At 64.5% G+C, this 55835-nt stretch carries 57 protein-coding genes and 2 pseudogenes (2 of these 59 only partly in view); 36 read left to right on the forward strand and 23 right to left on the reverse strand.

The window, feature by feature from the left end; genetic code table 11:
• A pseudogene (locus ACTXG5_RS07335) lies at window positions 1-183 on the forward strand (type 1 glutamine amidotransferase domain-containing protein); it begins 516 nt to the left of the window's first position.
• On the opposite strand, the gene ACTXG5_RS07340 reads toward ACTXG5_RS07335, so the two are convergent.
• Window positions 114-1694 (reverse strand): MFS transporter, encoded by a 1581-nt coding sequence (locus ACTXG5_RS07340; RefSeq protein WP_445163049.1) that lies wholly within the window; start codon window positions 1692-1694, stop codon window positions 114-116. The pseudogene ACTXG5_RS07335 and the gene ACTXG5_RS07340 overlap by 70 nt on opposite strands.
• On the reverse strand, window positions 1691-2233 hold the full coding sequence (locus ACTXG5_RS07345; protein ID WP_445163050.1) for a TetR/AcrR family transcriptional regulator: 543 nt from the start codon (window positions 2231-2233) through the stop codon (window positions 1691-1693). Before ACTXG5_RS07345 ends, ACTXG5_RS07340 begins: the two co-directional genes overlap by 4 nt.
• A gap of 174 nt (window positions 2234-2407) precedes the next feature.
• Here ACTXG5_RS07345 and ACTXG5_RS07350 point away from each other — a divergent pair, with 174 nt between their 5' ends.
• The 3 genes from ACTXG5_RS07350 (at window position 2408) to ACTXG5_RS07360 (ending at window position 6954) form a co-directional block, all read left to right on the forward strand.
• The gene (locus ACTXG5_RS07350; RefSeq protein WP_445163051.1) at window positions 2408-3772 is read left to right on the forward strand and encodes an FAD-binding oxidoreductase; all 1365 of its coding nucleotides are present in this window, start codon (window positions 2408-2410) and stop codon (window positions 3770-3772) included.
• 353 nt (window positions 3773-4125) lie between these two features.
• Window positions 4126-4920: a bestrophin-like domain gene (locus tag ACTXG5_RS07355; RefSeq protein WP_445163052.1), complete on the forward strand. Its 795-nt coding sequence runs from the start codon at window positions 4126-4128 to the stop codon at window positions 4918-4920.
• Between the two features lie 537 nt (window positions 4921-5457).
• The gene (locus tag ACTXG5_RS07360) at window positions 5458-6954 is read left to right on the forward strand and encodes a serine hydrolase (protein WP_445163053.1); all 1497 of its coding nucleotides are present in this window, start codon (window positions 5458-5460) and stop codon (window positions 6952-6954) included.
• A 13-nt stretch (window positions 6955-6967) separates the two neighbouring features.
• Here the strand turns inward: ACTXG5_RS07360 and ACTXG5_RS07365 are convergent, their stop codons facing one another.
• Window positions 6968-7324, reverse strand: a complete 357-nt coding sequence (locus ACTXG5_RS07365) for an Rv2640c family ArsR-like transcriptional regulator (RefSeq protein ID WP_445163054.1) — start codon at window positions 7322-7324, stop codon at window positions 6968-6970.
• Between the two features lie 101 nt (window positions 7325-7425).
• Here ACTXG5_RS07365 and ACTXG5_RS07370 point away from each other — a divergent pair, with 101 nt between their 5' ends.
• The 4 genes from ACTXG5_RS07370 (at window position 7426) to ACTXG5_RS07385 (ending at window position 10152) form a co-directional block, all read left to right on the forward strand.
• Window positions 7426-7869 carry an ArsI/CadI family heavy metal resistance metalloenzyme gene (locus tag ACTXG5_RS07370; protein WP_445163055.1) on the forward strand — a complete coding sequence of 148 codons (444 nt, stop codon included), beginning with the start codon at window positions 7426-7428 and terminating at the stop codon, window positions 7867-7869.
• Complete coding sequence (arsB, locus tag ACTXG5_RS07375) at window positions 7866-8948, forward strand: ACR3 family arsenite efflux transporter (protein WP_445163056.1); 1083 nt, start codon at window positions 7866-7868, stop codon at window positions 8946-8948. The genes ACTXG5_RS07370 and arsB overlap by 4 nt, the downstream gene beginning before the upstream one ends.
• A gap of 53 nt (window positions 8949-9001) precedes the next feature.
• On the forward strand, window positions 9002-9355 hold the full coding sequence (locus ACTXG5_RS07380) for an arsenate-mycothiol transferase ArsC (protein WP_445164302.1): 354 nt from the start codon (window positions 9002-9004) through the stop codon (window positions 9353-9355).
• Between the two features lie 140 nt (window positions 9356-9495).
• The gene (locus ACTXG5_RS07385) at window positions 9496-10152 is read left to right on the forward strand and encodes a PIG-L deacetylase family protein (RefSeq protein ID WP_445163057.1); all 657 of its coding nucleotides are present in this window, start codon (window positions 9496-9498) and stop codon (window positions 10150-10152) included.
• A gap of 60 nt (window positions 10153-10212) precedes the next feature.
• On the opposite strand, the gene ACTXG5_RS07390 is transcribed toward ACTXG5_RS07385, so the two are convergent.
• A complete protein-coding gene (locus ACTXG5_RS07390; protein ID WP_445163058.1) occupies window positions 10213-12051 on the reverse strand; it encodes an HAD-IIIC family phosphatase in 1839 nt (612 codons plus the stop codon).
• A gap of 713 nt (window positions 12052-12764) precedes the next feature.
• Here ACTXG5_RS07390 and ACTXG5_RS07395 point away from each other — a divergent pair.
• The 3 genes from ACTXG5_RS07395 (at window position 12765) to ACTXG5_RS07405 (ending at window position 16216) form a co-directional block, all read left to right on the forward strand.
• Window positions 12765-13508, forward strand: coding sequence for a glycosyltransferase family 4 protein (locus ACTXG5_RS07395; RefSeq protein WP_445163059.1), 744 nt, complete (start codon window positions 12765-12767; stop codon window positions 13506-13508).
• A 139-nt stretch (window positions 13509-13647) separates the two neighbouring features.
• A complete protein-coding gene (locus ACTXG5_RS07400; RefSeq protein ID WP_445163060.1) occupies window positions 13648-14445 on the forward strand; it encodes a glycosyltransferase family 2 protein in 798 nt (265 codons plus the stop codon).
• A gap of 58 nt (window positions 14446-14503) precedes the next feature.
• Window positions 14504-16216 carry a hypothetical protein gene (locus tag ACTXG5_RS07405; protein WP_445163061.1) on the forward strand — a complete coding sequence of 571 codons (1713 nt, stop codon included), beginning with the start codon at window positions 14504-14506 and terminating at the stop codon, window positions 16214-16216.
• A gap of 21 nt (window positions 16217-16237) precedes the next feature.
• On the opposite strand, the gene ACTXG5_RS07410 is transcribed toward ACTXG5_RS07405, so the two are convergent.
• The 3 genes from ACTXG5_RS07410 to ACTXG5_RS07420 all read right to left on the reverse strand — a co-directional run bounded on the left by ACTXG5_RS07410 (window position 16238) and on the right by ACTXG5_RS07420 (window position 19916).
• Window positions 16238-17527, reverse strand: a complete 1290-nt coding sequence (locus ACTXG5_RS07410) for a glycosyltransferase (protein ID WP_445163062.1) — start codon at window positions 17525-17527, stop codon at window positions 16238-16240.
• Window positions 17528-17670: 143 nt separating this feature from the next.
• Window positions 17671-18339 carry a hypothetical protein gene (locus tag ACTXG5_RS07415; protein ID WP_445163063.1) on the reverse strand — a complete coding sequence of 223 codons (669 nt, stop codon included), beginning with the start codon at window positions 18337-18339 and terminating at the stop codon, window positions 17671-17673.
• Window positions 18340-18518: 179 nt separating this feature from the next.
• A complete protein-coding gene (locus ACTXG5_RS07420) occupies window positions 18519-19916 on the reverse strand; it encodes an aldehyde dehydrogenase (protein ID WP_445163064.1) in 1398 nt (465 codons plus the stop codon).
• A 104-nt stretch (window positions 19917-20020) separates the two neighbouring features.
• On the opposite strand from ACTXG5_RS07420, the gene ACTXG5_RS07425 reads away from it, so the two are divergent.
• The 12 genes and pseudogenes from ACTXG5_RS07425 to ACTXG5_RS07480 all read left to right on the forward strand — a co-directional run bounded on the left by ACTXG5_RS07425 (window position 20021) and on the right by ACTXG5_RS07480 (window position 29911).
• The gene (locus ACTXG5_RS07425) at window positions 20021-21298 is read left to right on the forward strand and encodes an aromatic ring-hydroxylating oxygenase subunit alpha (protein ID WP_445163065.1); all 1278 of its coding nucleotides are present in this window, start codon (window positions 20021-20023) and stop codon (window positions 21296-21298) included.
• Window positions 21295-21633, forward strand: coding sequence for a hypothetical protein (locus tag ACTXG5_RS07430; protein ID WP_445163066.1), 339 nt, complete (start codon window positions 21295-21297; stop codon window positions 21631-21633). Before ACTXG5_RS07425 ends, ACTXG5_RS07430 begins: the two co-directional genes overlap by 4 nt.
• On the forward strand, window positions 21630-22895 hold the full coding sequence (locus ACTXG5_RS07435) for an amidohydrolase family protein (RefSeq protein WP_445163067.1): 1266 nt from the start codon (window positions 21630-21632) through the stop codon (window positions 22893-22895). Before ACTXG5_RS07430 ends, ACTXG5_RS07435 begins: the two co-directional genes overlap by 4 nt.
• A 13-nt stretch (window positions 22896-22908) precedes the next feature.
• A complete protein-coding gene (locus ACTXG5_RS07440; protein WP_445163068.1) occupies window positions 22909-23364 on the forward strand; it encodes a MarR family winged helix-turn-helix transcriptional regulator in 456 nt (151 codons plus the stop codon).
• 113 nt (window positions 23365-23477) lie between these two features.
• Window positions 23478-23744, forward strand: a pseudogene (locus ACTXG5_RS07445) (2Fe-2S iron-sulfur cluster-binding protein); the annotation flags it as partial.
• 5 nt (window positions 23745-23749) lie between these two features.
• A complete protein-coding gene (locus ACTXG5_RS07450) occupies window positions 23750-24496 on the forward strand; it encodes an SDR family NAD(P)-dependent oxidoreductase (RefSeq protein WP_445163069.1) in 747 nt (248 codons plus the stop codon).
• A gap of 20 nt (window positions 24497-24516) precedes the next feature.
• Complete coding sequence (locus tag ACTXG5_RS07455; RefSeq protein WP_445163070.1) at window positions 24517-25785, forward strand: aromatic ring-hydroxylating oxygenase subunit alpha; 1269 nt, start codon at window positions 24517-24519, stop codon at window positions 25783-25785.
• Between the two features lie 2 nt (window positions 25786-25787).
• A complete protein-coding gene (locus tag ACTXG5_RS07460; RefSeq protein WP_445163071.1) occupies window positions 25788-26123 on the forward strand; it encodes a hypothetical protein in 336 nt (111 codons plus the stop codon).
• 34 nt (window positions 26124-26157) lie between these two features.
• Complete coding sequence (locus tag ACTXG5_RS07465) at window positions 26158-27003, forward strand: TauD/TfdA dioxygenase family protein (protein WP_445163072.1); 846 nt, start codon at window positions 26158-26160, stop codon at window positions 27001-27003.
• Window positions 27004-27549, forward strand: coding sequence for a carboxymuconolactone decarboxylase family protein (locus tag ACTXG5_RS07470; protein ID WP_445163073.1), 546 nt, complete (start codon window positions 27004-27006; stop codon window positions 27547-27549).
• A complete protein-coding gene (locus ACTXG5_RS07475; RefSeq protein WP_445163074.1) occupies window positions 27546-28685 on the forward strand; it encodes an acyl-CoA dehydrogenase family protein in 1140 nt (379 codons plus the stop codon). Before ACTXG5_RS07470 ends, ACTXG5_RS07475 begins: the two co-directional genes overlap by 4 nt.
• Window positions 28682-29911: an acyl-CoA dehydrogenase family protein gene (locus tag ACTXG5_RS07480; protein WP_445163075.1), complete on the forward strand. Its 1230-nt coding sequence runs from the start codon at window positions 28682-28684 to the stop codon at window positions 29909-29911. The genes ACTXG5_RS07475 and ACTXG5_RS07480 overlap by 4 nt, the downstream gene beginning before the upstream one ends.
• Window positions 29912-29939: 28 nt before the next feature.
• Here ACTXG5_RS07480 and ACTXG5_RS07485 read toward each other — a convergent pair whose 3' ends face one another.
• From ACTXG5_RS07485 to ACTXG5_RS07505, 5 genes are read right to left on the reverse strand one after another with little or no spacing between them, the layout of a single operon-like run.
• Window positions 29940-30398 carry a universal stress protein gene (locus tag ACTXG5_RS07485; RefSeq protein ID WP_445163076.1) on the reverse strand — a complete coding sequence of 153 codons (459 nt, stop codon included), beginning with the start codon at window positions 30396-30398 and terminating at the stop codon, window positions 29940-29942.
• Between the two features lie 31 nt (window positions 30399-30429).
• Window positions 30430-31035 (reverse strand): TetR/AcrR family transcriptional regulator, encoded by a 606-nt coding sequence (locus tag ACTXG5_RS07490; protein ID WP_445163077.1) that lies wholly within the window; start codon window positions 31033-31035, stop codon window positions 30430-30432.
• Window positions 31032-31805: an SDR family NAD(P)-dependent oxidoreductase gene (locus ACTXG5_RS07495; protein WP_445163078.1), complete on the reverse strand. Its 774-nt coding sequence runs from the start codon at window positions 31803-31805 to the stop codon at window positions 31032-31034. Before ACTXG5_RS07495 ends, ACTXG5_RS07490 begins: the two co-directional genes overlap by 4 nt.
• Window positions 31802-32299, reverse strand: a complete 498-nt coding sequence (locus ACTXG5_RS07500) for a VOC family protein (RefSeq protein ID WP_445163079.1) — start codon at window positions 32297-32299, stop codon at window positions 31802-31804. Before ACTXG5_RS07500 ends, ACTXG5_RS07495 begins: the two co-directional genes overlap by 4 nt.
• A complete protein-coding gene (locus ACTXG5_RS07505; RefSeq protein ID WP_445163080.1) occupies window positions 32296-33381 on the reverse strand; it encodes an NAD(P)H-dependent amine dehydrogenase family protein in 1086 nt (361 codons plus the stop codon). The genes ACTXG5_RS07500 and ACTXG5_RS07505 overlap by 4 nt, the downstream gene beginning before the upstream one ends.
• Window positions 33382-33504: 123 nt before the next feature.
• On the opposite strand from ACTXG5_RS07505, the gene ACTXG5_RS07510 reads away from it, so the two are divergent.
• Complete coding sequence (locus ACTXG5_RS07510) at window positions 33505-34368, forward strand: SDR family NAD(P)-dependent oxidoreductase (protein ID WP_445163081.1); 864 nt, start codon at window positions 33505-33507, stop codon at window positions 34366-34368.
• On the opposite strand, the gene ACTXG5_RS07515 is transcribed toward ACTXG5_RS07510, so the two are convergent.
• The gene (locus ACTXG5_RS07515; protein ID WP_445163082.1) at window positions 34352-35020 is read right to left on the reverse strand and encodes a TetR/AcrR family transcriptional regulator C-terminal domain-containing protein; all 669 of its coding nucleotides are present in this window, start codon (window positions 35018-35020) and stop codon (window positions 34352-34354) included. The genes ACTXG5_RS07510 and ACTXG5_RS07515 overlap by 17 nt on opposite strands.
• Before the next feature lie 61 nt (window positions 35021-35081).
• On the opposite strand from ACTXG5_RS07515, the gene ACTXG5_RS07520 reads away from it, so the two are divergent.
• From ACTXG5_RS07520 to ACTXG5_RS07545, 6 genes are read left to right on the forward strand one after another with little or no spacing between them, the layout of a single operon-like run.
• A complete protein-coding gene (locus tag ACTXG5_RS07520) occupies window positions 35082-35987 on the forward strand; it encodes an alpha/beta hydrolase (protein WP_445163083.1) in 906 nt (301 codons plus the stop codon).
• Window positions 35971-36606, forward strand: coding sequence for a maleylpyruvate isomerase family mycothiol-dependent enzyme (locus ACTXG5_RS07525; RefSeq protein WP_445163084.1), 636 nt, complete (start codon window positions 35971-35973; stop codon window positions 36604-36606). Before ACTXG5_RS07520 ends, ACTXG5_RS07525 begins: the two co-directional genes overlap by 17 nt.
• 40 nt (window positions 36607-36646) lie before the next feature.
• Window positions 36647-37030, forward strand: coding sequence for a DUF1330 domain-containing protein (locus ACTXG5_RS07530; RefSeq protein WP_445163085.1), 384 nt, complete (start codon window positions 36647-36649; stop codon window positions 37028-37030).
• 53 nt (window positions 37031-37083) lie between these two features.
• Entirely contained in the window at window positions 37084-38439 is a 1356-nt protein-coding gene (locus tag ACTXG5_RS07535) for a WS/DGAT/MGAT family O-acyltransferase (RefSeq protein ID WP_445163086.1), read from the forward strand.
• A gap of 5 nt (window positions 38440-38444) precedes the next feature.
• Window positions 38445-38930, forward strand: a complete 486-nt coding sequence (locus tag ACTXG5_RS07540) for an NUDIX domain-containing protein (protein ID WP_445163087.1) — start codon at window positions 38445-38447, stop codon at window positions 38928-38930.
• A 21-nt stretch (window positions 38931-38951) separates the two neighbouring features.
• Window positions 38952-39857, forward strand: coding sequence for a haloalkane dehalogenase (locus ACTXG5_RS07545; RefSeq protein WP_445163088.1), 906 nt, complete (start codon window positions 38952-38954; stop codon window positions 39855-39857).
• On the opposite strand, the gene ACTXG5_RS07550 is transcribed toward ACTXG5_RS07545, so the two are convergent.
• Window positions 39854-40918: a DUF2330 domain-containing protein gene (locus tag ACTXG5_RS07550; RefSeq protein ID WP_445163089.1), complete on the reverse strand. Its 1065-nt coding sequence runs from the start codon at window positions 40916-40918 to the stop codon at window positions 39854-39856. The two genes, ACTXG5_RS07545 and ACTXG5_RS07550, sit on opposite strands and share 4 nt — an antisense overlap.
• Window positions 40919-40997: 79 nt before the next feature.
• Here ACTXG5_RS07550 and ACTXG5_RS07555 point away from each other — a divergent pair, with 79 nt between their 5' ends.
• Window positions 40998-42275: a cytochrome P450 gene (locus ACTXG5_RS07555; RefSeq protein ID WP_445163090.1), complete on the forward strand. Its 1278-nt coding sequence runs from the start codon at window positions 40998-41000 to the stop codon at window positions 42273-42275.
• Between the two features lie 32 nt (window positions 42276-42307).
• Here the strand turns inward: ACTXG5_RS07555 and ACTXG5_RS07560 are convergent, their stop codons facing one another.
• From ACTXG5_RS07560 to ACTXG5_RS07570, 3 genes are all read right to left on the reverse strand, one after another.
• Window positions 42308-42637 (reverse strand): DUF732 domain-containing protein, encoded by a 330-nt coding sequence (locus ACTXG5_RS07560; RefSeq protein WP_445163091.1) that lies wholly within the window; start codon window positions 42635-42637, stop codon window positions 42308-42310.
• 206 nt (window positions 42638-42843) lie between these two features.
• The gene (locus ACTXG5_RS07565; RefSeq protein ID WP_445163092.1) at window positions 42844-43155 is read right to left on the reverse strand and encodes a DUF732 domain-containing protein; all 312 of its coding nucleotides are present in this window, start codon (window positions 43153-43155) and stop codon (window positions 42844-42846) included.
• Between the two features lie 180 nt (window positions 43156-43335).
• Window positions 43336-44424 carry an ATP-dependent DNA ligase gene (locus ACTXG5_RS07570; protein ID WP_445163093.1) on the reverse strand — a complete coding sequence of 363 codons (1089 nt, stop codon included), beginning with the start codon at window positions 44422-44424 and terminating at the stop codon, window positions 43336-43338.
• Window positions 44425-44461: 37 nt separating this feature from the next.
• On the opposite strand from ACTXG5_RS07570, the gene ligD reads away from it, so the two are divergent.
• Window positions 44462-45490: a non-homologous end-joining DNA ligase gene (gene ligD, locus ACTXG5_RS07575; protein ID WP_445163094.1), complete on the forward strand. Its 1029-nt coding sequence runs from the start codon at window positions 44462-44464 to the stop codon at window positions 45488-45490.
• Window positions 45491-45524: 34 nt separating this feature from the next.
• Here the strand turns inward: ligD and ACTXG5_RS07580 are convergent, their stop codons facing one another.
• Window positions 45525-45926, reverse strand: coding sequence for a hypothetical protein (locus ACTXG5_RS07580; protein WP_445163095.1), 402 nt, complete (start codon window positions 45924-45926; stop codon window positions 45525-45527).
• 78 nt (window positions 45927-46004) lie between these two features.
• A complete protein-coding gene (locus ACTXG5_RS07585; protein ID WP_445163096.1) occupies window positions 46005-46340 on the reverse strand; it encodes a WhiB family transcriptional regulator in 336 nt (111 codons plus the stop codon).
• Between the two features lie 329 nt (window positions 46341-46669).
• Here ACTXG5_RS07585 and ACTXG5_RS07590 point away from each other — a divergent pair, with 329 nt between their 5' ends.
• Together ACTXG5_RS07590 and ACTXG5_RS07595 are read left to right on the forward strand one after the other, a co-directional pair.
• Window positions 46670-47122, forward strand: coding sequence for a hypothetical protein (locus tag ACTXG5_RS07590; protein ID WP_445163097.1), 453 nt, complete (start codon window positions 46670-46672; stop codon window positions 47120-47122).
• An 81-nt stretch (window positions 47123-47203) separates the two neighbouring features.
• Window positions 47204-47635 (forward strand): hypothetical protein, encoded by a 432-nt coding sequence (locus tag ACTXG5_RS07595; protein WP_445163098.1) that lies wholly within the window; start codon window positions 47204-47206, stop codon window positions 47633-47635.
• Between the two features lie 54 nt (window positions 47636-47689).
• On the opposite strand, the gene ACTXG5_RS07600 is transcribed toward ACTXG5_RS07595, so the two are convergent.
• Both ACTXG5_RS07600 and lysA read right to left on the reverse strand, forming a co-directional pair.
• Window positions 47690-48487, reverse strand: coding sequence for a rhomboid-like protein (locus tag ACTXG5_RS07600; RefSeq protein ID WP_445164303.1), 798 nt, complete (start codon window positions 48485-48487; stop codon window positions 47690-47692).
• Window positions 48488-48600: 113 nt separating this feature from the next.
• Entirely contained in the window at window positions 48601-49977 is a 1377-nt protein-coding gene (gene lysA / locus ACTXG5_RS07605; protein WP_445163099.1) for a diaminopimelate decarboxylase, read from the reverse strand.
• Between the two features lie 241 nt (window positions 49978-50218).
• Between lysA and ACTXG5_RS07610 the strand changes: the two genes are divergently transcribed.
• Window positions 50219-53479 carry a helix-turn-helix transcriptional regulator gene (locus tag ACTXG5_RS07610; RefSeq protein WP_445164304.1) on the forward strand — a complete coding sequence of 1087 codons (3261 nt, stop codon included), beginning with the start codon at window positions 50219-50221 and terminating at the stop codon, window positions 53477-53479.
• A gap of 237 nt (window positions 53480-53716) precedes the next feature.
• Here the strand turns inward: ACTXG5_RS07610 and ACTXG5_RS07615 are convergent, their stop codons facing one another.
• Both ACTXG5_RS07615 and ACTXG5_RS07620 read right to left on the reverse strand, forming a co-directional pair.
• Window positions 53717-54613, reverse strand: coding sequence for a sigma factor-like helix-turn-helix DNA-binding protein (locus tag ACTXG5_RS07615; protein ID WP_445159834.1), 897 nt, complete (start codon window positions 54611-54613; stop codon window positions 53717-53719).
• Window positions 54614-54793: 180 nt separating this feature from the next.
• Window positions 54794-55348 carry a PaaI family thioesterase gene (locus tag ACTXG5_RS07620; RefSeq protein WP_445163100.1) on the reverse strand — a complete coding sequence of 185 codons (555 nt, stop codon included), beginning with the start codon at window positions 55346-55348 and terminating at the stop codon, window positions 54794-54796.
• 95 nt (window positions 55349-55443) lie between these two features.
• Here ACTXG5_RS07620 and ACTXG5_RS07625 point away from each other — a divergent pair, with 95 nt between their 5' ends.
• Window positions 55444-55835 carry the 5' portion of a TetR/AcrR family transcriptional regulator gene (locus ACTXG5_RS07625; RefSeq protein WP_445163101.1) on the forward strand. It continues 190 nt past the right edge of the window, so 392 of the gene's 582 nt are visible here — the first part of the coding sequence; its start codon is at window positions 55444-55446; the stop codon falls past the right edge of the window.

Genomic DNA, 55835 nt, shown 5'->3' on the forward strand with positions numbered 1-55835 from the left:
TCGGACTCCTCGAAAAAGCGCCATGGAACGGCCGAGGACGAACTGGTCAAGTTGGGCGTCGACTATGTCCGGGATGAAATGTGGAAGCCGTTCACCGTCGTGGACCGCAATCTCTACACCGGGCAGAACCCCGCCTCGGCTGGGCCGCTGGCCGAGGAATTGCTCAAAGTGCTGGCACGCTGACCGTTGGGCCAAGGCCCGAGGGCCGCAAGTGCTGGCGTCATTGGCGGCCTGAGCAGCATCCAGATACCGGCTGCCGACGCGAGCAACACTGCCGAACCGATGCCCGAGGCGATGGCCAGGCCACTGCTGAAGGCGTTCTTTGCGGCGGTCACGACGGCTAGCGCCTGGTCGGCGGGAAGCTGCTTCGCCGCTTCGATGGCGCTGGGTAACGAGTCCGCGGCATGCGAGGCGACCGCGTCCGAGGCACCGGGCGGAATCGCCAGCGCGTGGTACACGCCCGTCACGATGGATCCGAGTGTCGCAATGCCGAGCGCCATGCCCAGCTCGTAGCCGGTCTCCGACACCGCGGCCGCGGCACCTGCTCGCTCCGGCGGAACGCTAGTGAGGATGACGTCGCTGGCCGCGGTGAACGCCAGGCCGAGGCCGATGCCGAGGACAAAAAGGGCGATGGCGAGCTGCGGATAGGCGGTGGACGGCCTGATCAGCGCGAACGACGCCATCGCGAAACCAACCAGCGCCAGTCCGATCGAAAGAATCGCGCGCTGCGACGAATAGCGAATCGCCACCCCGGCGACCAGGCCAAATAAGGTCGCGCTCGCTGCCGCCGGGAGCTCAGCCAGCCCGGCTTTCAACGGGCTGTATCCCATCACAAGCTGGAAGAACTGGGACAGGAAGTACACCACGCCCGATAGGCCAAGCACCGCCAACAGGTTGGCGACGACCACTGTCGAGAATATGCGATTGCTGAACAGGCGTAATTCGATCAGTGGGGCGGGCAGCGTGAGTTGTCGCCGGACGAACAGCGCCAAGGCAGCGAGCCCGACGACCCCTACGGTCACGACGTCAGCGCGGATCCCATGTGCGCCCCCTTCCTGGAGGGCGTAAACGAGTCCGAGCATGCCGATCAGTGACAGCCCAACGCTGGACATGTCCCAAGGCCCAGGCATTGGGTTGCGTTGCTCCGGCAACAGCAAGACGCCGGCAGCTAACAGCACGACGCTCACCGGGACGTTGATCAAAAACACTGAGCCCCACCAGAAATGTTCCAGCAGCAGCCCGCCAATCACCGGACCCAAAACCGCGCCCGCCGAAAACGCCGCGGCCCAAATACCCACGGCCATACTGCGTTCCCTCGGCCGCTCAAACAAGACGCGGATCAACGCCAGCGTCGACGGTGCCAGCGTTGCCCCGGCCACACCCAGCAGCGCCCGGGCGACAATCAGCAGCCCAGCGGTCGGCGCATATGCCGTCGCCACCGAGGCAACGGCGAAAGCCGTGGCACCGCAAAGCAATAATTTCTTGTGGCCAATACGGTCGCCGAGGCTGCCCATCGTGACGAGTAGACCGGCCAGCACGAATGAGTAAATCTCGCCGATCCACAACACCTGCGTTGCCGACGTCCCGAGATCCCTACCGATGAACGGGATCGCGAGAGCCAGCACTGTGCCATCGACGCCGATCAGCAGCACTCCAAGGGTGAGCACCCCCAGCGCCAGCCAAGCGCGAGTCATGACCGGCCCACCCCGCGCAGCAGCAGGTCGGTGACCATGTCGGTAAATTCCCGACGTCCGGCGCCCCCGACCGAGACCACCCACGCCGCGCCGGCCATCAGGTTGAAGAACGCCTCGGTCAGCCAGAACGCGTTCAGGTCGGGGCGGAATTCGCCTTCCCGCTGACCGCGCAGGAACAGTTCCCTGACCTCAGCGTCGATTTCCGCCCACGCTTCCTTGGGCTGATTGGTCTCGAAATCCTGACTCTGCGTATAAAGCAGGTTGAGGTATCCAGACACCGGCTGGCACGCCGCCACCAAGCGCCGTAACGCCTCTGCGGCCGAGTCATCTTGTCCGCGACCGGCTTTCAGCGCTTCACGCAGGTGGGCGGTGGCAAACTGGTCAAGGGCCTCGAGGAGCGCCGCGCGCCCCGAGAAGTAGCGATGCAGAGTCGCACGGCTCACGCCGACGGCCGCGGCAATCTCGTCCTGAGTGGCGTTCGGCCGCCGAGCGAGGAAGTCCGCTGCGACGCGCAATACAGCCTCACGATCCAGTGCCATGATACGATGATATCTCATATGAGACGTGACTGTCTCACTCGAGATATCTACGGCAGCACCTCGATCGTCCACACATTTGCAAATTGCCTCTCGGCAAAGACCGCAACGCCCGTACAGTTGTGCCCACGCCAAGGCCAGGAGACCGAATGACAAAGCATCGCCGAGGTGACAGACATGACAGCACCCGCCAGCCGGCTCACCGGTGATGTTGTAGGTGCCGGCGATCCCCGGTACGAAGCGGCGCGTATCGGGTGGAACCATCTTCACTCCCACCACCCTGAAGCCATCGTCTTCTGCAGCAACACAACAGATGTCGTCAACGCCCTGGAATGGGCACAGCACAACGATGTCGCCGTTCGAGTGCGTAGCGGCGGTCACAGCCTGGAGGGCTGGTCGAGTGTCGACGGCGGCCTGGTCATCGATGTCAGCGGGCTGAAGTCGGCCCAGATCGACGCGGCCTCAGGTCTGGCGACAGTCGGGGCAGGGCTCAATCAACTGGAGGCAGTGACCGCGCTCGGCGCACACGGACTCGCGGCGCCGACCGGAACGGAAGGCAGTGTCGGCCTGGTCGGCGCGACCCTCGGTGGCGGCTTCGGCCTGCTCACCCGCAGCTTCGGTATGGCAAGCGACAACCTGATGGCGGTCGAGATCGTGATGGCCGACGAGGTGAACGGCGCCAAGGCGATCACCGTCGATGACACCTCCCACCCGGACCTCATGTGGGCGCTGCGCGGCGCCGGCAACGGCAACTTCGGCGTCGTCACCTCACTGACGTACAAGGTTCACCCGCTACCCCACGTCACCTATGTGACGGCGACATGGACAGGTCTCGACGACCTACGTGAAGTCTTCGACGCGTGGCAGCACTCGGCGCCCAACACCGACAGCCGTCTCACTAGCCAGCTCGAGATCGATCAAGGCGGAATCCAGTTGTTGGCCGCTCTCTGCTCAGGATCGGGCGTCGAGGCGACCGAACTGCTGGGGCCGATCCTGTCGGTCGGAGAGCCTCACGTAACCACTGCAACCGCACCTTGGGCCGACACCTACGCCGGTTTCCAGATACCCATTTCGGAGGAGCCCGCGAACTGGAAGTTCACTTCGCAGTTCATCATTGAACCCTTCCCGGCCGCCGCGATCGAGCTGATCGCTCAGTTCATGGCCAAAGCCCCTTCGCTGGGCTGCAACTACTTCACCAACGCCTTTGGCGGCGCGGTCAAAAGCAGCGAGGCCGCCGGTCGCTCGACATTCGCCCATCGCGACGCACTGTTCTACGCCGAGCCCGGTATCGGCTGGGGCGTTCGCGGTGGACCGGCCGCCGATGAACAGCTGACGGCGCAAATACTGGCCTGGATTGCGGAGTTCAGCGCGTCGTTGCAGCCCTACGTAGCCGGCGCCTACGTGAACGTGCCGAACGCCGGCATGGCTAATTGGGCCACGGCGTACTGGGGCACCAACCTCGACCGGCTGCGGACAGTTAAATCAAAATACGATCCCCGCAACATCTTTCGTTACGAGCAGAGCATTCCGCCGGCGACATAACCACCGCTTCGGGAGCTCAGAACACGCGCCGTGTTCCTCGGCCGGGGCTCCCACATCGCAGTACCGCTGTTGTCGCTTGTCTCATTAGGAAAGCCAGGCAAATTGATGACCCAAGTAATGACAGGCGACGAGGTCGCCGACGAGATATGCCGGGGTCGTGGGCTTGAACCGGAGCTGCAACACACTGGCGGCGCCACTGATCGTCGTGGGCTTGCCCGGCGCAGGTCTCGCGTACTTCCTTTTCGACTCCGGCGCTTCCTCCCGATTGAGTTGTCGACGCACCGGCAGATAGAGGAGGATCGTCCCGTCGTAGATCGTGGGCCCCGGCGCGATGCTCGTGAGGAGTGTGGCTTGTGAGTGCTTGGCTGGTGAGCAACGTCCCGTCGTGGCTGCTATTACTCGGACTCAACGGCCTCATCGCGGGCGGAGCAGTGCTAGCCCTGATATATGTCCGGCGTCGGTTCCCCGCGCTCAGGGGCGACGAGCGCAGCGAGGTGACACAGTTCGCCTTCATGTTGGTCGGTTTCGTGTACGCGTTCTTCACCGGTTTCATCGTTACCGCGATGTGGGGCCAGAACAACGCTGCGGACGACGACATGCGGGCCGAGGGCGCGACCGCAGTACAGATGGCCAGCGACCTCACCGTGTTCGACAAACCCGACAGCGACCGAATCCGCGGGGCGCTGCTGGCCTATGAACGCGCGGCGGTAACAGAGTGGCCGCTGGTCGCACACGGCGATACCTACCCGGCGGCCGGCCAAGCGCTGCAGGGTCTTCGCACCGCATACGACCAAGTTCAGCCGCGCACCGATACCCAAAAGACTTACCTCGCTACCTCTTTCGATTCCCTTCACAAGATCAGTCAGGCACGTACGGAACGGACGCTCCGGGCCCGCAGTGACAACGGCATGCCCTGGTCGCTGTGGACAGTCTTCTTCCTGCTCAGCGGGTTGGTCCTTGGCTCCGTCGTCGTATACGGCGTCGAGAAACCCAGCATTCACTACGTGTTGGTCGCGACCGTGGGCGTGCTGCTAGCAACCGACCTGTTCCTCGTCGTGGAACTTACCCACCCGTACATCGGCGACACCGCGACGTCCGCGGACTCACTGGGCGCGGCTATCCAATCCCTGTCGGCCGCCCCGGGGTAGACATCTCTGCTTGCCGGGGTCCACACCCGCAAGGCTCGATGTCGCTACCGCCACCTCGAATTCCACGAAATGCGATATACCTTCGTCCCCCGGCATAGCCTCAACCTAGGTTTGGGCGCACCCCCGCTGCCGGAAATTCCGGCTCCGCCCTGAACGGTCTCCGGAAAGAGTGTCGAATACTTTCCGATTGGCGGGAGTGGTCCTACCTGGCGGGCGGCCCACCTCGGGCGGCAACCACAAAAGGAAACATCATGACCACCACGCATCACCCCGACCGCACCACGCCGTCCAAAGTGAAAAAATTGGCCGCCAGAGCCGTTCTCGCCGGTGGCTTGGGGATGGCTGTTATGGGACTGCCCGCGGCAATGGCCAACGCAGACCCCGCACCGCCAAACACCCCGGGCCCAACCCCAACGATCACTGCAACCCTGCACCCGCCCGCCCCGAACGGAGAATCGGGCCTCTGCAACCGTGACTCAATGCCGCGTAACGCGCCCCCGCCCTTGAACTGCTAGGACGGATAGAGGCGTCTCCACCGTGCAAGCGGCCACCGATCGTGGCGGTGGTATCCCGGTCCCGGTGCTGCCCTCAGATGCCTCGGCGGCGTTCGGCGACGTGGCACGGGCGCTGGTCGACACCATGAAAGAGCACCGTATTCCCGGTGCAGCCGTGGGTGTTTGGTTCGGCGACCGCGAGGAGCACGCCGCCTTCGGGGTGGCCAGCATGAACACGCTGCAGCCCGTCGGACCCGACACGCTGTTCCAGATCGGGTCCTTGACCAAGACCTACACGGCCACCGCCGTCTGGCGTCTTGTCGAGCGCGGAGAGGTCGCCCTGGACGCTCCCGTGCGCACCTACCTGCCCGCCCTCACAATGGCCGACGAGACCACCGCGGCCGGGGTGACCATCGAGCATCTCCTGACCCACCGCGGGGGCTGGTACGGCGACGACGGCACGTACACCGGCGAGGACGACGAGGCCATCGCGCGTTTCGTTGCGACGCGGCTGCCCGAGCTTCCCCAGGTGTTCCCGCTGGGAAAGTGGTTCTCCTACAACAACTCCGGCTTCGTTCTGCTCGGCCGAGTAATCGAGGTCGTCACCGGTTCGTACTATGACGCCGCCATGGCCGAGCTCGTTTTCGACCCGCTAGAAGCCCACGACACCCTGCTGGACCGCTCGGCCGTGCTGGGCCGCCGCTACGCCGATGGACACTATGCGGGGCAGATCAATGGCGTCGATGCCGTTGCGGTGCAAACCCCTTTGTGGTTGCCGCGCAGCATCAACCCTGCCGGAGGCATCTGGTCGACCAGTCGCGACGTGCTGCGCTACGCCCGCATGCACATGAGTGAGCCGACGATGGACAACGCGCCGCTGTTGTCGCCTCAGGCGTTGCAGCGGATGCAGCAGCCCGCAATCGGCATTGCGGGACTCGATCTGAGCATGGGGCACGGCTGGTTCGTCCAAGACCTCGATGGGCTGCGCGTCATCATCCACAACGGCGACACCGGAGGGCAGCACACGACCTTCATCGCCGTCCCCGAGAAGCGATTCGCGCTGGTGCTGATGGTCAACAATGTGCTCGCCGGCGTCTGTGCCGAACTGGCTACCCTCGACGCGGCGCTGAGCAGCTACCCCGGAATGGCCTCGCTGGCCGGCAAAGTCGGCATACCGCGGGCCATCCTCGCCCCGGCGGAGGTGCCGGCGATCACGGTGCCCACGCACGAATTGGCCCAATATGCCGGCCAATTCACCGATCCGGGCAACTCCATTGAGGTGGTGCTTAACGACGATGCACTCACTGCGACCAGCCGTCCGCTGCAACAACAGCACACCTACCAGCCCGCGCTGGTGCCGCCGGCGTCTGAGTCACCGACGCCGATCACGTTTCTCGCCACGGATGAGGGCGTCCTAGGCCGGGTGCGCGTGCCGTTCGTCCGCGATGATGCCGACCAAGTCGGCTGGATCGCGTCAGGGCTCCGGCTGGTACCCCGCCAGCCATCAGAATCGGTGCCCGACATTCAGCGACTCAACTAGCGTCGCGCTGCCTTCAGGTACAACAGCTGGGGTCCAACACTCGGCATAAGGCCGTGAGCGAGTCACGTCGGGCAGTGTGATGCACGCTCATCCCCTGGCGCTCCGAAGCAACGAACCCGGCCGTGCGGAGCTGCCCGAGGTGATGACTGACGGTGGACACCGACAGCCCCACCGCCGTCGCAAGCGATCCAGTCGTGCACGGCTGGTCGGCGGTGAACAGCAGCGATATCAGCGTCACCCGCGCAGGGTCCGCGAGTGCCTTAAGCCGCATTGCCACGTCGAGCGCCGACGCTTCGTCGACGGGTCCAGCGGCCATCGGGGCGCAGCAGACCGGCTGCGACATGTCGATCACTGGCAGCGTCTTGGGCATGCCCCCATCTTCGCGAGGATATTGACATAAGTCAAAAAGGTGGAGTACACAGGACCCGTAACCTTTTCGTCATATGTCACACACCTCGGAGGTGTTCTCTCGTGTCTCGCGTCCAGCTCGCCCTCAATGTCGACGACCTCGCAGCGTCGATAGCCTTCTACAGGACACTGTTCGGGGCCGAGCCCGCGAAGGTCAGGCCCGGTTACGCCAACTTCGCTGTCTCCGAACCGCCTCTCAAGCTCGTCCTGATCGAGAACCCCGGCAAGGGTGGCTCGTTGAATCACCTTGGCGTCGAGGTCGATTCCAGTGACGCTGTGCGGGCTGAGATCGCCCGATTCGCCAATGCCGACCTGTTCACCGAGGAGGAGATCAACACCACCTGCTGCTTCGCCACCCAGGACAAGGTCTGGGTCACCGCGCCCGACGCCGAAAAATGGGAGGTCTACACCGTCTTGGCCGACGCCGACACGTTCGGCGCTTCTGATCCCGCACTCGCCGAGGATGACGCCTGTGCATGCAATGGTGGGCCAAAGGTGGCCGAATGACCGCACCCGCTGCCACCGAGCATGCACCCCTTGTCAGCAAGCTCTCCACGCTCGATCGATTCTTGCCGGTGTGGATCGGCGCGGCGATGGCGGCGGGGCTGCTCTTGGGTCGCGCGGTACCTGGCCTCGACCGCGCGCTTAGTGCGGTGCAGGTCGATGGCATCTCACTACCCATCGCTGTCGGGCTTCTGGTGATGATGTACCCGGTGTTGGCGAAGGTCCGCTACGACCGCCTCGACGCCATAACCGGCGACCGCAGGTTGATGGCGGCGTCCCTACTGCTGAATTGGGTTATCGGCCCGGCGTTGATGTTCGCCCTGGCCTGGTTGCTGCTGCCGGACCTGCCCGAATACCGCACCGGCCTGATAATCGTCGGGCTCGCGCGGTGCATCGCCATGGTGATCATTTGGAACGATCTCGCGTGCGGCGACCGTGAAGCCGCCGCCGTACTGGTCGCCCTCAACTCCGTGTTTCAGGTAGTGATGTTCGCCGTCCTGGGTTGGTTCTACCTGTCGGTGCTTCCTGGTTGGCTCGGCCTTGACCAGACGACCATCAGCGTCTCGCCCTGGCAGATCGCCAAGTGCGTCCTGATCTTCCTCGGTGTGCCGTTGCTGCTCGGCTACCTGTCCCGCCGGATCGGCGAACGCACCAAAGGCCGCGATTGGTATGAGACTCGGTTCCTGCCTCGCGTCGGGCCGTGGGCGCTCTACGGGCTGCTATTCACCATCGTCATCCTCTTCGCTCTGCAAGGCGCGCAGATCACCTCGCATCCGTGGGACGTAACGCGGATCGCCCTGCCCCTGCTGGCGTACTTCGCCGTGATGTGGGGCGGCGGATACTTGCTCGGCGCCGCACTCGGCCTCGGATATCAGCGCACAACGACTTTGGCGTTCACGGCCGCAGGAAACAACTTCGAACTAGCTATCGCGGTCGCCATCGCTACCTACGGCGCAACGTCCGGCCAGGCACTCGCTGGTGTCGTCGGCCCACTGATCGAGGTGCCGGTGCTGGTCGCGCTTGTGTATGTCTCGCTCGCGCTGCGTCGACGGTTCGACATCGCCGCGAGGACTGATCCGTGACCACCAAGCCGAACGTGCTATTCGTCTGCGTCAAGAACGCGGGCAAGTCGCAGATGGCTGCCGGGCTCATGCGCAAGGTCGCGGGCGACGCGGTGGAGGTGCATTCAGCGGGTACTCACCCCGGCGCGGCGCTCAATGCGCTGTCGGTGCAATCGCTCGCCGAGGTCGGCGTCGACATGACCGCCGAGTACCCCAAGCCCATCGACCTCGACCTTTTGCAGCGTGTGGACCGAGTAGTCGTGCTCGGCCGTGAAGCCCACGTCGATGCGCCGGGCGTACAGGTCGAGACATGGGTTACCGATGAGCCGTCCGTGCGCGGCATCGAGGGTATCGAACGAATGCGGTTAGTACGCAACGACATTAGCCGTCGTATCGAAGAGCTTTACCACCGTCTGACCGCTATCTGAAACTGTTTGCGGCGCAAGATAATATCTGACCCTTAGAGGTATCTTAACCAGACCGCGTGATCCGTAGGCCGAGGCCGCCACTACCCATGCGGCTCCCACCAACACGCGTACCTGAATCGCTGACAGCTAACCTAAACTCGATGAGGCCTGTCCTAGTTGTGTCACCGCACCTCGACGACGCGGTGCTATCCGCCGGCGAATTCATCGCCGGTCAGCCCGGCGCGGTCGTCGTGACCATGCTCGCTGGCGCGCCCGACCCGCCGGTAACAAGGTGGTGGGACGCCCGGTGCGGATTCGTGACATCGCACGACGCAATTAAAAGCCGCAGAGCCGAGGACGAGAACGCGCTGGCCGAACTGAACGCGACACCAGTCCATCTCAACTTCCTCGACGAGCAATACGGGCCAGCCAGCGTGGAAGACTTGACCGCCGCACTCATCGAACAGGTCGAACACCACCGGCCTGAATTCGTCGTCGGCCCGTTAGGTGTGCAGAACGCCGATCATGAACGCGTCCGCCAAGCCGTCCTACACGCCAAACTCAGTGTGCCAGTATGGCTGTACGAAGACCTGCCATACAGCGTGAAAGAACCGCAAATCGCTGCGGCCGCTGTTGATTTGATCCGTGGCCGGGGACATGCGCCTCAATTGGGGTTGCTTGGCGATGGGCCCCCCGCGTCGAAGAAGGCCGCATTGCGTTGCTACCGATCGCAGATGCTGCACCTCGACTTCGACGAAATCTACGAAAATACCAGCCCCGAACGGCCTATCCCCGAACGATTCTGGCGGGTTAGCTGACGGTCCTGTTGTCGCACGTGTGCTGCGACGACTGAGATGGACTGGCGTTGACAACGCTCGTCACTCCGCGACCTCTTCGATGCGCACCACGTCGGCATCCGTCCAAGTGTCCGCCAGGGCACGAGTGAAGTGGCCTTCACCGGGCGCAGATTCCCACAACGCAAAACCAAGCTCGTTGAACATCTGGACCGCCGCCGCGTTCTTCGCCGTCTGGCGATAAGCGATGGCCAGTTCTCGCGCGCCGCGCGCCAACAGGCGCGCCGCGAGCCAGTGAAAAAATGAGTGCTCCAACCGTTTACGTTGCACGCGGCAACTCATGAAGAACGCCTCGATCGTCACGCTATCGGGCTCGAGTACACAAAATCCGATGATTCCGTACGCGCCGAAATTGTCGCGGCAGCGCAGCACATAGCCTTCACGCGTGGTGTCGCCGTCGATGAAGGCGCGCACCTGCTCGCGCGTGAAGCCGGTGCCGGTGACATTCAGCTGGTTGGTGCGCTGGGTGAGTTCATAGACCCGCTCGGCCGACCCGCCGGTGACGGGCATGATTTCAACCACGATGTCGCACGAGCGCAGGAAGCCGAGATAATCCGTGCCCGTGCTGTTGGCCGTGTGATGCCGCATTTCTGCGTCGCGATACATCGAGGCCCGTTTCTTGCTTTCTTCCGTCACCGGCACATCGAACAGCGGGTGGGTGGCAAAACCCGCGATGTCGTCGGGCGTCATTACAGTCACGTTCGGGTGGGCGGCCAAGACCTCACCGCGCTCGAAGGCCTCGTCGTCGACGAACACGAATGTGTCGAGGCCGATATCGACCAATTCGGCGATGCGACGCACCGCGTCGCTCTTCGGGCCCCAGCCGACCTGCGGGTAGAGGACATATTCATCGAGCCCGAAATGCTTCAGAGCCGCCTCGGCGAGCGGCTTGTCGTTCTTTGAGGCAACGAAATTGAGGATGCCCCGCGCATCGAGCATCCGCATCGCGCCGGCGGCGGCTTCATTGAGCACGACACCCCCGACGCCTTCCTCAACCAGCGTGCCGCGCCAAACAGTGTTATCGAGATCCCACACAACGCATTTGGCGGTGCTCGCCTTGGCCTTTAGCGCATTGTTGCTGGAGCCCGCACCCCTGCCTGTCAGCTGCGCGAGCGGAGCGTTGAGGGTGGCGAAGTCGACGAGACCGAAGATCACCGGCTGGTTCGGCACCTCGCCCACGACCTCGAGCTGGATGGCGAAGGGCACATTGACGGGCGTGGTGGCAGCGATCGCGGTCGCGGGAATTACCGCGCGGTTATAGCCCTGGCGCAGGGCGATGCGGGTCTGGAACAGTCCATGGATTGTCTTGTCCCAGGGCATCATCGAAAGCGTGAGGGACATCCCTGTGGGCTTCTCCAGATACGCCTCGACGATGAACACCTCATCTTTTGCCATATCGCTCACGCGGCTGGCAGCGGCTTTGCGGCGTTGATTGAGGCGAATCGCGAGCCTAAGACCAATGGCGCGTGGCATGTGCAGCGCGGCCATCAAGGCATCGAATTGCGCGGCGCGCTGCTCACGCACATGCACGGTTTTCATTGCCTGCATGGCGGCCGGGCCTGAGCCCTCAAGCTTGCCCCAGCGGCGGAAGGCGATGCGCGTGAGGCCAGCGAGCGCCGGGAAGTTTCCGACCTCGACCGCCTCGATGCCGCCTGTGAAGCGCCGGCAATGCAGGTCGATGCGCGGGGTGTAGAACTCGCAAGAGGAGTAGCAGGAAGGGAACGCGCATTCCGAGCAATGCTCGCCCCAGATAATGGCGCTGCGCATGGCGAGCGCCGCCTGGGTTGCTGCGAATGCGCCCGCCACTTCGGTTGGCAGCGTGATAACCGTGCGTGCCAGTTCCCCGAACACGACTTCCTTCACGCCCCTGGTCATACCAGGCCGCAGGGGCTTGGCAAGAGGCTTTTGCCATCCGGGTCCCGGATTTCCTACCGAGAAGTCTGCGGTCCACGAACTAGCTCGAACGCATTACCGAGCCGGTTCGTCAACTTTGAGCGGCTGCGAGAGCTGGTGAGCACCAGCACGAGCACGCTCTGCTCGATGGCCACAGCCGGCGCTCCTCGTGTTCGATTGCCCGTTTGGTATTTGTGTAACCGAGCAGCGTGAAGGATACTCCGGAAGTGGCTCTGTTGAATGCCTGCCGCAGAGCCGTTTTCATGCAACTACGTGCGACACAAACCCCGCCCGCAGAGAGCAGTGGCCCCCGGGTCTTGATGGTTTCGCATGGAGGTGACTTCGCTGGCGGCGCCGAGATCATGTTTCGCGACATGGTTCTGGCGCTGCGCGAGTATCAGCGGAACTTGGACGCAATAGCGGTATACCCGTGGGCGGGACCACTGGCCGCCCATGCCGCTCGGCTTGGTGTCCGGACCAGGTCTGCCCGATTACCCTGGTGGATTACTGGCGAGCACTTGACGGTCATTGACATTCTCGTTCGCATGGCCCTGCTCCTAGTAAGCATTGCGCAGGCGGTTTTCCTCATTCTGCGACTGCGTCCGACAACAGTGATCACCAACACGATGGTCATTCCTTCGTACGCAGTCGCTGCCAAACTGCTCGGTATCCCGCATTACTGGATGGTCGACGAGTTCGGCAAAGAGGACCACCGGTTCAAATTCCTGTTGGGCTACCGCAGGACCATCCGTCTCATTGGTCGGCTCTCGGAGTCGGTCATTTGCATTTCACGAGCAGTTGAGAAGGCTCTGGTCGCCGTGGAGCCAGTGATGAAAACCCATGTGCTCTATCCGGCCATCGAGGCCGCACCCGGAACCCCGGCCGAGCGGCATGACGGCGAGGTCATGCGGGCTGTCCTTGTCGGTCGGTTCAAGGAATCCAAGGGCCAACACCTCGCCATCGAGGCGATCGCAGCTGCCCGAGAGGCCGGTGTCGACATGCAGCTGACCCTCATCGGTCCAGGCGATAGGAAACCGGCCTATGAGTCTGCCCGACGCCTCGGCGTCCGGGACCTCGTGAGCCTTCACGGACCGACCCGCGACGTCGGACGTTACTGGTCCGCCGCCCATGTTGCCCTGATGTGTAGCGACGCTGAGGCGTTCGGTCTCGTCACGGTCGAAGCAATGAGAGCCGGGTTGCCCGTGTGCGGGACGAACTCCGGTGGTACGCCAGAGATCATCGACCCAGGAGTCAACGGGCTTCTCAGCGCTGCCGGAGACGCCGACGCACTCGCAGCCAACCTAATCGTGCTCGAGTCGGACGAGAATCTGCGGCACAGACTCGCTGTCGGTGCCGTGGAGACATCACAGCGCTTCCGACGCGATCGTTATGGCGACGAGCTCGCCCGCATCATCGGCCTGTGTTGAAGCCCATGCCCGAGGTGGTGTGCTTTCAGCCAGCCAGCGAGTATCTGTCTGCGTTTTCAGCAGCGGTCCTGGCCGTAAACTGTTGCACAGAAACAGTTTTCACAGGTTTTCCGTCGCCAGGCGGATACCAGGAGAAGACGTGAGCAGCTCTAGTGCCAGCCTGCCGCTGGTTAGCTACCTGATGCTCACCAGGGACCGACTGCGGCTAGCTGAGCGGGCGATCGGCTGCTACCAGAACCAGCGGTATCCGCACCGAGAGCTGGTGATCGTCTGCCAGGGCGACAGCGCTTACCAAGATGAAGTGCGGCGCCACATCGACCAGACCCCGATAGCCCACGCTCGGCTGATCGCCGCCGGTCCCCAGCTACAGCTAGGAGCGCTGCGCAACATCTCGCTCGACGAGGCACGAGGCGATCTGGTCTGCATTTGGGACGACGACGACTGCAGCCACCCCGACCGGCTGGTTCGACAGGTGGATCACCTCCTGGAGACCGACGCTGACGCGGTGTTCCTGTCCGGGAGTCTGCATCTGTTCGAAGCCGACGGGGTGCTGCACTGGCTCGACATGTCCGTGCGACCAGAGCGACAGCTTCCGCTTGTGCCCGGAACCATGGTCATGCGTCGCGACGACCGGTTCCGTTACCCGGAGACGGGACAGTATGCACATTGCGGGGAGGACGAGCAGCTGGCGGTGGACCTGTTTCGGCACGCGAAAGTCGCCATGATGGGCGATGTGGGGCTGCTTTATCTTTATACCTACCACGGGGACAACACGTTCTCTCGGCAGCATCATCTGCGTATGCGGCGCTATAGTCTTCCATCGAGCAGCATTCGCGCCCGCGCCGGCGAAATTCGGGATGCTTTGGCGCAGTATCCGATTGCCAAGCCGGTCGCCGTGCATGGCCGTGAGGGCCCAGTGTTCACGGTGGAATCCTGATGGCGATGGTCGCCTGGGTATCGTGCGCCGGACTGGTGTGACTCGATTGGATTTCTCTATGCGAGAGGACATCACGCTCACCGCTTCCGTGCTGGCTCACCCCAGCCGGGCCGAGCTCGCTCGGCGCCTCGTCGACCACGCGCCTGATGGATTGTTCTCCCTCGTGTGGGATCCGGAGCCGGACGGTCCACCCACGACCCTCCGTACGGTGCTAGCCGCCTGGAGTTCCGTCGACCCCAGCGCCACCCATCACCTCGTTGTGCAGGACGACATGATCCTTTCCCCCTGGCTCATCGACCGTGCCCGGAAAGCGGCGGCCGCGATGCCGGAGGCGGCACTTTCCTTCTTCTCGCTGTGGGACTCGCGCAACGGTGGCACCGTTCGGCTCGGCGCACTCGCCGGAACCCGCTGGGCGACCGCGGCCAGCGAATACACCCCCAGTGCCGTGCTGTTGCTGCCACGTGAGGTCGCGGCCGGATACGTTGACTTTGCGCGCCGACGCCTCAGCAACTGGCCCGATGACATCCTGATGCACCAATACCTGCGCGAGGCCGGTATCGCCCGCTTCGTCGCGGTGCCCAACGCGGCCGAACACGCCGACATCGCAAGCATCGCGGGCAATGGCTTCCGCGGGCCACGTCGATCCTCCTGCTTGCCGGCGCAGGATCTTCCCGGGCCAACGGAAGATTCGCGGCTTGTCGGCCCGTCCGTGATCCCGTTCATTAAGCACGGCAGAGCGCAATGCTCGGTGCTCGTAACGGAATCCGCCCCCGGCCGGTGGCACGACGTCCCGACCGAGCGATACCTGAGCGGGGTCGGGATTCCGACTGTCCTCTTGGACCGCGAGTTCGCCGCGACCGGCGCCGGGATCGCGCGGGAGGTGTGGTTGACCGGTTTCGCGCTGGGCGTGGTGCGTCAGCTCGACATCGGAGCCGTCGTGTCGGGCGCGCGTCTGACGCCTGATCGATCGACGGTGTCCGCGGCGTTGGGCACCATCGGTCCTGGGGGGCTGTGCCATGAGCGACCTGAACGAGAAATCGAGGAGCTCCGCGACGCGCTGGCAGAAACCGCAGAACGAGGGCTTCAGGCCGGAGATCAACTCGGCTCTCAGATGCGCGGTGGGACCACGTCTGCCGCGGGCGCCCTACCTGTGCGGATCGGTATCGGTGGAGGGGCAGGCCCGCTTGCGGATTACGTGATTCGTGGGCTCCGTGACCATGGCTGGCAGGTCATGGCAATCACCGAGAAAGGCCTCGCCTGCGATGTCGTCTTCGATCTCGACAATGTCCAGCCACACTCCACTGGTGCCGGCGAGATCGCGGTGGCGTGGAACACCGCAGAACGACAGTTACTTCCGATCGGTGATCTCTACGGTCCCGGGTGTTCACCGCAATCCCGGATTGGCATCCTCGTCTTTGCTGCCGTCCTGGGACGCTCACTTCTCCTAACCGACGATCCAGCCACGCTCGTTCATCCCCTGCACGTCGAGGATCTTGTCAGCATGCTGGACTGGGTTGTCCGGACCCGTCCCCCCGCAGCAGTTCTGCATCCACCCCGCCCAAGGCCGCGCAGGTTGGGTGAGATCACGGAGTGCACACAAAGAGCCGTGCGCCCCGTCAGGCTCGAGTTCGCCACCAAGGCACTAGTGCAATCCGGACCGGCTCCCTACACCGTTGCTGATGATGGGTTCATCGAGTTGGAATTCGGGCTGCACACATTCGCCCAATGGCTCAAACACGAAACAGCGCCGATGCCTGCGGACTCACCATGAGCCCCTGATATCCCTGCCAGATCAGTTCAACACGGGGGCTTTTCGGCGGACGATATCTTCTAAAAGGTCGGCGGCGTTCGCAACGCTTGCGGCGGGTTTTGTCATGTGGGTGGCGATCTCGCGGGCTCGGGTGATGAAGTGCGAGGCAAGGATCCGGCGCAGGTCCGCGACCAGTGATTCCTGGGTGGTGGCCGAAAAGCGCCGGGCGGTACCCACTTTCAATCGTTTGATCCGAGCTCCCCAGAGCGCCTGATCGGGCCCTGTCCACAGGATCAGCGTAGCCAGTCCGGCCCGTAGGCCCGCGGCCGTGGTGCCCGCGCCACCGTGGTGGACGACCGCGCGGCAGGCGGGCAGCGTGGCCGCGTAATTCACCGCGCCCACGACCTTGACATGGTCGAAATGTGGGACGTCGCTGAAGTCACTCCCGCCGGCGCAAACCAACGCCCGCTCGCCTAATTGCGCGCTGGCCGCGCTGATCATTTCGACCGTGTCGGCGGCAGATTCGACCGGTAGGCTGCCAAAGCCGAAGCAAATTGGCGGTGTTCCTGCGGCAATCCACGACGCGACCTCGTCATCGGCATCCGTCGTCAACTCCATCGTCAGCGTGCCAACAAAGGGCCGTTGGACGCCGCATTTCGCCCATTCGCTTGCCAGCCCGGGGAAGCAAACCTCGTCGTAGGCCTGGATTTCCAGCGACCTGCGTTCGGCAATCGGCGACGGATCTGTCTCCTTCGGCAGGCCGAGTTCACGGCGCTGCGTGTCCTTGACCTTCGCCCAGCGCCGATCTAGCTCAACCACCGTCATCGCGAAGCGGAGCGTCGGCGACGCCAGGATCGGAACGAGCTGCCCGTTGGCCCGCATCGGGTAGTAATGCAGCGTGGCCAACGGAATGTCTTGATGCTCCGCGACGTTGGCAGCGAGCTCCTGGAAATTAGAGCCAGTCAGCAGTAGGTCGGCCCCGTCCGCCAGCGACGTCAGCGTCGTGCTCATCTCCCCCCAGCACGGGATAAGAGACTCCCAAGCTTCGCGCCACAACCTGATCAGATGCGGGACCTTCCAGAATTCGCGGAAGAAAGCCGTCCAGAAGTCGCGGTACGTGTCCCGCCACGCCTGCGAATCCAGCCCGTATGCGACCGGCGTAAGCCCAGCCGACTCTGCGAAGCCAACCAGGTCGGGTGGGACGACGATGCGCACTTCATGCCCTCTGCGCAGCAGCTCACGGCCGACAGCGAGAGAAGGCTCGACATCGCCGCGAGTTCCGTAGCATGCCAGCACAAATTTCGTCGCGAATCCCTTTCGCTTGTCGTGCACGGATGTGACGTCAGAGGGTATCGGTAACTATCCCTGGTTCTTCGACTCTCGCTGGGCGTTCGCCCTTAATGCCGCAGCGCTACTTCTAGTGCGGCGTCTTCGCTAATGGGGCCCTGCGACGCTGAGGCAGCGCACGCCGTCGGTCACTTCTCGATGCCGTGGCCACCGCGGAGGTCCGTGTGGGCGGCTTTCAACAAGCGGTTACACAGCAATACCAGCGCATCGACGTCAAGGTCCGACTTATCGCCGAGTTCCTTGAGGAACGATGCTTCTTCGTCCTTCAACGACGTCCACTTTCGCTTCCGTTCGATCATCGCCTCATCGTTATTTTGTGGAACGTCGACGGCTGTCTGGAGTTGCTCCTTGCACGCATCCAGCTGCGTGAGCGAGTAGCCGTGCTCGCGGAATTGACGGTCCCATTCGTCAAGGATCAATTCGGTGAGGTCGCGAACAGGCTCTGCGGCATAAATCATCAGCTCGGCGACTCCGTCGTCGAGACCCAGCCGTGCACGGAATTCGTACAACTCTCTGGTGGCCCCAGCTCGCCTTCGGCTGATGCTCTCTTCAGTGACTTCGGTGCCCGCGAGTGGTTCTGCCCCGCGCTTGAGGTAAAGGGTTGCGGAGATGAGACGCTTCAGCACAGCCTTCTTGTCATCCCCAGCCCGCTTCTCGTAGTCGAGGACTAGCGCGTGGTCTCGGTCCTCTCGCTTAGTTTTGGCATCGAGGCGCTTCGTCCAGATCGCCACCGTCGCAGTTGACACAACGGACGCGACCGGCACAAGAGCGGTCGAGAGCACGGTCTCCCAACTCATGGCACTACTGCCAGTCTTCCCGGCGCTTGCGCTGACGGGCTTCTCCGCGTGTGCACCCGGACGTGCTCGTTTCCACGTGGGTCAGTCTGCCTGACTGGGCCGTAGTCCGGACTGGATAGGGCAATGCTGGCTTGTTTTGCGTAACCATCACCCAATCCAGCTGGTATTCGGGCCGACCGTCACGCTCCGGGTGCGACCGCGATGGACTTGGTGTCTAGATAGCCGTCGATACCTTCGGGGCCCAGTTCGCGGCCGTAGCCGCTGCCCTTGACCCCACCGAACGGCGCGAACGGATCCATGGTGTAGCCCTGGTTGATGCCGAGGGTGCCGGTGCGGATACGCGTGGCGATCGCCAGGGCCCGCTCGGTGTCGGCGGTCCACACCGATCCGGCCAGGCCGTAGTCGGAATCGTTGGCAATGGCCACCGCATCGTCCTCGTCGCGGTAGGGGATGACGGTGATCACCGGCCCGAAGATCTCTTCGCGCGCAATCCGCATCGTGTTGTGGGCAGCGGCGAACAGCGTGGGTTTGACATACCAGCCGCGTTCGAGCCCGTCGGGCAGGTCGGTGCCGCCGATCACCATTCGCGCGCCTTCACGTTGGCCGATGTCGATGTAGTTGCGGACGCGCTGCTGCTGGCGCTGGGAGACCAGCGGACCCATCTGAGTGGCCGGATCGGTTGGGTCGCCCACCCGAATACCGGTCATCTCAGCAGCGAGTGCGTCGACGTATTCGTCGTGGCGTGCGGCGGGAACCAGAACACGGGTCAACGCATTACAGATCTGACCGCTGTTGGAAAGGCTGGCCGACCGCACCCCGGCGGCGACCTTTTCGGGTGCGGCGTCATCGAGGATGATCGCCGCCGACTTACCCCCGAGTTCGAGACTGACCTTGGTGAGATTGGCCCCGCACAACCCGCCGACGGCCCGGCCGGCCGCGGTGGAACCGGTGAACGAGACCTTGTCCACGCCTCCGTGGCCGACGAGCTGTTCACCGACCGCGACCCCGCCCGGTAGCACGCTGACAACGCCCGGCGGCAGGTCGATATGGCCGATCATCTCCGCTAAAAGCAATGCGTCCAACGGGGATTCGGGCGCCGGTTTGAGCACCACGGTGCAGCCGGCCAGCAGCGCGGGCACCAGCTTGGTGGCGATGAGGAACTGCGGCATGTTCCACGGCACGATCGCGGCGACCACGCCGACCGGCTGCTTGTGGATGAGGACATCGGCGCCGAAGAAACCGGAGCGGGTCTCCCGCCACGGGTGTCGTTCGGCCAGATCGCAAAACGCGCGCATCATCATCGCGGGGAGGCCGACCTGGGCGCGCTTTGCGAAGGTGATCGGAGCGCCGATCTCGGCGGTGATCGTGTCAGCCATCTCCGCGCGTCGTTGGTCATAGACATCGGCGAGCCGGCGAATCGCGGCGATGCGTTCGGACGGCTGGGACTGGCCCCACGGCCCGGAGTCAAAAGCCGTGCGCGCGGCATCGACGGCGGCCTCGACATCAGCCGGCCCCGCCGCCGCAACCTCGGCGATGGATTGTTCCGTGTGCGGTGAGATGACTTCGAAAACGTTCAACCGGCCCTCCTGAAGCGGCAATATCAACTACTTGCGATTAGCCGTTCGAGGATATACCGTCGGCCCGACGGAGTCCTACGGATCTACCGGACAGGAGCGCAGTGATGCCTCGATTTCCCAAGCCGTCGGAGGGAAGCTGGACCCAGCACTACCCGGAACTGGGCACCGAGCCGGTCTCCTACGAGGACTCCATCAGCCCGCAGATCCATCAGCTAGAGCGCGAGGCGATCTTCAAACGTGCGTGGCTGAATGTCGGCCGGGTTGACCAGATTCCGCGTAAGGGCGGCTACTTCACCAAAGAGCTCAAGGTCGTCAACACGTCAATCATCTTGGTGCGCACAGGCTCTGGCGAGGTCAAGGCGTATCACAACATCTGCCGGCATCGCGGCAACAAGTTGGTGTGGAACGACATGCCGCTCGAGGAGACCAGCGGCGTGTGCCGGCAATTCACCTGCAAATACCACGCCTGGCGTTACGACCTGGACGGCAACCTAACTTTCGTGCAGCAGGAGGAGGAGTTCTTCGACCTCGACAAGAGCCGCTATGGACTGGTGTCGGTGCACTGCGATGTCTGGGAAGGCTTTATCTTCGTCAACTTCGCAAAGAAACCCGAGCAGTCGTTGCGCGAGTTTCTGGGGCCGATGGTGACGGATCTGGAGGGCTACCCGTTCGGCCAGCTGACCTCGCGGTGGTACTACCGATCCGAGGTGAAGGCGAACTGGAAGCTGTACATGGACGCGTTCCAGGAGTTCTACCACGCGCCGATACTGCACGCGAACCAGTCGCCGACCGCGTATTCAAGGGTCGCGGCCGAGGCCGGTTTCGAGGCCCCGCACTATCGGCTGGATGGTCCACACCGGCTGGTCAGCACGTCCGGGGTGCGGGCCTGGGAAATGCCCGACGAGATGCGCAAGCCGATGGACGACATCTGTCAGAGCGGGCTGTTCGGGCCCTGGGCGAAGCCTGATCTGGGCGAGATGCCGGTGGGGCTGAATCCCGCGAAATGTGATCCGTGGGGGCTGGATTCGTTCCAGCTGTTCCCCAACTTCGTGGTGCTGTTCTGGGGCCAGGGCTGGTATCTGACCTACCACTATTGGCCGACGTCGTACAACAGCCACATCTTCGAGGGCACGCTGTATTTCCCGCAGCCGCGCACTCCGCGTGACCGGGTCGCCCAGGAGCTCGCGGCGGTGACCTTCAAGGAATTCGGTCTGCAGGACGCCAACACGTTGGAGGCGACCCAGAGCATGATCGAATCGCGGGTGATCGATAAGTTCCCGCTGAACGATCAAGAGATTCTGTTGCGCCATTTGCACAAGGAAACCGCGGCCTGGATTGAGGACTACCGCCGCACGACCAAGGCATCGAAGGCAGGGGTTTGACGACGATGTCTGCCATGTTGCCAACGGAATTCGCCGATCTGGAAACTTTTGCTCAGTGGTGCTTGCCCACCGAACCGCAGCGTTACGCCAAGCGGCTCGCGAGCTCGATGGTTGAAATGAAGGCTTTTTACGACGCGATCACCCCGCGCGCCGAGGAGGCCCTGGCCTACTGCGACAAGTTTCCTCTGGACGACCTGCCCGACGATGTCCTCAATTTGATGCACCTGCTGTACTCGATGATCATGGTGTCGTTTCCGGTGGAATGCTGGAAGCAGCCGCGGGTGCCCGACTCGGGTGCCGCCACGCTGGACTGCGTGTCTGAGCCCGTTCCATGACCGATGTGACCGTCCTGCGGGCCGCCCGCTGGGCTGACGTCGACGCCGGCCAGGTCTGCTCACCGGCCGTCGTGGTGATCGACGGTAATCGCATCACCGCGGTCAATCCCGAAGGGGCCGAGCGGGATTGGGGGCCGGATTCGGCCACTGTCATCGACCTTGGGGACGTCACGCTGCTGCCCGGCCTGATGGACATGGAACTCAACCTGCTCATCGGCGGCCCCGGCGGACCCGAGGGGTTGCCCGCCCCGATGCACGGCGTTCAAGACGACCCCGCGTATCGGACACTGCGTGGCGCCGTCAACGCGCGCACCACGCTGGACGCCGGGTTCACCACTGTGCGCAACCTCGGGCTGATGGTCAAGACGGGCGGATATCTGCTCGACGTCGCGCTGCAGCGCGCCATCGACCAGGGCTGGCATCCAGGTCCGCGCATCTATCCTGCCGGGCACGCCGTGACACCCTACGGTGGGCACCTGGACCCCACGGTGTTCCAGCGGCTGGCGCCCGGCATCATGCCGTTGTCGGTCGCCGAGGGCATCGCCAACGGTGTGCCCGACGTGATCGCGTGCGTTCGTTACCAGGTTCGCCACGGCGCCAAGCTGATTAAGGTATCGGCGTCGGGCGGTGTCATGTCCCATAGCACCGCCCCGGGCGCTCAGCAGTATTCCGACGCCGAGTTCGCCGCCATCGCCGACGAAGCCCACCGCGCCGGGGTACGAGTGGCCGCCCACGCCGTCGGCGACTCCGCCATTCGAGCGTGTATTCGCGCCGGGATCGACTGCATCGAACACGGATTTCTGGCCACCGACGACACGATTCAGATGATGGTCGATCACGGCACCTTCCTGGTCTCCACCACGTATCTGACGGAGGCGATGGCGATTGACCGGATCGCGCCAGAGCTGCGCAAAAAGGCGCAGGAGGTGTTCCCGCGCGCAAAAGCGATGCTGCCCAAGGCGATTGCCGCCGGCGTCCGTATCGCATCTGGCTCCGACGCACCGGCGATTCCGCACGGCCAGAATGCCAAGGAACTCGAGGCTTTGGTTTCACGCGGTATGACCCCCATGCAGGCGATCCGGGCCGCGACGGTCGTTGCCGCCGAACTCATCGAGGCCGATCACGAGCTGGGTCGCCTCGCGCCCGGCTACCTTGCCGACATCATCGCCGTGCCGGGAGATCCCTCCCGCGACATCACCACGACCCTTGAGGTTTCATTTGTCATGAAGGACGGTCAGATCCACAAGACGACCGCTGCTTGAGCAGGAGACAGGCATGGAACTCACCGAAAACATCCTGTGGTTACTCAAGCAGGCTTTCTACTTCTCGCTGACCGCTGTCAACGACGCGATCAGTGTGCACGGTGTGAGCACCGCGCAGATCGGTGTGCTGCGCCAGCTCTCCAAGGAACCCGGTCTGTCCGGTGCCGAACTCGCCCGTCGCTTGCTGATCAGCCCGCAAGGGGTGCAACTGGCTCTCACGGCACTCGAACGGCGCGGCCTGGTGGAACGACGGCAAGACCCCCAGCACAAGCGCATCCTGCAGGCCTACCTGACCGATCAGGGGCGAGATGTCGTGGCCGAGGTGTTCACTGCCGCCGTGGCCGCTCACGACAAGGTGTTCGGCGTGCTCAGCCCCGACGAGCAGGAGACCCTGCGCGAATTGTTGGGCCGCGTCGTCGAAAAGGGCACCGGGAACGAGCTGACCGAGCGCGATATATCTAGTACTTGAGATCAATCGCAAGTAGTTGATACTCTGCCTGCATGCAGGATTCCCGCGCGACGTCGTATGCCGGGCCTGCCGGCGACGTCCGCCGGGGCAACGACGCCGGTGTTGTCACCGAAAAGGTGACCATCGAACTCGATCGGGGAACCATCACGGTCGCCTACTCGGCGGGGGACACCTTGCTGCAGACCGCGCGCATGGCGGGCCTCTCTCCTCCGTCGTCGTGCGAAGTGGGTTCCTGCGGGACGTGTATGGCCCGGCTGACCGAGGGATGCGCCCGGATGCTCAACAATGATGCGCTGGAAGACGACGAGGTGCAGGAAGGCTGGGTGCTGACGTGTCAGGCCCTGCCGACCAGCCCTACGGTGCGGGTGGTTTACGAGTGAGCAGGGTGGCTCCTAAGGTCGCCGTCGTGACCGGCGGTGCCTCGGGCATGGGCGAGGCGACCTGTCACGAGCTAGCCCGGCGCGGGCTGAGCGTCGCCGTCCTCGATGTCAATGAGCAAGCCGCCCAACGTGTTACCGAAGATCTCCGCATGGCCGGAAGTACCGCGATCGGGATCGGCGCCGACGTGACCGACCGGGCTGCCGTCGAGCAGGCGTTCGCCAAGGTCCGCAGCGAGTTGGGGCCGGTGTCGGTTCTGGTGACCAGTGCCGGGATGTTCGCGTTTTCCCCGTTCGCCGAAATCACCGCCGAGTCCTGGTCGAAAATCATCGACGTCAATCTGACCGGCACTTTCCACTGCTGCCAAGTCGCGCTGCCGGACATGGTGGCCGCGAAATGGGGTCGGATCGTGATGATTTCGTCGTCCAGCGCCCAACGCGGGTCACCGTTTGCCGCGCATTACGCGGCGTCCAAGGGCGCGGTCATCACCCTGACCAAGTCGCTGGCGCGTGAGTACGCGCCACACGGGATCACCGTGAATAACATTCCGCCTTCGGGCATCGAAACCCCCATGCAGCACCAGGCGCAGGCCGCGGGATACCTCAAGTCCAACGAGGAAATCGCCAGCAACATCCCGCTGGGTCATTTGGGTACCGGAGCCGACATCGCCGCGGCGGTCGGGTTTCTCGTCTCAGAAGAAGCCGGCTTTATCACCGGCCAGGTGTTGGGTGTCAACGGTGGAGCGGTGATGTGACATGACACAGGGAGGTTCAGATGACGCGAGAGGGTAGGCCCGCCGAGGGGTCCTGGACCGAGCACTATCCCGAACTGGGCACCGGCCCAATATCGTTCAGAGACTCCACGTCCGAAGAGTTCTTTGAGGACGAACGCGAAGCGGTCTTCAAACGAGCGTGGCTCAACGTTGCTCGAGTCGAAGAATTGCCACGCATCGGCAGCTATGTCACCAAGGAGATCGAGGTCGCCCGGGCCTCGGTCATCCTGGTCAAGGGACGCGACGACGGCATTCGCGCGTTTCACAACGTCTGCCGACACCGCGGAAACAAGCTGGTGTGGAACGACTTTCCGCAGGAGGAAACTCGTGGTACCTGCCGGCAATTCACCTGCAAGTACCACGGGTGGCGCTACGGCCTCGATGGTGCGCTGAAATTCGTGCAGCAGGAATCGGAGTTCTTCGACCTCGAGGTCGCCGACTATGGCCTGAATCCGGTGCACTGCGATGTGTGGAATGGCTTCATCTTCATCAACTTTGATGCCGAGCCGCGACAGGGCCTGCGAGAATTCTTGGGCCCGATGATCACCGCCCTGGACGACTACCCCTTCGGCAAACTGACCGAGCGCTACGGGTGGGTCGCGCACAACAACAGCAATTGGAAGATCTTCGCCGACGCGTTCCAGGAGTACTATCACGTGCCGTCGCTGCACCCGCAACAGGTGCCTTCGGAGGTGCGTGACCCGAACGCCGGATTCACCTGCGGCCATTTCCAACTCGACGGGCCCCACCGGTTGGTGTCAACGGCGGGACGGCGCCGCTGGCTGTTGCCGCAAGAGTTCATGTATCCCATCGAGCGGGCCACCAAGAGCGGACTGGTCGGCCCGTGGCGTACCCCCGACATCGGCGAGTTGCCGGCCGGACTCAACCCCGGTGGTATCGAGCCCTGGGGAATCAGCAACTTCCAGATCTTCCCGAACATCGAGATATTGATCTACGGCGGCTGGTATCTGCTGTACCGGTACTGGCCCACCTCCCACAACACCCACCGGTTCGAGGCCTACACCTACTTTCATCCCGCGCGCACCGTACGGGAACGCGTCGAACACGAAGTCGCGTCAGTGGTGCTCAAAGAGTTCGCGCTGCAAGACGCCGGGATGCTCGGGGGCACTCAGGCCGCGCTGGAGTACGGCATTGTCGATGAGTTTCCGCTCAACGACCAGGAGATCCTCGTGCGCCACCTGCACAAGGTCGTCGTCGACCGGGTCGAGGCCTACCGGCGCGAAAACGCCCCGACGCCGGCGGGAGTGTGACCATGCCGGATACCTTGCTGCCCACTGCATTCGCCGAGCTGGAGAGCTACGCCCGAGTGTGGTGCCTGGCTACCGAAACCGAACGCTGGAACGCGCGGATGGCCGCTACCATGCCCCAGATGCACGAGTTCTACGACGCATTCTTCCCGCGGCTCGAAGAGGCCATCGACTATTGCGACAAGTTCGGCCTCGACGACTTGCCCGACGATGCGCTCAACCTGCTGTACCTGATCTATTCGCTGATCATGGTCGCCATGGCAGTGGAGATCTTCCACCAGCCGGTCCCGACCGACGCCGCCGACGCGGTCATGATCCGCACCGACGAACCGGTGCCCTGATAGTCACTCGGACCAAAAAGAGGAAGGACAGACGATGAGTCTGCTCACCATCACCAAGCTCAGCGACTCGGTCGGTGCCGAAGTCACCGGCTTGGATCCGGCCCACTTGGCCGCGGATGACCCAGTGGGCGAAGCCATTCTGGATGCGTTGGAGGACAACGGAGTCCTGGTCTTCCGCGGACTGCGGCTCGAACCCGAAGCCCAGGTCGCGTTCTGCCGTCGCCTCGGCGAGATCGACTACTCCTCCGACGGTCACCACCCGGTCGCCGGCATCTACCCGGTGACGTTGGACAAATCGAAGAACTCTTCGGCGGCCTACTTGAAGGGGACCTTCGACTGGCATATCGACGGCTGCACGCCGACCGGAGACGACTACCCGCAAAAGGCCACCGTCCTTTCGGCCCTCCAGGTTGCCGAGGTGGGGGGCGAGACCGAATTCGCCTCGTCCTACGCGGCTTACGACACGCTGACCGACGACGAACAAGACCGGTTCGCAGCACTGCGCGTCGTGCACTCGCTGGAAGCCTCCCAGCGGCGTGTCACCCCCGACCCCACCCCAGAGCTGTTGGCGCGGTGGCGGTCCCGGCGCACCCACGAGCATCCCCTGGTCTGGACACATCGCAGTGGCCGCAGATCACTGGTGCTGGGCGCTTCGGCCGATTACGTGGTCGGCATGGACGTCGAGGAAGGCCGGGCGTTGTTGGCCGAGCTCCTCGAGCGCGCCACCGTGCCTGACAAGGTCTACAGCCACGGCTGGTCGGTGGGCGACACCGTCATCTGGGATAACCGTGGGGTGCTGCACCGCGCCGCTCCCTACGCCCCGGACTCGCAGCGCGAAATGCTGCGGACCACAGTCCTGGGCGATGAGCCGATCCAATAGATGACCAACCGACACCCGCTCCGGTTGACCCCGCTGCCGGCCGAAGAATGGGACGATCGCTCCCGAGCGGTGCTGGCCTCACTCATCCCCGCCGCCCGGGCCAACCCCGACGGCGCAGGCAATGTCTTGTCCACCTTGGTACGTCATCCCGATCTCACCGAGGCGTACCTGCCGTTCAACGCCTACCTACTCCGGGGCTCCACGCTCTCACCCCGGACACGTGAGGTCGCGCTGCTACGCGTGGTGTACCGGCGCGACTGCGATTACCTGTGGGCTCACCACCTTCCGATTGCGCGCCGGGCCGGATTGAACGACCGCGAGATCGACGACATTCGGGGCGGGAAGCTTGCCGACGAGAGTGATCAGGCGGTGCTGGGCGCCGTGGACGACCTCATCGATCGCGGCACCCTCTCAACACCGATATGGGCGGAGCTTGGCCGGCACTTCACCGATGACCAGCGCATGGATCTGGTGTTCACCATCGGTGGCTACTACCTGCTGGCTCTGGCGGTCAACAGCTTCGGCATCGAAGATGAGGAGCTGTGACCCCGCCCGCGACCGGCACCGATCTGTTCATCTCCACCACCCGCGCGTTCCTTGACCGACACGCGACGTTGACGCAGCAACGAGCGCTGCACGCCGAGGACCGTGGTGTCGATGCGGCATGGTGGCAGCAGGCCGCCGAACTGGGCTGGACAGGATTGTTAGTGCCCGAGGAGCTTGGCGGCGGCACTGTGTCCGGCAGTGGCCTGCACGACTTGGCGGCCATCGCCGAACAGATCGGGCGCACGGTGGCACCCGGGCCGTTGCACCCGGTGAGCACGGTCCTGGCCGGACTGGTTGACGCCGACAACCGCGAAAAGCACGCCGACACCATCCAGGCGCTCGTCTCGGGTCAGCTGGTGGCGACGTGGGCGGTCGACGAACCCGGCCGCCCGTTCGACCCGCAGCAGAGCGCACTCACTGCCACCGCCACTTCGCAGGGGTATCGCCTCGACGGCAGCAAGGACCGGGTTGAGGCGGGCGCGCAAGCCGACTTGCTTCTGGTCACCGCACGCGCCGATGACGGGGTGCGCCAATTCCTGATCCGGACCGACACCGCCGGCGTGACCGTTCACCCGCAACGCTGCGTCGATCTGGTGAAGCGTTACGCCAGAGTCGAATTCGACGGTGTCGGGGTGGATGAGTCGGCGTCCGTGGGATCTTCCTCCCGCACATCTGAACTCATCGACCGGCAGAGCCAGGTCGCCATGGTGCTGCAGTGCGCTGAGACGGTCGGAATCCTCGACGCCGTGTTGGCCCTGACGGTCGACTGGACGCGCGACCGCTACAGCTTCGGCCGGCCCTTGGGGTCCTACCAGGCGATCAAACACCGCCTCGCCGACATGACGATGTGGCTGCACGCCTGTCGCGGTGTCACGGCCGCGGCTGTCGAACGGGTGGCTGCGCGCGCCAACGACGCTGCGCTCTGGGTCAGCGCGGCCAAGTCCTATCTCGGTGAGCACGCCGGGCCACTGGTGCAGGACTGTGTACAGCTGCACGGAGGCATCGGTGTGACGTGGGAGCACGACCTGCACCTGTTCCTTCGACGAATCATGCTGTACCGCAACCTGTTCGGAACGCCGACCGAACACCATCGAGCCATCTACCGGCACATCAGGAGCGCGGGGGGCGTCGCATGACTGAGACGGCAACCGACTTCGCCGCCCGGGCGCGGGCGTGGCTGGCCGAGAACATGCCTCGCCTGGATCCCGACATCCCACCCCTGGGCGCCCGTGATGATGACGACGCCTGGCAGCGCGCCCGCGAATTGCAGCAACGCCTCTACGCCGGCGGATTCGCCGGGATCTGCTTTCCCCGAGAATACGGAGGCCTCGGCCTCGACGTTGCCTACCAGAAGGCCTTCGACGCCGAGACCGACGGCTACGAGATGCCGCTGATCCTCAACGTTCCGACCTTCACCATCTGCTGTGCGACCCTGCTCGACATTGCTACCGAAGACCAGAAGCGCCAACATATTTCAGCGGCCTTACGGGGCGAAGAGGTGTTGGTGCAACTCCTCTCGGAGCCCGGCGGCGGATCGGATTTGGCCGGGCTGATCACCCGGGCCGAACACGACGGTCAAGGATGGATCATCAACGGCGCCAAAACCTGGAGCACTAGTGCTTTCGCCGCCGACTATGGGCTGCTGCTGGCCCGCACCGACCCGACCGTGCCGAAGCACGATGGCCTGACCATGTTCCTGATGCCGATTCACGCACCCGGGGTGACGCTGCGGCGTATCGAACAGGTGGACGGCTCCAACGAATTCTGCGAGGAGTTTTTCGACGGACTCCGCCTCGATGACTCCGCGGTCGTGGGTGAGGTCAACAAAGGGTGGGCCGCCGCGGGACGACTGCTGTTTCATGAGCGCCGTGCCGTTGGGCAGGGCTCAGAGTTCGCCAGCGGCCGTGGCCGGGAGCGTTCGGAAGACTCGTACGCCGACTATTTCGCCCTGGCCGAGGCGGCGGGCACGGCCGATGACCCGTTGACACAGGACAAGATTGGCCGGGTGCTGGCGCGCCGGATGGTGCGCGACGGCCTGGTCGAACACGTCGCCGAAGCGATGCGTGCCGGGACGCTGCCTCCGGCCGCCGGGTCGATCATCCGGCTCTTTCACTCCGATGTGACCTTCCTGCAGGTCGACACCGCGATGGAGATCGTCGGCCCTCTCGGCGTCGTCGACGACGATCACGAATTGCTGAAAGTCGGCGAACGCTACCTGTCCCGCCAGACCGTCGCACTCGGCGGCGGCAGCGACGAGATGGCCCGCAACGTCATCGGTGAGCGGGTGCTCGGACTTCCCCGCGAATACGCCGCGGACCGCGGGGTGCCGTTCAACCAGGTGCGCCACAACAAGACGCGCTAGCAAGCGCCTGCTGCTCTGAGATACAGGTTCAGTCGATGGTGTGGACGATCAGCACGTCGGTCTTGGCCTTGCGGGAGACTTCGGATGGGACTGATCCCAGCAGCCGCCCGGCGACGCTGCTGAGTCCGACGTTGCCGATGACCAGCAGGTCGGCGCTGACCTCCTCGGCCAGGTCCACCAGCGCGGTAATAGGGGCACCGACGATCGACTTTTCCTCCACGTTCTTGGCCCCGGCTATGCGCGCCCGCTCCCTGGCATCCCGCAGGATCGCGTAGAAGGGGGCCTCGCCTACCAACCGGTAGTCCTCGCCGTGGGTGCTCCCCGGTGGGATGGCGTAGCGGCCCTTTTCCTCGGGGACGGGGAGATGTGCCGTCGCAACGATCAATTTCGCGCCGTGATCAGCAGCGATCGCGCCTGCCCGATCCACCGCACGCAGCGACGACTCCGAGCCATCGGTGCCGACCACGACTGTCTGATAGGCGCTCATTCGCCAAAGTGTAAACCCGACCGACTCTGGTTTACAGCTTCACTCTCTTTTTCCAGTGCGGGCTTTTGATCGCTTGGAGGGCCTCGGTGACATAGCGATCCAGCGGTCGCGGGGTCATTGCCTGGCGAACCCATTGCTGGAATCCGAAGTCAGCTGCAGCAAACGCGAGTTGGACGAGCAGGCCGGGACGGATATCGACGTCGGGGTTCGCACCCATCCGTTCGGCGATCAGTTTGAGCGCCCGCTCCTTATCGGCGGGGGTGTGAATGGTGACCTTGTCGAGCAGTTCGGGTGCTGCCAGCAGGGCTTCGCGCCACTGTTGACAGTCGGCCTCGTCGAACGAGCGGGTTCGGGTGATGATGGCGGTGATCAGCGCGGCGTCGGGAGACTCGCCGGCAGGCCGCTGTTCGAGCAGATTGACGATCGCGGCCCCGCCGTGCCGAACGGGCGCGAGCAACAGTTCTTCCTTGGTCGGTACGTGCCGAAACAGGGTGCGCGGTGAAACGCCCGCGGCCGTGGCAATTTCCTCTGTGGTCACCGCGTCGTAGCCGCGTTCGATGAAAAGCCGAAACGCCGCCAGGCTGATGTCCGCTCGGATCTGGGCGCGCTGCCGGTCTCGCAGCGACTCTCCGGTCATCGGAAGCAGCCGATTCCGCCGTCGACGTGAATGGTCTGCCCGGTGATGAAGGTGGCGTCGCTGCCGAGTAGAAACGCGACCAGCGCGCCCACGTCGGAGCGGACGTCGCCGATGCGCTTCATCGGAACACGCCCCACCGCCTTGTCATACTCCTTGGGCGCGAACGACTTCCAGAATTTGACGCCGTCGGATTCGGCGAACGGGCAGATGACGTTGACGCGGATGTTGTCGCGTCCCCATTCCAGGGCGGCGACCTTCGACAGCCCGCGGATGCCTTCCTTCGCGGCGGCATACCCGCCCCACTTGGGCTCGCCGCCGGTGCCGGTCCCGGAGCCGAGGTTGACGATCGAGCCGCCGCCCGCCTCGACCATCAAGGGGTGCACGGCTTGCATGAGCAGGAAGGTCGCCCGAGGGCCCACGTCATAGCCGAGGGCCAGATCTTCAACCGTGATGTCGACGAACGACTTGGGCTCGTTGGTGGCGATGGCGTTGTTGACCAGCCCGTGCACCGTGCCGAAGGCGTCGATCGCGGCCGCGGCGATCCGCTGCGCGCTGTCGGGATCGCGCAGGTCGGTGACCAGCATCTCCGCGGGTCCCAGCGCTTTTAGCTCGGTGGTGGTGGTGGCCAGCGCCTCGTCCTTGATGTCGACGAGCAGCACTGCCGCACCGCGTTCGAGTAATGCGGCAGCGACGCCTTTACCGACGCCCTGGGCGGCGCCGGTGATGATCGCGACATGGCCGTGCATCGAATCGGGATGGCTGTAGCTCATGTGACGGGTCCCATCTGCAGCGGCACGCCCCGGTGCATCTCGTAGGTGCTCCGTGCACCGCTGGGTAGTTCGATGAACTCCACCGGAGTCCCGTCCGGATCCTTCACGAAAAACATTCGGACTCCGCCGATCTCGAACGGTTCCTGGTCGGGGGTATAACCGGCGTCGGTGATGCGGCGATGGGTGTCGTCGAGATCGGTCACGGACAACGAGACGTTGTGGATCCCGGTGATGCCGCGACGTGCGGGCTTGTGATCCGGAGGATTCCCACCGATCGACAGCAGCTCGATCATCAACCCGCCGAGCAAGCCGCCGACAACCCGGCCCTCTTGCTTACGGGTCGCGTGCAGTACCGCATCGAAAGGCTCTCCGGAGATGAGAGATTCGAAGACGACGTCCATACCGAGCACGTCGCGGTAGAACGTCAGCGCGCGGTCCATGTCCGTGACGCCGACGACGAGGTGACAGAACGAGACGTCGTCGAGGACAGTCATGTCGTCGCCGCGGCCAGCCCCGGCGCCGGCCGGCCGGCGAACATCGGCAGGTCCAGGTAGGTCTTGATGCCGGGCTCGGCGGCGCAGACGTCGGGGATGGCGTTGATGCAATGGTTGGCTGTGGCCACCACGCCCGGATTCTTCACCAGCCCCTCGGCGATCGTCTCTGGTTGTAGGCCCTTGAAGGTAAGGCTCACGGTGGGGTCACCGGTGATCTCGACCTCAAAACGCTCACCGCGCCCACCGAAATTCCATGCGGGATCCAGGTTTTCCTCGCCCATCAGCCAGTTGACCGCAGCCGTGATGACCGGTTCGCCATCGACGAGGGCCTGCCAGCGGAATCGGCGCGCGGCCACGGTCCCCGTGATGATCGGGAACGGGGCGTAGTCGATGTCGGAGGTCGCGACGGCGACGTCTTGAATGGTCCTGATGTTCGGCTCGATGCGAAATCCCATGTGGTCAGCGACCATTCGCACCGACTGCTTGAAGCCCGCCTCGAGCAGGCTGGCCATGGGCCCTTGCATGGCCTCCTCGGGGGTTCCGCCAAATCCCATGATGTGGCGCACGACATCCGGAGCGTTGTAGGTGCGGATATCGGAGAACTCCTCGGCGCGCACGTGCGTAACCGCCGACGAAAGCGACGACAGCATCAGGGGGAACCGCTCGGTGATGCCGCCGGGATGGATGCCCGACCCGTGCAGGGTCACCCCGCTTTCCACCGCGGCGTCGGCGACGGTCTTATGGCGCGCGTTTCCCGGATCGGGGTACACCCAGCCGACCGGGGTGACCACGTTCTTACCCGACCGCAGGATGGCGACGACCTCGTCGTCGTTGGGCACCAGCGGGCTGTACATGACGCAGTCGGCCTCCAGCGCGAGTATCTCGTCGATGCTGGACGTGGCGGTGACACCCAGGTCCGCAGACCCGATGATCCGGCCGACGTCGACACCGTTCTTTTCTGAGCTGTGCACCCAGCAGCCCGCCAGCTCGAGCTGAGGGTGGTTGAGCACGCATCCGATGGCGGCCTTGCCGACGCCTCCCGTCGCCCATTGAATGACACGCAGCTTGGACGGGTTACTCATCAGTGGCCTTCCGAATGGACATGGTGCGTGGGCTCTTTACAGGACGACAGCTGGCTGGCACATTATGACCGGATGGCAGTCACTGTCAACGACGATAGCCACGCGCCGTAAGGAGGTCGGTCGATGAGCGCTCTGGACGGCAAGATCGCGATCGTTACCGGAACCAGTCGCGGCGTGGGTGTCGGGATCGCCCATGAACTGCTCCGTGCCGGCGCCACGGTCATCGGCTGCTCGCGCTCGCCGCTGAAGACCATTCCCGGCGTCGACACCGAATCCGAGTGGGCGCCACGTGCTTCGCAACGAGTCTGCGACCAAGGCGACAGTGGATCGATCGACTCTTTCGTCGCCGACGTCGTGGCCACCCACGGCCGGGTCGACATCCTGGTCAACAACGCCGGCGGTACCGTCCCGGCGCCGCACGTGGAGAGCATTCCCGAACTCGTGCAACGCCTTCAGGGTGCACCGCGCAGCGACGACGACTACGAGCGCACCGCGCTGTTCCACGCGTTCGCGGTGCAGATGAACCTGATCAGTCCGCTGTGGTTCGCCATCCGCGCCTATCGGCAGATGTCCATTCAGGACGGCGTCGGCTGCATCATCAACATCTCCAGCGGCGCCGGGCACCCGGCAGGATCACCGACCTTGGTCTCCTACGGTGCGGCCAAGAGCGGCCTCAACCATCTCACTCGATCCCTGGCCGAGGAGTGGGGGCCGAAGGTGCGTGTCAACTGCGTGGCGCTGGGCCCGACGATGACCGAAAACTTCCGGTCGTTCGTGCTGCCCAAGGACGACCCGACCGGCGAGAAGTATTTCGCCGCCGTTCCGCTGCGCCGCGCGGGTGAGCCCGCGGAGGTGGGACGCGTTTGCGTCTTCCTCGCCAGCGGACAGGCCGACTTCGTCAACGGCACCACTATCGAATGCGACGGCGGCATGCTGCCCGGCGTGCTCTACGACGCGGGTCTGAAGACCATCACCGACCTGCTGTAGCCGCTTCGATGCCGGTGAGCAGCATGTCGAGGGCTCGGTCGAAGTCGGTGCCCATGGTCGAACGCTGGCTGGTCTGTGCCAGCGCGGCCAGGTGCGGATGCTCGGTGCCGGCGAGGTCGCCGATTCGCTTGGCGATCACCGCATTGGATTGTTCACGGTCGGCTGCGGCAAACGGGTCGGCCAATTCGACTTGGGCAGCGCCCATTACGAGACTCAGCACCCCGCGAAATGCGGCGAGCACATCGAGGTCGCTCAGCCCCGCACGTCGCAGCGCTTCGACCAGGCGTTCAGCGGGAAGGTAGCCGGCCGCCGATACCGTGCGGCGTGTCAACACCAGTGGCGCGGCATTGGGATGCTGTCGCACCGTTCGCCAGATGGCGGTGGCGACGGCCTTGACGTCGGTGTGCCAATCGTTTGACCGGCGTGGCAGCCGGACATCGGCGAGCACCGCTTCGGCGACGAGGCCCTCGAGCTCCTCGCGGTCTTTGACGTAGTTGTAGAGCGTCATTGGTCCGGTGCCCAACGCCGCCGCCAGTGATCGCATGCTCAGGCCCGCGAGTCCGTCCTTGTCGACGATCTGGATCGCCTGCGCCCGTACCTCGGCGAGAGTGAATCGTGCCCGCACGCCGGCCTCCTCATCGTGTGCACCCATTGACACGTACACCGTACGTAAGCTAAAACGTACGGTGTACGTATCTATGGAAGGATCTCACATGAACGCTGGCTACGACACCGCAAGGGTGTCCTTCACGTCGCGCGGTATCCGTTGTGCGGGCTGGCTGACGCTTCCCGATGGCCCGGGTCCGCACCCGGGCCTGGTGCTGGCACATGGTCTGGGCGCTACCCACGGCATGTTGCTGTCGCAATACGAGCAGCATTTCGCCAAATCCGGCGTCGCCACTCTTGCGTTTGACTACCGGTACACCGGCGAGTCCGATGGCGAGCCTCGTCAGCAGTTCAGCATGCGCGCGCACCGCCAGGACGTCGCGTCGGCGTGTGACTATCTGCGTCAGCACGACAGCATCGACGCTGCCCGGCTGGGTCTGTGGGGGACCAGCCTGGGAGCGCTACACGTGTTGCAAGCGGCGGCGCACGGCGTCGAGGTAGCGGCGGTGGTGGTGCAATGCCCGATCGTGCACGGGCCGGGAACTCTGCAGCGAGGCGGCATTCTGCCCGTCTTGCGGCTGACGCCGGTCATCGCGGCGGATGCGCTTCGCCGGGCGTGCAGGGCCGGCCGAACATATGTCCCCATCGTTGGCAGGCCCGGGGGCCTGGCCGCGGTCACGGTCGCCGGTGCACTGGACGGCTGGTATTCGACCGTCCCGCCCGGATGCACGTTCGATAACCGCATTGCGGCGATGGATGTCCTCGGAATCGCCCCGAGCAGCGCGAAGCGCGGTGCGGCGAAAATCAAAGCACCACTTCTCGTTTGCGTGTCGCGTCGGGAAACCTTGATGGACCCACGCCACGCCGAAGATGTCGCTGCTGCGGCACCGCGCGGCGTGGTGCGGCACTACGACGGCGATCACTTCCAGATCTATCACCCGCCGCTGCTGGGTGCGCTGCTCGCCGATCAAACGACCTTCTTGCAGGAGCACTTGGGTGTCCGGGTCAGCTAACGCGTTGCGGGACAACGACACCAGGCTCGCCGAGTTGGCTCGGGATATCAGCGCGGCGCAATGGGCCAAGCCGAGCCTGTGCACCCAGTGGACCAATCATGAAGTGCTGGCCCATCTTGTCATCGGCTACGGGGCCGCGCTATCGGCAGTTACCGCGAGCATGCTGCGGCATCGCGGGTCATTCGACGCGGCGAACACCGATCTGGCCCGTAGCCTGGCGGCGCGACGCGAGCCGGGCCAGTTGATCGACGACTTCATCGCGCTGGCGCGGGGTCCGCGGGGAATCGGCCGCATCTTCCCGAAGCCGCTGCTGCTGGGGGACCACGTCATCCATGAACTCGACATCACGTCCGCGTTGGGCAAAGAGCCGGCGGTACCCGTGTCGACCGTCGTCGCTGTCCTCAACACTGAGGTGCGGGTACCCAATCCGTTCGTTCCGGCGGCGGCGCGGGCCCGTGGTCTGAATCTGCTTGCCACCGATGCTGACTGGTCTCGTCGCGCCGATGGCCCCACGGTGACCGGGCGAGCCGCTCACCTCGCGTCCGTGCTCGCGGGAAGACCCTGCGCGCTGCCGTACCTCAGCGGTGACGGAGTCGCCACGCTATCGGATCGAATGTGATTAGTGTGGGTCTCACAACCGCGAGGGAAGGGCGATCCTGATGAGCGTGCTGGAACCCACTCCCGAGCAGTTCGCGGCGCTGGCCGCCCGACCGGCTGACGCACCGGTGGTGATGGTCAACCTGTTGAAGTTCCGGCCCGAGGGCGGCCTGGAGCGCTACCTGCAATACGGACGCGAGGTCGCTCCGCACCTCGAACGCGTCGGCGCTGCCGTCCGCTACGCGGGGGGAGCGCCGACGGTGGTGATAGGCGAAGGTGAACGGCCTTGGTGGGACGCGATTCTCATCGTTGAATACCCATCGCCTCAGGCCTTCATCGACATGGTGACGAATCCGGAGTACCTCGAGGTGCACGAGCATCGCGCCGCCGCCTTGGATCGCGGCGACCTGATCGCGACCTCGTCGTGGTCAATCGGGCCGGAATAACCTCGGCCCCGCAGTGCTGGCGGGTTGCTTCCCGGTAGGCGTCTAATTGGTGGATGGAACTCATGAGCCCCACCGACTCGATATTTCTGCTTGGCGAATCCCGTGAGCATCCCATGCACGTCGGTGGCCTCTCGTTGTACGAACCCCCGGAGGATGCCGGCCGGGAGTTCGTGCGCGAGTTCTACGACAGCCTGGTCGCCCAGCAGGATTTCCAGCCCACCTTCCTCAAACGTCCGGCCACGTTCCTTGGTGGCATCGCCAATCTCGGGTGGTCCTACGACAAAGACCTCGACATCGACTATCACGTCCGGCGCTCGGGGCTGCCCTCTCCGGGACGGGTCCGCGATCTGCTCGAGCTGACCTCGCTATTGCACAGCAGCCTGCTCGATCGCCACCGCCCGCTGTGGGAGGCGTACGTGATCGAGGGACTCAAGGACGGCCGTTTCGCGGTCTACACCAAGATGCACCACTCGCTCATCGACGGCGTCTCCGCCCTGAAGCTGATGCAACGCGCACTGTCCAACGATCCTGACGACGCCGAGATTCGAGCGCCCTGGAGTTTGCGCAAACCCAAACGCAAGTCCGCGCCGTCGTCGCGGCTAAGTTCGCTGATGCGTACGGCGGGATCCCTTGCGGCACTTGCACCGTCGACGGTGTCGCTGGCCCGTGCGGCTTTCTTCGAGCAGCAGCTCACGCTGCCGTTCGGGGCCCCGCGCACCATGCTCAACGTCAAGATCGGCGGCGCCCGCCGGTGCGCGGCGCAGTCGTGGTCGGTGGACCGAATAAAGAATGTCAAGAACGCGGCGGGGGTGACCCTCAACGACGTCGTCCTGGCGATGTGTTCGGGTGCCCTGCGTTACTACCTGTTGGAGCAGGACGCCCTGCCGGACACGCCACTATTGGCGATGGTCCCGGTGAGCCTGCGCACCGACGAGGAGGCCGACGCCGGGGGAAACCTGGTCGGAGCGATTCTGTGCAACCTGGCCACCCACATCGAGGATCCCGCGAAGCGGCTAGAGGCGATCAGCGACTCGATGCAATCGAACAAGAAGGTGTTCTCCCAGTTACCCAGGCCCCAGGCGTTGGCGCTCTCGGCGATGAACACGGGCTCGCTGGCCTTGGCGGCGGTTCCTGGATGGGTGTCGTCGACGTCGCCGCCCTTCAACCTCATCATCTCGAACGTTCCGGGGCCCCGTGAGCAGCTGTACTACGGAGGCGCCCGCCTGGACGGCAGCTATCCGCTGTCGGCGATTCTCGACGGCCAAGCCCTGAACATCACCCTGGTCAGTAACGCCGGCACGCTCGACTTTGGTCTGGTCGGCTGCCGGCGCAGCGTCCCGCACCTGCAGCGTCTGCTCGCGCACTTGGAGTCGTCGCTGAAAGATCTGGAACGCGCCGTTGGGGTCTGAGCGCGGTGCCCAAACTTAGTGCGGGTGTGCTGTTGTACCGAATTTGCGATGGTGTTGTCGAAACGTTGATCGCGCACCCGGGTGGCCCATTTTGGGCCCGCAAGGACGACGGGGCTTGGTCGATTCCGAAAGGTGAGTACACCGACGGCGAGGATCCCTGGGCCGCGGCGCAGCGCGAGTTTTCCGAGGAGTTGGGGCTGCCGGTTCCGGCCGGCCCGCACGTCGACTTGGGGACGCTGAAACAACCCAGTGGCAAGGTGGTCACGGCCTTCGCCGTCCGGGGCGACCTCGACGTCACCGACGCACACAGCAACACCTTCGAGCTGGAGTGGCCGAAGGGCTCGGGCACGGTGCGGGAGTTCCCCGAAGTTGATCGGGTCGAGTGGTTTTCGGTGGCACAGGCACGCAGCAAACTCCTCAAGGGGCAGCGCGCCTTTCTCGATCTGTTGATGGCGCATCCGGAGTTGACGGGCTGCACTGAAGGAGCTTGACCCGCGGCGTATGTTCCAGACATGGAGACGCTGCGAACACCCGACGAGCGGTTCGATGATCTATCGGAGTTCCCTTATGCACCAAGGTATTCCGAGATCCCCGACGGCGATGGCGGTGTGCTGCGGATCGCTTGGGTGCAGGACGGGCCCCAGAACGCCGACCCCGTTCTGATGTTGCACGGTGAGCCGTCTTGGTCGTATTTGTACCGCAAGATGATCCCGACACTAGCCGCTGCCGGGCACCGGGTCATCTGCCCCGATCTGGTCGGGTTCGGTCGTTCGGACAAGCCCGTCCGCCGCGAAGACCACAGCTACGCGCGTCACGTCGAATGGATGCGGACGTTGGCCTTCGATGTCCTCGATCTTCGTAACGTGACCCTGGTCGGTCAGGACTGGGGTGGGCTGATCGGATTGCGTTTGGCTGCAGAGCATCCCGAGCGTTTTGCCCGGTTGGTTGTCGCAAACACCGGGCTGCCCGATGGAGAACAGCCGATGGCCGAGGTCTGGTGGCGGTTCCGCGAGGCCATCACGACGATGCCGAAGCTGAACGTCGGCTTGTTCGTCCAGTCGGGTTGTCGCCAGCAGATGAGCGACGGGGCCCGTGCGGGTTACGACGCACCGTTCGTCGATGATGACTACTGCGCCGGGCCGCGCGCCATGCCCCCTCTGGTGCCGACCTCGCCCGACGATCCCGCTTCGTCCGCCAACAAGGCGGCCTGGGCGAAGCTGTCGGTAAGCCCGACGCCGATGCTGGTCGCCTTCAGCGACAGCGATCCCATCACCGGACCGATGGCCGAGATCTTTCAGCGCGAAATGCGTGGCGCCCAAGGTATCGAACATCCACTGATCCGCGGTGCCGGGCACTTTTTACAGGAGGACGCCGGCGAAGAACTGGCCAATCACATCGTGGAGTTTCTGCGCCGCTAAGCGCGCCGACGCCGCTGGCGACGGACCACGAGAATGATCACCGTCGCCGCGATCACCGTGAAAAGGAATCCGGCAAACACGATCAGCTCGATTGGAATCACGGCGTCGCGGTCGACATAGATCACCTGCCGGTACGCGTCATCGTTGGCGGCGTTGCCGAAGGTGAAATCCGAGGAGATCTGTGCCGGCTTCGGGATGTTCACCTGCATCTTGGTCAGGTACCCGCCGTGATTTGCCGTCAATTCGCGTAGCAGCGGGTCGCGGACGCCGGCGGAGATGTTGCCGGCGAACTGGACTTGGACGGACTGGCCGGCCCCGGCGGCGGCGTCGGCGTCGGTGCGTTGCTGTCGATGATCGGACAGCGTGAAGATCGTGACCTGCTGCGGGCTCGGGGCCGCGACGGAAAGGCGCATGGGATAGACCAATTGCGACGACTGGAAGCTCAATCTCACCGGGTTGAGCCCACCGACGATCGGGTCCGAACTGGTGAGTCGCATCGCGACGAACGACCACCCGTCACGCAGGTAAGGGCCCAGCGCGTCCGACACCGCCGGCCGGATGGCATAACCGTTGTCGTCCAACCACTTTTGTAATCCGCTCAGGTCACCGCCGGCCAGTGTCGTGGCCTCCAGCGGCCCGAGGTGAACCTGGCTGACGACCGTGGGACCCCTGGGAGCTGCGCCCTCGAGCGGCGCGGGGGCACCCGAGCCCATCCGCCCCAGCACCCAGTGCCGGCGTTGCTGAACCCGCGGGGCGGTGAGCGTGTCCAACTCGGCGAATGTCGCCCTGTCGCCCTCCGTGACGGTCGCCGGTGTGGGGGTCGGCACCACCAGAGCGACGTTGTTCGTGTCGGCATTCAGCGCAAGCTGCATGACGATGGTTTCGCTGGATCCATTCCAATGCGCCAGTGCTACTTCATGGTTCATGGCGGCCTGGCCGCCGACGGGAGGAACCACCGCACCGCACGCGCATGCGTGCCCCGGAGTAGCCACGGCCACATTGGCCAGAGTAGCCAGGACAGCGGCAACAAGCCCCAACCTGCATGCCCGGGGCAACTTCATGTGCACATGCTAGTTGCTGACGTGCTGGCGGTCACCCGATTCGAACGGCCTCTTTTAGTGCGGCATGCACAATGTGTGCATGCCGACTGCGCCGATTCAGCCCGCCGGACCCGCTGAGCAAGCCGAATCACAAAAGTTGCTGTTCGGATTCCTCGACCCGGGCAATCGGGCCGACCCGTATCGGCTGGGCGCACAATTTCGCGAGCGCGGAGCGATCCTGCTGCCCGATGCGCACCTTGCCGTCTTCTCGACCTACCGGGACTGCGACGACGTGCTGCGACACCCCTCGTCGAGCAGCGACCGGATGAAGTCGACGCGCGCTCAAGAGCAGGTTGAAGCGCAGATCCGGGAACTCACCGCCGCCGGTGCGCCGCCGCCCGCGCAGGTGCCGCCGGGATTTCTGTTCCTCGACCCCCCTGATCACACCCGGCTGCGCAAGTTGGTCAGCAAGGCGTTCGCACCCAAAATGGTCAACTCACTGCGGCCCGACATCAGCGCGCTGGTCGGCGGAATGCTCGACCGGATTGCCGAGAACGGCCGCTTCGATGTCGTCGAAGATTTCGCTTATCCGCTTCCGGTGGCGGTCATCTGCCGGCTGTTGGGTGTGCCCCTCGAAGACGAGCCGCAATTCAGCCATGCGTCGGGGCTGCTGGCACAGGCACTGGATCCGTTCGTCACGTTCACCGGTTCGGCCTCCGACGGTCTGCAGGAGCGACTGGATGCCGGCACGTGGTTACGCGAGTATCTGCATGGCTTGATAGAGCGGCGACGCTCGCAGCCCGGCGACGACTTGATGTCGGGTCTGGTGGAGGTGGTGGAATCCGGCGATCAGTTGACCGCGGAGGAGATCGTCTCGACCTGCCTGCTGTTGCTGGTCGCCGGTCACGAGACCACGGTCAACCTGATCGGCAACGCCATCCTGGCGCTGCTGCGGGAGCCTTCGCAATGGGCCGCGCTGGGCGCCGACGCCACTCGCGTCTCGGCGGTTATCGAGGAAACCATGCGGTATGACCCGCCGGTTCAAATGGTTGGCCGAATTGCCCTCGACGACATGACAATTGGGGAAATCGAGGTGCCCGAAGGCGATGTGATGATGCTGCTGCTCGCCGCGGCACACCGGGATCCCGCCGAATTCGATCGACCCGACACCTTCGATCCTGATCGGGGGACATTGCGGCACTTGGGTTTTGGACGTGGGCTGCATTATTGCCTGGGTGCGCCGCTGGCCCGGCTGGAAGCCGGCATTGCCCTATCGGAGGTGACGGCACGTTTTCCGCGCGCTCGGCTGGACAGCGCGCCGCAGTACAAGGCGAACGTCACGCTGCGGGGTCTATCGGAGCTGACGGTCGCGGTGTGATCTCGGGTGGCGAGTCGGACAGCGCTGTGCTTTTAGTGACCCGGGCCCAGCTTGGGGGCGAACTCCGGGCAGTAATAGGTGACGGAAGCGGCGATGAAGAAGGCGGACTGATTCCGGTCTAAACCGGAGTGCTGATTGAGGTATTGGTACGCGCCCTCTTGATAGTCGAGCATGTCGCACACCTCCTTGCCATCCTGGATCACGCCGGCATCCGGTGCGTTGACCCCGATACCGTTTGCACGCACCTGACGGAGGAAGTCATCCGTTGGAGTTGCCTGCGCGACCGGGGCCGCCGCTGCCGACAAAAGCCCGACAACCGCCAAGATTCCCAGGGGCTTCCGCACGGCCGCCGCAGCGTTCATTCGTTGACTTCCTTTCGACCTATCCATTAAGGATCTGCTTTCCGCCGCCAAACAAGCGGTAAAGAATTATGACCTACCACGACGGCATTTGCCTGCCTACCAATAAGGCAAGTCTTGGTCGTGGGTTATCGGCTTTTCGATCTAGCCGCTTTTATCCAAGGCCGGCACGATGTCGCTCAGGCTGAACGTGACCCGCTGATCGAGGCCTATCCGGGTGTGGCCTGTGGGCAGAAGTATTTGACAGAGACGGTGACGAACATGGCGGATTGCTTGTCGTCTAGACCGGAGTGCTGGTCAAGGTATTGAAAGGCCGACTCCTGGTAGTCGAGCATGTCGCACACTTCCTGAGCGTCCTGAACCAAGGCGGCATTTGATTTGTGGAGTCCGACCCCATTCGCACGCACCTGTCGAAGGAAGTCATCCGTCGTAGTTGCATGTGCGACCGGCGTTCCTGATGAAAGCGCGATAGCCGCCAAGGTTCCTATGGCCAAGGGCCTCATGAATGCCGCCGAGTTCATCTGTTGACTTCTTTCCGTTAACCGTCTAGACACCAAGAATCCGCTGCCGCCGTTGCCACCGCAACGGGTTTTCGCTTCTAGGTGGCTGTGCAAACGCTGTATGGAAATGGCCGACTGGCCTCGCGCGTCGATGCCGAACGCGTAGTGAACCCCGCCCGAGATGCGGAGCGCAGCCGCCTGTTAGCCCAGGCCCGGGACGATGTCGCCGAGGCTGAAGGTGACCGGCTGCTCGAGTTGTTCGTAGGTGCACGAGCGCGGATCGCGGTCGGGGCGCCACCGGCTGAATTGTGCGGTGTGGCGAAACCGTCGCCCTTCCATGTGGTCATAGCGGACCTCGACCACGCGCTCGGGCCGCAGCGGGACGAACGAGAGATCCTTGCCCGCGTTCCACCGGGAGGTTTCGTTCTTGCGTGGGGTGCGCTCGCCGGCTTCGTGCGCGGCCCAGTTCCACGGGTGGTCGTCGAAACTGGTGACGAGCTGCTGCAGCTCGGTGAAGAGCCGGCGCCGTTCGGCCATCGGAAACGCGCCGATCACGCCGACCGAGGCCAGCTGACCATCGTCCTGATAGAGCCCGAGCAGTAGCGAGCCGATCGCGTCGCCGCCCGACTTGTGCACTCGATAGCCCGCGACCACGCAGTCGGCCGTCCGCTCGTGCTTGATTTTGAACATGATGCGCTTGTCCGGCTGATACGTGATGGTCAGTGGCTTCGCGATGACGCCGTCGAGACCGGCTCCCTCAAACTCGTCGAACCAAAGGTGCGCGGTCTCCAGGTCGGTGGTGGCCGGCGTGACGTGAATCGACGGTCCGGAATCGGCCCCCGAACCAGAACCAGAACCAGCCAAAGCCTCGACAAGAGCGGCGCGGCGCTCGCTGAAGGGCCGCCGGGTGTAGTCCTCGTTGCCCAGGGCCAGCAGATCGAACGCGATGAATGACGCCGGGGTGTGCTCGGCGAGCATCCGCACCCGCGAATCGGCCGGGTGAATGCGTTGTTGCAGCGCCTCGAAGTCCAATCCGTGGTCGGTGGCGATCACGATCTCACCGTCGATCACGCAGCGCTGCGGCAGCTCGGCCTGGGCCGCCGCGACCAGCTCGGGGAAGTAGCGGGTCATCGGCCGCTCGTTGCGGCTACCCAGTTCGACCTGGTCGCCGTCGCGGAAGCAGATGGATCGGAATCCGTCCCATTTGGGCTCGTACGACGCATCCGGCGGGATCGCCTTGACTGACTTGGCGAGCATTGGGGAAACCGGAGGCATGACGGGCAAGTCCATTTGTTCATTCTGACGCGCGACGTGCTGGAATCGAGACATGGCCGCTGCAGCAGAAGAGCTCGACGTCGACGGCGTCTCGGTGCGGCTCTCCAACCCGGACAAGGTGTACTTCCCGGAGCTCGGATCGAATGGCACCAAGCGACGACTCGTCGAGTACTACCTCGCCGTGGCGGGCGGCCCGATGCTGGCCTCCCTGCGTAACCGGCCCACCCACCTGCAGCGCTTTCCCGACGGCATCGACGGCGAGGAGATCTACCAAAAGCGGATACCGCAGCATCATCCCGACTACCTGGAGACCTGCCGGATCACCTTCCCGTCGGGACGGACCGCCGACGCGCTGATGGTGACCCATCCGGCAGCAATCGTGTGGGCGGCGCAGATGGGCACGGTCACGTTGCATCCGTGGCAGGTGCGCTGCCCCGACACCGAGCACCCCGACGAGTTGCGTATCGATCTCGATCCCCAGCCTGGCGTCGGCTTCGAACAGGCGCGCACGGTCGCGGTCGACGTGCTGCGGCCGTTACTAGAGGAGCTCGGTCTCGTCGGATATCCCAAGACATCCGGGGGGCGAGGGATCCATGTGTTCCTCCGGATCGCCACCGACTGGGACTTCATCGCGGTGCGCCGCGCGGGTATCGCGTTGGCGCGCGAGGTCGAACGCCGGGCGCCGGACGATGTGACCACGTCGTGGTGGAAGGAGGAACGCGGCGAGCGCATCTTCATCGACTTCAATCAGAACGCCCGGGACCGCACCATGGCCTCGCCGTACTCGGTCCGACGCACGCCGATCGCGACCGTTTCGACACCGTTGACGTGGGACGAGTTGGCCGGCGCCGAGCCGGACGATTACACCATGGCGACCGTGCCCGACCTGGTGCAGCGCCGCGACGACCCATGGGCCGGCATGGATGAGGTGGTGCAATCGCTTACTCCAGTGCTGGAGATGGTCGAGGCGGACGAAGAGCGCGGCCTGGGCGATATGCCCTATCCGCCGAATTACCCCAAGATGCCCGGCGAACCGAAACGAGTACAGCCGAGTCGGGATACCGACTTGAAGGGGCGTTGACCTTAGAAAAATCGGCGCGGAAGTCCGCCACGCTTCACGAAGTCACCGGCGCGTGGGGCGCCGACAAGCGATCCAGCTCATCGGCCGCAGCCTGCAGGTCGGCGACAACGGCACGTGCACCAGCCGAGTCGAGGCCGTCGGAATGATTTCCGACGGCAAGCAAGATACGCAGCCCGCGCAGGGTGCCGTCCATTAGCTGTTTCCCGTCGATCTCGACGGCAACATCGGCGCCGCGCTTCGAGAGGATGAAATAGCGTTCCCACTCTTCGGGACTCACCGCAGACCATTCCGACAGATCAGCTGTCCTGAAATGGGGGACTTGCGGTGGGGCGACGTTGGCGGCGAGGCGGTTCCGCATTGTGAGCGTCTGCGCGTGGGCGATCACGCCGCGCGTAGGACTCTCGGCGCCCCTGGGGTTGGTTGGCGTGTTTGTCACTTGGTCGATTTCCTTTCGGTTTGCTTGAACTCGCCCGATAACTGGTCGCACAACCGTCAGGACCGGACCTGCGAACGGCTATTTGTTGGTCAGTGCCACCATCTGACGGGCGGCGAAGAGCTTTGACCAGGAGACGACCTCAGGGTGCTGCTTCAGCAGCGCTCGTCGTTGGCGTACGGTCTGGCCGCCCCAAACGCCGAACTCCATCTGGTTATCGAGCGCGTCGGCGAAGCACTCGGCGATGACCGGACAGTGCCGGCAAATTAGAGTCGCTTTCCTCTGCGCCGCTCCGCCAACAAAGAGTTCGTCGGGATTGATCGAGCGACATCGCGCCTTCGTGACCCACGCGGCCCGGGCTGCGCGGCATTCCGCTGCTGCGGTCGCGACTGCGACGGCCGGGCTGTGTGTCGGCATCAGATCCTCACCTGGGCTTCGACATCGCTGCCATCACCCGTGTCGGATTGCTGGCCGGAGCCCACCTGAGGTTTCGTCATAAGGGTTCGCCTACCTGCTGTCGTTCGGTGTGTGCAACCGCCGCTAGCCCTTCGCACCGACGCACGCCCTGCAATAGTAGGAAATATAGTGCAATCATGTCAACTTAATTCCCGTCAGATGTGCAGCTGACGGCAAACTATGCGCCCAAGCTTCCGGTTGTTGCCATCCGAGACGCCCGCGCTGGTTTGTCGGACATGGCCATCGGGTGCTGGCACACTGAAGCCCACCAGCGGAGACCGGAGGCGGCGATGACGACGGTGTATGTGGTCACGGCGGGCAGCGGCGACACCTACCGCGTCGAACGCGTGTACCTCGAGAGCGACCAGGCCCGCGGATTCGCTCGGGACTACAACGGCATTGCCCCGGCCGAACCGGTCCAGGTGGAGGAATGGCAGATAGGCGCCCCGCCGTGCGCCTATGACGGCCCCTACTGGCGGGCGGAGTGGTGGGCGCGAGTCCCGGTGAGCAAGCGTCGCGGCGCGCTGCGCAATACGGACGAGGGCGAACGGTTCGACGACTTCGCCGTCCGCCAGGAATGGTGGACCGGCGACGCCCTGCCGGACGCCAAGGTGGTGCGCCGGGAACTGGCCGGGGTGCCGAGGGTCGAGGTGGTCGGGTCGTCTCGGGAAAAGGTGGAGGAACTCTTCTGGGACACGATTACCCAGGTCAGGGCCGATCTAGCGGGCATACCGAGGAAATGATTTCCGCTATTTTCCGCATCGGACGGAACAAAAAGTGGATGGCGACTCGACATTGCCGCCCTGGCGCGCCATGATCCCTGCATGGACCGACGCGCCCTGGAACGGCTCGGCCACTACATAGTGAGTCGGCGGGTCGCGCTGGGCTTCCGCAGCCGCACCGACCTGGCCGGCAGTCTGCAGTTCACCCTGCGTACGCTCGCCGACATTGAGCATGGTGTGCGTAAGGCCAGCCCGGGAACCTACGCCATGCTCGAGAACAAACTTGCCTGGGCGCCCGGCAGCATCGACACCATTCTGATGGGCGGCGAGCCCAAAGAGCTCGTGGTCAACCTCCGACGGACGATCCACAACCCGCTGTCGCGGGCCTCCACCGAAGCGCTGTCCTATGCCTCCACCGAGGAATTGTTGCTCGAGTTACGACGCCGCATCATCGCCCCCCGCGCCAGACGCCACGAGGGCTGGGATGACGGGGACGGCCTTGACCCGCAAGGCGACTGGCCCGAACAGGGATAGCAGGATATTTCCGGGTCAGGCTTTGGGACTGATGCGGGTGATTTGCCGGATTGGCTACGGCTGTGCCCGCTGCGGCACCATTCCCGGCTGCTGCTGTGTCAATGCTGCGCTGTCGCGTCCCCGCATTACCCAGGCGGCGACAAGCGCGATCAGTGCGCCGGCCACGCCGGCGACCGGGGCCGGGCCCGCTGGTCCGCACAGCACTAGATAGCCGAACGCGGAACCGATGACCAGCAAAACCGAGTGGAGAAGTGTCCAGCGCAAGATCGAGCGCAGTCGGAAGGACACAGCAATGCCGAGCAGCAGCGCAACCACATGACCGATGGCGGTGAACTCGGCGCTCAAGGCCATGGCGATTGCATTGCCCACCCACCAACCGATCCAGATTGGCCGCCACCGCGACGGTATCGACGCTGTGAGCGCCCCGAGGACGCAAACCGCGCCGTAACTCATCCCCACGTCGGTGGCGCGCGCCAGGGACATCGGCAGCCACCCCGCCTGTAGCGCAGTGGCCAGCCAGACTGCCACGATCAACGTGGCACCGATATGACCGAGTGCGAACGCGACAACCAAACCCCTGCTGCGCCAGATCAGTTCGCCCAGAGCCAGCAAGCAGACCAGGCCCGGCAGCCAAAGAAGCACACGGCCGCTATCGCTGATAAACGCACTCCCGACCAACGTGACCACGTGGCCGTGGGCCAGATTGTGCAGATTGGTGCTCATCTCGCTCACCGCGACATCGTGCGTGTGCGGGCCGAGCGCCGTCAGCAAGAACGAGACCCCGACCAGCATGGCGGCGTATGCGATGGTGGCGGGCAACCACGCCGCTACAGACAGCACCCGCGCAGTCACCGTCGTCGAACGGTTCTCGGCGGGAAGCACTGTGGTTGCACCTTTGTGGTCGTTCCGGTTTGCGATAGGCGACCAACCGTCACCGCGCGGGTCAACAGCCATGTCAGACATGCCTATTCCCCCCTCGCCTTGTCGATAACCATTGTCGCCGACCCACGGCGGTCCGGCGGGTGAGACCAATCACAGTCGCGGGCCAGCAGATCGGCGACCGTTTCTCGGCGGACGAGCACCCTAGGCCGGCCGGCGGCGACGTTGATGAGTGGTGGGCGACCCACCAAGTTGCAGGTGGATCCCATCGAATAGTGGTAGGCGCCAGTGCACGCCACCGCCAGGAGGTCGCCGGCGCAGACGTCAGTGGGCAACTCGACGTCGCGGGCAATCTCTTCTCCGGTCTCGCAATGCCGGCCCACAATTGTGACGGGTGCGGTCGTGGTTGGTACATGCCGGTTAGCCACTGCCACTGTGTATTTCACGCCGCGGAGTGCTTCGTGCGGGTTGTCGACCATTCCGCCGTCCACGACGACGAAGGTGCGTCCGTCGGGCTGGTGCTTGACGGAGATCACCCGGTACAGCGTTATTCCGGCGCGCGCGGCGATCGCTCGACCCGGCTCGATCACGATCTGCGGGCGGGGATAGCTGTGTTCGGCGCACGCGGATGTGAGCGCGCCCTCGATGACCGCGGCGAGTGCGCGTGGGCTGAATTCGGGATCGCCGGAAACATAGGGGACCGCGTATCCGCCGCCGAGGTTGAGCTGGCCGAGCACGACGCCATAGCGGTCGCGCACGTCAGCCATCAGGGCGACCATTTGGCGGATCGCCGCACCGTGTAGCGCTGCGTCGGTGAGCTGCGACCCGAGGTGGCAGTGCAGCCCGACCAGGTTCAGCCACGGCTGATCCAGGACGCGCCTGACCGCACCGGCCGCCCGGCCGTCCGGCAAGGCAAAGCCGAAGCTGGCCCCGTCCTGGCCGACGATGTCGGGGATCACCCGGATCAGCACGCTTTGGCGGCGGCGCACCCGCGCGGCCAGCAGCGCGATTTCGGTCGGGGAATCGATGACGATGCGGCCTACCCCGGCGCCGGCCGCGTCGTAGAGTTCGCCGCCGGTCTGGGCGTTTCCGTGCAGGATGATCTGCGACGACGGCACCTCGGCGGCCAATACGGTGGCCAGTTCGCCGGCCGAACAGACGTGCAGGCCGGCACCCTCGCTGGCGGCCCACTCGGCCACCGCGGTGCTCAATAGTGCCTTCGCGGCGTAGACCAGCTCGACCCCGGGAAGCGCGGCTCGATAGCGGCGAAGACGGGCCCGAAAGTCCTCTTCATCCACCACGTAGGCGGGCGTGCCGAACTCGGCGGCGATCTCGGTGACGGCCAGCCCGCCGACACACAGCCGGCCCAGGTCGTCGACGTCGGCACTCAACGGCCAGATTGCGCGATCGAGTTGCGGCTTCAGTCCGTGCCGCAGCGACGGAAGCAGCTCGAACAGCGTCATGCTTCCAAATTGAGGTCTGCGGCGGCGTCACGCACCGCTCTTAACGAATTTTTCACACCAGGGTGATCAATCTTCACGATTTTCGCCGGCGGCGGACCGCGCCGCGGTCTCCGCCCCCGATTGGCTGCAATCTGCGCGTTTCCGCCGATGTTTTGCCCACGGTGGCCGCCGCATGCTGACTAACATGAGCGAGATTGATCCACGCGTGGACGTGCCGCTGGTGGATTGGAGCGAACTGGGCGTGAGCGGTCTGTTACCAACCGGCACGGTGACGTTGCTGTTGGCTGATGTGGAGGGCTCGACGCGGCTGTGGGAAACCCAGCCCGCGGAGATGACTGCGGCGATCGCCCGCCTGAATCACGCGGTGTCGGAGATTATCGCCGGCCATGATGGCGTTCGGCCGGTCGAGCAGGGTGAGGGCGACAGCTTCGTGGCGGCGTTCGCCCGTGCTTCCGATGCGGTGTCGGCGGCGCTGGAGTTGCAGCGCGCTCCGCTGGCGCCGATCCGGTTGCGCATTGGTGTGCATACCGGTGAGGTGCAGTTGCGCGATGAGGGCAATTACGCGGGTCCGACGATCAACCGGACCGCACGGCTGCGCGATCTGGGGCACGGGGGCCAGACCTTGTTGTCGGGGGCGACCGAGCAGATGGTGGTCGACCGGCTTCCGGCGGACACCTGGGTGACGGATCTGGGCACCCATCCGCTGCGCGATCTGCCCCGGCCTGAGCGGGTGGTGCAGCTGTGCCATCCCGATCTGGTCAACGAGTTCCCGCCGCTTCGGGTTGCTAAAGCGGTTGTCTCCCAGCGACTTCCGGCGCAGTTGACCAGCTTCGTCGGCCGGGAATCCGAGCTGGCTCAGCTGCGAGAACTGCTGGCCGGAAACCGGTTGGTGACGCTGACCGGTGCGGGAGGAGTCGGCAAGACGAGGCTTGCGGTGCAAGTCGCGGCCCAGCTGACAAGCGATTTCGCCGACGGAGTCTGGTATGTAGACCTGGCGCCGATCACCGATCCCGACGTCGTGCCGATCGCGGTGGCCCGCGCGTTGGAGCTACCCGATCAACCGGGCCGCTCCACGATGGAGACGCTCACCCGTTTCGTCGCCAACCGTCAGATGCTGATGGTGTTGGACAACTGCGAGCATCTGCTGGATGCAAGCGCGGAGCTGGCGGTGGCGCTCCTCGGTGCCGCCGAGAAACTGACGCTGCTCGCCACCAGCCGCGAGGCGATCGGAGTTGCCGGCGAAGTGGGTTGGCGGGTGCCGTCGCTGTCGTTAGATGGTGAAGCCATCGAACTGTTCGGCGATCGAGCTCGGCGCGCTCGGCCGGACTTTGTCGTCACTGACGACAATGCCCCGGTGGTGGCGGAGATCTGCTCTCGGCTCGATGGTTTGCCGCTGGCTATCGAGCTCGCGGCGGCGCGAGTGCGGGCGTTGTCGCTGGCCGAAATTCTCGGCAGCTTGCACGACCGCTTCCGGCTATTGACCGGCGGCGCGCGCACCGCGGTGCGCCGCCAGCAGACGTTGCGTGCCTCGGTGGATTGGTCGCATGCGCTGTTGACTGAACCCGAACGGGTGTTGTTCCGCCGGTTGGCGGCATTCGTGGGTGGCTTCGACCTCGAAGCAGCGCAGGCGGTCGCCGGATCCGGCGACGTAGCGCGCTACCAGGTGCTCGACCAGCTCAGCCTGCTGGTCGACAAGTCTCTGGTGGTGGCCGACGACAGCCGAGACCGCACTCGGTATCGGCTACTGGAGACGGTTCGCCAGTACGCATTGGAAAAACTCGGCGAATCCGGAGAAGCCGACGCCATCCGGTCCCGGCACCGCGATTACTACACGTCCATGGCCGCTGCGGTCGATGCGCCGGCCGGCCGCGACTATGAGCAACACATCGAGCGGGCCGAGCTGGAGATCGACAACCTGCGGGCTGCGTTCGGATGGAGTTGCGAGAACTCCGGCACCGAGCAGGCGCTGGCGCTGGTGTCCTCGCTGCAGCCGGTGTGGCTCGCGCGGGGGCGCGTTCGGGAAGGGATGGCGTGGTTCGACGCGGTCCTCACTCACGATGTCGAGCAGGACGCCGAGGTGACGGCCAAGGTACGCGCGCGGGCAATGGCCGACAAAGCGATGCTTGATTCGACGATGCGCGCCGCGGACAGCGTGGGAACGGCCCAACATGCTCTGGCGCTTGCGCGCGACGTAGACGATTCGGCCCTGCTGGCAAGGGCGCTGACCGCGTGCGGATTCGCCGCCGCCTATAACGCCGAGCTGGCTGGCGAGTACTTTGCCGAGGCGCTCGAACTCGCCCGGGAGTCCGACGACAAATGGCGGCTCTGCCAGATACTGGCCTGGCAGGCGCACGCTGCGATTCTCGCCGGCGATCCGATCACAACGCGCGTGGCCGCCAAGGAAGGACGCGACCTTGCCGACGCGATTGGTGATCGGTTCAACTCGCGGCACTGCCGCACGTCGCTCGCACTGGCACAGATATACGGGGGTGATCTGAGCGGAGGTTTGACTCAATTCCGGGCGGTCGCGGCCGAGGCCAAAGCCGCTCACGACGGGATCTCCGAGGCGGCCAACCTCGCGCACCAGTGCACCGTGCTGGCGTGGCAGGGGGACGCGAGTGCGGCCCGGGCCGCGGGCAACGCCGGCCTCGCATTCGCCACCGTATTTGGCGTGGTCGTCGATGGTCTTTGTCACCTGGCGTTGACGCAAGCGGCGCTGGCCGAAGGCGATGTCGGGGAGGCTCTGGACGCGAGCGCGGCGGCCTGGGAGGCCGCCGGCGTCCTGCCGGGCTACGCCGTGCACCAGCGCCCCGTCATTGCCCAGGCCGCGCTGGCAAACAGAGATCTGGCCACTGCCCGGCGCTGGGCAGACGACGCGGTCGCGACAGCGACCGGTTGGGCCGTCCAGATGTCGGCTTTGACGACGCGCGCCCGCGTGGCGATTGCGCAGGGCGAGCCGGACCAGGCTGAACGTGATGCCCATGAAGCGTTGGCAAGCATCCCCGAAGGTTTCGGGCCACTATGTTATCTTCCCGACACGCTCGAATGTCTGGCCGCAGTGGCGGCAGACGCCGGTAGTCACCGCGAAGCGGCGCGCCTTTGCGGCGCTGCGGCAGCCCTTCGGCAGCACATGGGCGCGATGCGGTTCAAGGTCTGGGACGCCGACTACGAGGCAACGGTGGCCGTACTGCGAGAGGCGATGGGCGACAGCGATTTTGAGACGGCGTGGGCCGAGGGCGCGGCCCTGTCCACCCAGGAAGCGGTCGCCTACGCGCAGCGCGGCCGCGGCCAACGCAAACGGCCCACCAGTGGGTGGGACTCACTCACGCCGGCCGAGCAGGACGTGGTGCGACTTGTCAGCGAAGGACTGGCCAACAATGACATCGCGACAAGGCTTTTCGTGTCACCACGTACGGTGCAGTCTCATCTCACGCACGTCTACACCAAGCTGAGCTTGACCTCCCGGGTACAGCTCGCTCAGGAAGCAGCCCGCCACGCCTAGCTGGCGAACGGGATGTCGCCGCGGGCAGCTTTACGGGCGGCCAACACCGCACGTGCGGCATCACCAATCGGAATGCGCAGTGGCAGTTGAGGTTTCCCCGCATTCCACGACCTCGGCGTGAACGAAGTCGCTGCTATCGCCGGAGAATATCCGGCGTGGGAATCACGTTCCACCGCAACGCCTTTTGTTTAACGTGCCGAATTCGAATTCTCGGCCGACCAGGTCGGCGGATATGTCCTACCGCGCTTGCCCGAAGATCCTTGGGAGCTGGCGGGCCTTGTCCATGAGTTCGCGATCGGACTTGGCGAGGCGACCCAAGCGAGGCACGGATGTGTCGATGATCCGGTGAAATCTTTCTAGTAACTGCTCGACGGTCAAGCCGAACGTGGGATAGACATCCTCGCCCCACCCCTCACCGTTGGGCGCCCACAACAGAACGTAGCGAACGATCTCACGATCGAACCAGTCAAGTTGATCTGCGCAAGTGACTCCCTCGGATAACCGGTGGAGCGGCACGTATTTCGGCTTCGCGCGTTGCGGCTTCGGGCGTCGTACCCGAGCCGTGTTGTTCGACGCATCCCCCAGAAACTGGCATGCTGCCTGCTCGCGGCAAGCGAGCAGCACGTGCCGCAATTGATGGCGGCCGCGGTGCAGCAGTGAAATCACCGCGCTGACCGAGCGGTCGGTGATGTCGGCGATCTCGGCGTAAGAGAAGCCCTCCACGTCGGCGTAGTACACCACCATGCGGGCGTCTTGTCGCAACGCCTGCAGGGCTTTGGTGAACACTGCGGCGGGCAACGCCTCGAGCGCCTCCACCTCCGCCAAGCTCAGCCGTGTCGCTGGGTGCTCCCGAGCCAACGCCAATCGCCAATTGGCGTTGGTCAACAGCCGATACAACGAGGCCCTCAGGTTGGTGCTCTCGGAAAGTGAGCCGAACTGCCTGTGGGCGTTCATCATCGTCTCTTCCAGGAGATTCTCTGCCTCTAGTCGATCCCCGGTTAGCGCTAACGCACCCCGGTAGAGCGTGTCGAGCAATGGGAGAGCCTCGCGCTCGAAGCGCACCGCAAGGTCAGCCTCACTCGCGCTCTCTCGCGGAGAGGATGACTGAACCGGACCGTCGGAATCGACCATCATCGTCTTGCTCCCGGTGTCATTCGGCCGGCTGAGTGCCCACGGTTGTGCGGCGTAAACCCGACGACAGGAATGCATCTGGATCTGACGGCGGCGTCCTCCTCGTACTGGCCGTGGGGTTCACCACGGTTGTTCCGGTGCCGCCGTGCCGGGCGATTGCGCCGACTACCAGGACGGGGGCGTTCATCGCCGCAACTCGAAGATCACCAGGGTGCTGCTCGCGGTGGCCACGAGCTTCCCCGAAGCGTCGCTGACCTTCGCCTCGGTGAACCCGATCCGCGAACCCGTTTTCACGACGGTGCCGACTGCGGTCAGCATCCCGCTGGCAACAGTGACCGTCTTGAGGTAATTGACCTTGATTTCGACGGTGCTGTATCCGACGCCTGCGGACAAGGTGGTGTGCAGCGCGCAGCCGGTGACTGTGTCCAGCAGGGTGCACACGGCGCCGCCGTGCACGATGCCAAGGGTGTTGTACATCGAGGCGTCCGGTGTGCAGCTGAAGGTGATCTGGCCGTCTTCGGCGTCAACTACGCGCATCCGCAGCAGCTCGCTGATCGGTGGCGGTGGCAGGTGTCCGTCGGCGACCGCCCTCCAGTACGAGAGACCGGACATCGACGCCGATGTGGTTTGTGTCGTGATCGGGTCGCGCCAGGTGACCAACCGCGACTGCTCTGCGCCCCACCCCGCGGAGCTCAGGGACTCGGTGGCATCACTGCGCATGTCGCGGGAAATTGTCATGCATTGCCTCCAGGGGGAAACTGATCGGTTTACTTACTGCGGCCAACATAGCCATACTTTCGGCGGTTGTAAACCGATCGGTGTATCTTGAAGGAATGGCCGAACTGACGACGCGTCCATCCGGCGGACGCGGGGCGCGGGAGCGGATCGAGCGCGCCGCGGCCCAGCTCTTCTATCGCAACGGAATTCACGCGACCGGTGTCGAGCTCATTGCCCAAGAGTCCAACGTGTCCAAACGCACCCTCTACCAGCACTTCCCCAGCAAGAACGACCTCGTGGACAGCTACCTGCGCGGCACGGACGCGCGCGGCGGCCCGCGCAGTGAGCGGCGCCTGGACGACACCACGCTGTCTGCCCGGGACCGCCTGCTGGCCATCTTCGAGATGTCGCGACGAGAAGTACTACGGGGCTGCCCCTTTCACAATGCGGCCGTGGAATCCGCCGGGTCGCTGCCGAGCACCGACGAGATCGTGCGGGCTCACAAACA

The organism is Mycobacterium sp. Dal123C01 (assembly GCF_052566995.1).

Excerpts from the sequence above, each read along its gene's own strand:
- ACTXG5_RS07535 (WP_445163086.1), top strand. The coding sequence starts at position 37,084 with ATGGAACTCATGAGCCCCACCGACTCGATATTTCTGCTTGGCGAATCC.
- ACTXG5_RS07480 (WP_445163075.1), top strand. The coding sequence starts at position 28,682 with ATGACTGAGACGGCAACCGACTTCGCCGCCCGGGCGCGGGCGTGGCTG.
- ACTXG5_RS07520 (WP_445163083.1), top strand. The coding sequence starts at position 35,082 with ATGAACGCTGGCTACGACACCGCAAGGGTGTCCTTCACGTCGCGCGGT.
- ACTXG5_RS07340 (WP_445163049.1), bottom strand. The coding sequence starts at position 1,694 with ATGACTCGCGCTTGGCTGGCGCTGGGGGTGCTCACCCTTGGAGTGCTG.
- ACTXG5_RS07425 (WP_445163065.1), top strand. The coding sequence starts at position 20,021 with ATGCCTCGATTTCCCAAGCCGTCGGAGGGAAGCTGGACCCAGCACTAC.
- ACTXG5_RS07365 (WP_445163054.1), bottom strand. The coding sequence starts at position 7,324 with ATGCCCAAGACGCTGCCAGTGATCGACATGTCGCAGCCGGTCTGCTGC.
- ACTXG5_RS07415 (WP_445163063.1), bottom strand. The coding sequence starts at position 18,339 with ATGAGTTGGGAGACCGTGCTCTCGACCGCTCTTGTGCCGGTCGCGTCC.
- ACTXG5_RS07530 (WP_445163085.1), top strand. The coding sequence starts at position 36,647 with ATGAGCGTGCTGGAACCCACTCCCGAGCAGTTCGCGGCGCTGGCCGCC.
- ACTXG5_RS07570 (WP_445163093.1), bottom strand. The coding sequence starts at position 44,424 with ATGGACTTGCCCGTCATGCCTCCGGTTTCCCCAATGCTCGCCAAGTCA.
- ACTXG5_RS07470 (WP_445163073.1), top strand. The coding sequence starts at position 27,004 with ATGACCAACCGACACCCGCTCCGGTTGACCCCGCTGCCGGCCGAAGAA.
- ACTXG5_RS07620 (WP_445163100.1), bottom strand. The coding sequence starts at position 55,348 with ATGACAATTTCCCGCGACATGCGCAGTGATGCCACCGAGTCCCTGAGC.
- ACTXG5_RS07395 (WP_445163059.1), top strand. The coding sequence starts at position 12,765 with ATGGTCGACGAGTTCGGCAAAGAGGACCACCGGTTCAAATTCCTGTTG.
- ACTXG5_RS07405 (WP_445163061.1), top strand. The coding sequence starts at position 14,504 with ATGCGAGAGGACATCACGCTCACCGCTTCCGTGCTGGCTCACCCCAGC.
- arsB (WP_445163056.1), top strand. The coding sequence starts at position 7,866 with ATGACCGCACCCGCTGCCACCGAGCATGCACCCCTTGTCAGCAAGCTC.
- ACTXG5_RS07495 (WP_445163078.1), bottom strand. The coding sequence starts at position 31,805 with ATGAGCTACAGCCATCCCGATTCGATGCACGGCCATGTCGCGATCATC.
- ACTXG5_RS07505 (WP_445163080.1), bottom strand. The coding sequence starts at position 33,381 with ATGAGTAACCCGTCCAAGCTGCGTGTCATTCAATGGGCGACGGGAGGC.
- ACTXG5_RS07500 (WP_445163079.1), bottom strand. The coding sequence starts at position 32,299 with ATGACTGTCCTCGACGACGTCTCGTTCTGTCACCTCGTCGTCGGCGTC.
- ACTXG5_RS07560 (WP_445163091.1), bottom strand. The coding sequence starts at position 42,637 with ATGAACGCTGCGGCGGCCGTGCGGAAGCCCCTGGGAATCTTGGCGGTT.
- ACTXG5_RS07595 (WP_445163098.1), top strand. The coding sequence starts at position 47,204 with ATGGACCGACGCGCCCTGGAACGGCTCGGCCACTACATAGTGAGTCGG.
- ACTXG5_RS07515 (WP_445163082.1), bottom strand. The coding sequence starts at position 35,020 with ATGGGTGCACACGATGAGGAGGCCGGCGTGCGGGCACGATTCACTCTC.
- ACTXG5_RS07545 (WP_445163088.1), top strand. The coding sequence starts at position 38,952 with ATGGAGACGCTGCGAACACCCGACGAGCGGTTCGATGATCTATCGGAG.
- ACTXG5_RS07485 (WP_445163076.1), bottom strand. The coding sequence starts at position 30,398 with ATGAGCGCCTATCAGACAGTCGTGGTCGGCACCGATGGCTCGGAGTCG.
- ACTXG5_RS07565 (WP_445163092.1), bottom strand. The coding sequence starts at position 43,155 with ATGAACTCGGCGGCATTCATGAGGCCCTTGGCCATAGGAACCTTGGCG.
- lysA (WP_445163099.1), bottom strand. The coding sequence starts at position 49,977 with ATGACGCTGTTCGAGCTGCTTCCGTCGCTGCGGCACGGACTGAAGCCG.
- ACTXG5_RS07590 (WP_445163097.1), top strand. The coding sequence starts at position 46,670 with ATGACGACGGTGTATGTGGTCACGGCGGGCAGCGGCGACACCTACCGC.
- ACTXG5_RS07465 (WP_445163072.1), top strand. The coding sequence starts at position 26,158 with ATGAGTCTGCTCACCATCACCAAGCTCAGCGACTCGGTCGGTGCCGAA.
- ACTXG5_RS07435 (WP_445163067.1), top strand. The coding sequence starts at position 21,630 with ATGACCGATGTGACCGTCCTGCGGGCCGCCCGCTGGGCTGACGTCGAC.
- ACTXG5_RS07510 (WP_445163081.1), top strand. The coding sequence starts at position 33,505 with ATGAGCGCTCTGGACGGCAAGATCGCGATCGTTACCGGAACCAGTCGC.
- ACTXG5_RS07460 (WP_445163071.1), top strand. The coding sequence starts at position 25,788 with ATGCCGGATACCTTGCTGCCCACTGCATTCGCCGAGCTGGAGAGCTAC.
- ACTXG5_RS07350 (WP_445163051.1), top strand. The coding sequence starts at position 2,408 with ATGACAGCACCCGCCAGCCGGCTCACCGGTGATGTTGTAGGTGCCGGC.
- ACTXG5_RS07440 (WP_445163068.1), top strand. The coding sequence starts at position 22,909 with ATGGAACTCACCGAAAACATCCTGTGGTTACTCAAGCAGGCTTTCTAC.
- ACTXG5_RS07490 (WP_445163077.1), bottom strand. The coding sequence starts at position 31,035 with ATGACCGGAGAGTCGCTGCGAGACCGGCAGCGCGCCCAGATCCGAGCG.
- ACTXG5_RS07555 (WP_445163090.1), top strand. The coding sequence starts at position 40,998 with ATGCCGACTGCGCCGATTCAGCCCGCCGGACCCGCTGAGCAAGCCGAA.
- ACTXG5_RS07455 (WP_445163070.1), top strand. The coding sequence starts at position 24,517 with ATGACGCGAGAGGGTAGGCCCGCCGAGGGGTCCTGGACCGAGCACTAT.
- ACTXG5_RS07585 (WP_445163096.1), bottom strand. The coding sequence starts at position 46,340 with ATGCCGACACACAGCCCGGCCGTCGCAGTCGCGACCGCAGCAGCGGAA.
- ACTXG5_RS07345 (WP_445163050.1), bottom strand. The coding sequence starts at position 2,233 with ATGGCACTGGATCGTGAGGCTGTATTGCGCGTCGCAGCGGACTTCCTC.
- ACTXG5_RS07615 (WP_445159834.1), bottom strand. The coding sequence starts at position 54,613 with ATGATGGTCGATTCCGACGGTCCGGTTCAGTCATCCTCTCCGCGAGAG.
- ligD (WP_445163094.1), top strand. The coding sequence starts at position 44,462 with ATGGCCGCTGCAGCAGAAGAGCTCGACGTCGACGGCGTCTCGGTGCGG.
- ACTXG5_RS07385 (WP_445163057.1), top strand. The coding sequence starts at position 9,496 with ATGAGGCCTGTCCTAGTTGTGTCACCGCACCTCGACGACGCGGTGCTA.
- ACTXG5_RS07380 (WP_445164302.1), top strand. The coding sequence starts at position 9,002 with ATGGCTGCCGGGCTCATGCGCAAGGTCGCGGGCGACGCGGTGGAGGTG.
- ACTXG5_RS07550 (WP_445163089.1), bottom strand. The coding sequence starts at position 40,918 with ATGAAGTTGCCCCGGGCATGCAGGTTGGGGCTTGTTGCCGCTGTCCTG.